General features: G+C 55.8%; 50 protein-coding genes. 20 read left to right on the top strand and 30 right to left on the bottom strand.

The window, feature by feature from the left end; translation table 11 throughout:
• Nucleotides 1–278 precede the first annotated feature (278 nt).
• The 3 genes from WEB54_RS16730 to WEB54_RS16720 all read right to left on the bottom strand — a co-directional run bounded on the left by WEB54_RS16730 (nucleotide 279) and on the right by WEB54_RS16720 (nucleotide 3,289).
• Entirely contained in the window at nucleotides 279–1,355 is a 1,077-nt protein-coding gene (locus tag WEB54_RS16730; RefSeq protein WP_368055928.1) for a nucleotidyl transferase AbiEii/AbiGii toxin family protein, read from the bottom strand.
• Nucleotides 1,355–1,972 (bottom strand): DUF6088 family protein, encoded by a 618-nt coding sequence (locus WEB54_RS16725; protein WP_368055930.1) that lies wholly within the window; start codon nucleotides 1,970–1,972, stop codon nucleotides 1,355–1,357. Before WEB54_RS16725 ends, WEB54_RS16730 begins: the two co-directional genes overlap by 1 nt.
• A gap of 582 nt (nucleotides 1,973–2,554) precedes the next feature.
• On the bottom strand, nucleotides 2,555–3,289 hold the full coding sequence (locus WEB54_RS16720; protein ID WP_368055932.1) for an NAD(P)H-binding protein: 735 nt from the start codon (nucleotides 3,287–3,289) through the stop codon (nucleotides 2,555–2,557).
• A gap of 340 nt (nucleotides 3,290–3,629) precedes the next feature.
• Between WEB54_RS16720 and WEB54_RS16715 the strand changes: the two genes are divergently transcribed.
• Entirely contained in the window at nucleotides 3,630–3,962 is a 333-nt protein-coding gene (locus tag WEB54_RS16715) for a helix-turn-helix transcriptional regulator (protein WP_368055934.1), read from the top strand.
• Complete coding sequence (locus WEB54_RS16710; RefSeq protein ID WP_368056760.1) at nucleotides 3,949–5,268, top strand: type II toxin-antitoxin system HipA family toxin; 1,320 nt, start codon at nucleotides 3,949–3,951, stop codon at nucleotides 5,266–5,268. Before WEB54_RS16715 ends, WEB54_RS16710 begins: the two co-directional genes overlap by 14 nt.
• A gap of 62 nt (nucleotides 5,269–5,330) precedes the next feature.
• On the opposite strand, the gene guaA is transcribed toward WEB54_RS16710, so the two are convergent.
• Both guaA and guaB read right to left on the bottom strand, forming a co-directional pair.
• A complete protein-coding gene (gene guaA / locus WEB54_RS16705) occupies nucleotides 5,331–6,908 on the bottom strand; it encodes a glutamine-hydrolyzing GMP synthase (RefSeq protein WP_368056759.1) in 1,578 nt (525 codons plus the stop codon).
• An 83-nt stretch (nucleotides 6,909–6,991) separates the two neighbouring features.
• Nucleotides 6,992–8,461, bottom strand: a complete 1,470-nt coding sequence (gene guaB / locus WEB54_RS16700; RefSeq protein ID WP_368056758.1) for an IMP dehydrogenase — start codon at nucleotides 8,459–8,461, stop codon at nucleotides 6,992–6,994.
• Between the two features lie 238 nt (nucleotides 8,462–8,699).
• On the opposite strand from guaB, the gene xseA reads away from it, so the two are divergent.
• The gene (xseA, locus tag WEB54_RS16695) at nucleotides 8,700–10,025 is read left to right on the top strand and encodes an exodeoxyribonuclease VII large subunit (RefSeq protein ID WP_368056761.1); all 1,326 of its coding nucleotides are present in this window, start codon (nucleotides 8,700–8,702) and stop codon (nucleotides 10,023–10,025) included.
• Between the two features lie 226 nt (nucleotides 10,026–10,251).
• Here the strand turns inward: xseA and WEB54_RS16690 are convergent, their stop codons facing one another.
• The 22 genes from WEB54_RS16690 to iscR all read right to left on the bottom strand — a co-directional run bounded on the left by WEB54_RS16690 (nucleotide 10,252) and on the right by iscR (nucleotide 32,616).
• Nucleotides 10,252–11,364 (bottom strand): lipocalin-like domain-containing protein, encoded by a 1,113-nt coding sequence (locus WEB54_RS16690; RefSeq protein WP_368056757.1) that lies wholly within the window; start codon nucleotides 11,362–11,364, stop codon nucleotides 10,252–10,254.
• A complete protein-coding gene (locus WEB54_RS16685) occupies nucleotides 11,361–13,859 on the bottom strand; it encodes an ABC transporter permease (protein ID WP_368056756.1) in 2,499 nt (832 codons plus the stop codon). Before WEB54_RS16685 ends, WEB54_RS16690 begins: the two co-directional genes overlap by 4 nt.
• Nucleotides 13,856–14,530, bottom strand: a complete 675-nt coding sequence (locus tag WEB54_RS16680; protein WP_368056755.1) for an ABC transporter ATP-binding protein — start codon at nucleotides 14,528–14,530, stop codon at nucleotides 13,856–13,858. Before WEB54_RS16680 ends, WEB54_RS16685 begins: the two co-directional genes overlap by 4 nt.
• Nucleotides 14,531–14,553: 23 nt before the next feature.
• Nucleotides 14,554–15,120: a gamma-glutamylcyclotransferase gene (locus tag WEB54_RS16675; RefSeq protein WP_368056754.1), complete on the bottom strand. Its 567-nt coding sequence runs from the start codon at nucleotides 15,118–15,120 to the stop codon at nucleotides 14,554–14,556.
• The gene (locus tag WEB54_RS16670; protein WP_368056753.1) at nucleotides 15,110–15,811 is read right to left on the bottom strand and encodes a hypothetical protein; all 702 of its coding nucleotides are present in this window, start codon (nucleotides 15,809–15,811) and stop codon (nucleotides 15,110–15,112) included. The genes WEB54_RS16675 and WEB54_RS16670 overlap by 11 nt, the downstream gene beginning before the upstream one ends.
• Nucleotides 15,768–17,174, bottom strand: a complete 1,407-nt coding sequence (gene der / locus WEB54_RS16665; RefSeq protein WP_368056752.1) for a ribosome biogenesis GTPase Der — start codon at nucleotides 17,172–17,174, stop codon at nucleotides 15,768–15,770. Before der ends, WEB54_RS16670 begins: the two co-directional genes overlap by 44 nt.
• A 298-nt stretch (nucleotides 17,175–17,472) precedes the next feature.
• Nucleotides 17,473–18,627 (bottom strand): PQQ-binding-like beta-propeller repeat protein, encoded by a 1,155-nt coding sequence (locus tag WEB54_RS16660; RefSeq protein ID WP_368055442.1) that lies wholly within the window; start codon nucleotides 18,625–18,627, stop codon nucleotides 17,473–17,475.
• Nucleotides 18,627–19,268 carry a YfgM family protein gene (locus WEB54_RS16655; protein WP_368055440.1) on the bottom strand — a complete coding sequence of 214 codons (642 nt, stop codon included), beginning with the start codon at nucleotides 19,266–19,268 and terminating at the stop codon, nucleotides 18,627–18,629. Before WEB54_RS16655 ends, WEB54_RS16660 begins: the two co-directional genes overlap by 1 nt.
• 63 nt (nucleotides 19,269–19,331) lie before the next feature.
• Nucleotides 19,332–20,645, bottom strand: a complete 1,314-nt coding sequence (gene hisS, locus WEB54_RS16650; RefSeq protein ID WP_368055438.1) for a histidine--tRNA ligase — start codon at nucleotides 20,643–20,645, stop codon at nucleotides 19,332–19,334.
• A gap of 83 nt (nucleotides 20,646–20,728) precedes the next feature.
• On the bottom strand, nucleotides 20,729–21,850 hold the full coding sequence (gene ispG, locus WEB54_RS16645) for a flavodoxin-dependent (E)-4-hydroxy-3-methylbut-2-enyl-diphosphate synthase (protein WP_368055436.1): 1,122 nt from the start codon (nucleotides 21,848–21,850) through the stop codon (nucleotides 20,729–20,731).
• Nucleotides 21,847–22,635 (bottom strand): tetratricopeptide repeat protein, encoded by a 789-nt coding sequence (locus WEB54_RS16640; RefSeq protein ID WP_368055434.1) that lies wholly within the window; start codon nucleotides 22,633–22,635, stop codon nucleotides 21,847–21,849. Before WEB54_RS16640 ends, ispG begins: the two co-directional genes overlap by 4 nt.
• Nucleotides 22,632–23,795 carry a 23S rRNA (adenine(2503)-C(2))-methyltransferase RlmN gene (rlmN, locus tag WEB54_RS16635; protein ID WP_368055432.1) on the bottom strand — a complete coding sequence of 388 codons (1,164 nt, stop codon included), beginning with the start codon at nucleotides 23,793–23,795 and terminating at the stop codon, nucleotides 22,632–22,634. Before rlmN ends, WEB54_RS16640 begins: the two co-directional genes overlap by 4 nt.
• A 112-nt stretch (nucleotides 23,796–23,907) precedes the next feature.
• Nucleotides 23,908–24,336 (bottom strand): nucleoside-diphosphate kinase, encoded by a 429-nt coding sequence (gene ndk, locus WEB54_RS16630; RefSeq protein WP_368056751.1) that lies wholly within the window; start codon nucleotides 24,334–24,336, stop codon nucleotides 23,908–23,910.
• 177 nt (nucleotides 24,337–24,513) lie between these two features.
• Entirely contained in the window at nucleotides 24,514–24,933 is a 420-nt protein-coding gene (locus tag WEB54_RS16625) for a SufE family protein (protein WP_368056750.1), read from the bottom strand.
• Nucleotides 24,934–25,147: 214 nt separating this feature from the next.
• Complete coding sequence (gene sufT / locus WEB54_RS16620) at nucleotides 25,148–25,675, bottom strand: putative Fe-S cluster assembly protein SufT (protein WP_368056749.1); 528 nt, start codon at nucleotides 25,673–25,675, stop codon at nucleotides 25,148–25,150.
• A complete protein-coding gene (locus tag WEB54_RS16615; RefSeq protein WP_368056748.1) occupies nucleotides 25,675–26,073 on the bottom strand; it encodes a HesB/IscA family protein in 399 nt (132 codons plus the stop codon). The genes sufT and WEB54_RS16615 overlap by 1 nt, the downstream gene beginning before the upstream one ends.
• A 90-nt stretch (nucleotides 26,074–26,163) precedes the next feature.
• Nucleotides 26,164–27,384, bottom strand: coding sequence for an aminotransferase class V-fold PLP-dependent enzyme (locus WEB54_RS16610; RefSeq protein ID WP_368056747.1), 1,221 nt, complete (start codon nucleotides 27,382–27,384; stop codon nucleotides 26,164–26,166).
• Entirely contained in the window at nucleotides 27,381–28,673 is a 1,293-nt protein-coding gene (sufD, locus tag WEB54_RS16605) for a Fe-S cluster assembly protein SufD (protein ID WP_368055421.1), read from the bottom strand. Before sufD ends, WEB54_RS16610 begins: the two co-directional genes overlap by 4 nt.
• A complete protein-coding gene (gene sufC, locus WEB54_RS16600; RefSeq protein WP_368056746.1) occupies nucleotides 28,674–29,423 on the bottom strand; it encodes a Fe-S cluster assembly ATPase SufC in 750 nt (249 codons plus the stop codon). It abuts the gene before it with no gap.
• Between the two features lie 74 nt (nucleotides 29,424–29,497).
• Nucleotides 29,498–30,934 carry a Fe-S cluster assembly protein SufB gene (sufB, locus tag WEB54_RS16595; RefSeq protein ID WP_368056745.1) on the bottom strand — a complete coding sequence of 479 codons (1,437 nt, stop codon included), beginning with the start codon at nucleotides 30,932–30,934 and terminating at the stop codon, nucleotides 29,498–29,500.
• Between the two features lie 18 nt (nucleotides 30,935–30,952).
• Nucleotides 30,953–32,125 carry an IscS subfamily cysteine desulfurase gene (locus WEB54_RS16590; RefSeq protein WP_368055415.1) on the bottom strand — a complete coding sequence of 391 codons (1,173 nt, stop codon included), beginning with the start codon at nucleotides 32,123–32,125 and terminating at the stop codon, nucleotides 30,953–30,955.
• Nucleotides 32,122–32,616: a Fe-S cluster assembly transcriptional regulator IscR gene (iscR, locus tag WEB54_RS16585; protein WP_368055414.1), complete on the bottom strand. Its 495-nt coding sequence runs from the start codon at nucleotides 32,614–32,616 to the stop codon at nucleotides 32,122–32,124. Before iscR ends, WEB54_RS16590 begins: the two co-directional genes overlap by 4 nt.
• Before the next feature lie 360 nt (nucleotides 32,617–32,976).
• On the opposite strand from iscR, the gene WEB54_RS16580 reads away from it, so the two are divergent.
• The 12 genes from WEB54_RS16580 to WEB54_RS16525 all read left to right on the top strand — a co-directional run bounded on the left by WEB54_RS16580 (nucleotide 32,977) and on the right by WEB54_RS16525 (nucleotide 43,664).
• Complete coding sequence (locus WEB54_RS16580; protein ID WP_368055413.1) at nucleotides 32,977–33,777, top strand: ABC transporter ATP-binding protein; 801 nt, start codon at nucleotides 32,977–32,979, stop codon at nucleotides 33,775–33,777.
• Entirely contained in the window at nucleotides 33,777–34,781 is a 1,005-nt protein-coding gene (locus WEB54_RS16575) for a branched-chain amino acid ABC transporter permease (RefSeq protein ID WP_368055411.1), read from the top strand. Before WEB54_RS16580 ends, WEB54_RS16575 begins: the two co-directional genes overlap by 1 nt.
• Before the next feature lie 55 nt (nucleotides 34,782–34,836).
• Nucleotides 34,837–35,889: a branched-chain amino acid ABC transporter permease gene (locus WEB54_RS16570; RefSeq protein WP_368056591.1), complete on the top strand. Its 1,053-nt coding sequence runs from the start codon at nucleotides 34,837–34,839 to the stop codon at nucleotides 35,887–35,889.
• Between the two features lie 70 nt (nucleotides 35,890–35,959).
• Nucleotides 35,960–37,156 carry an ABC transporter substrate-binding protein gene (locus WEB54_RS16565; RefSeq protein ID WP_368056593.1) on the top strand — a complete coding sequence of 399 codons (1,197 nt, stop codon included), beginning with the start codon at nucleotides 35,960–35,962 and terminating at the stop codon, nucleotides 37,154–37,156.
• A 77-nt stretch (nucleotides 37,157–37,233) separates the two neighbouring features.
• A complete protein-coding gene (locus tag WEB54_RS16560; protein WP_368056595.1) occupies nucleotides 37,234–38,025 on the top strand; it encodes an ABC transporter ATP-binding protein in 792 nt (263 codons plus the stop codon).
• 14 nt (nucleotides 38,026–38,039) lie between these two features.
• Complete coding sequence (locus tag WEB54_RS16555) at nucleotides 38,040–39,872, top strand: long-chain fatty acid--CoA ligase (RefSeq protein ID WP_368056597.1); 1,833 nt, start codon at nucleotides 38,040–38,042, stop codon at nucleotides 39,870–39,872.
• 74 nt (nucleotides 39,873–39,946) lie between these two features.
• Nucleotides 39,947–40,594, top strand: a complete 648-nt coding sequence (locus WEB54_RS16550) for a 2OG-Fe(II) oxygenase (protein ID WP_368056599.1) — start codon at nucleotides 39,947–39,949, stop codon at nucleotides 40,592–40,594.
• A gap of 79 nt (nucleotides 40,595–40,673) precedes the next feature.
• Nucleotides 40,674–41,150, top strand: coding sequence for a bacterioferritin (gene bfr, locus WEB54_RS16545; protein ID WP_368056601.1), 477 nt, complete (start codon nucleotides 40,674–40,676; stop codon nucleotides 41,148–41,150).
• A 2-nt stretch (nucleotides 41,151–41,152) separates the two neighbouring features.
• Nucleotides 41,153–41,620 (top strand): bacterioferritin, encoded by a 468-nt coding sequence (bfr, locus tag WEB54_RS16540; RefSeq protein WP_368056603.1) that lies wholly within the window; start codon nucleotides 41,153–41,155, stop codon nucleotides 41,618–41,620.
• A 336-nt stretch (nucleotides 41,621–41,956) separates the two neighbouring features.
• The gene (locus tag WEB54_RS16535) at nucleotides 41,957–42,376 is read left to right on the top strand and encodes an SRPBCC family protein (protein ID WP_368056605.1); all 420 of its coding nucleotides are present in this window, start codon (nucleotides 41,957–41,959) and stop codon (nucleotides 42,374–42,376) included.
• Between the two features lie 132 nt (nucleotides 42,377–42,508).
• Nucleotides 42,509–42,904: a VOC family protein gene (locus tag WEB54_RS16530; protein ID WP_368056607.1), complete on the top strand. Its 396-nt coding sequence runs from the start codon at nucleotides 42,509–42,511 to the stop codon at nucleotides 42,902–42,904.
• Nucleotides 42,905–43,103: 199 nt separating this feature from the next.
• On the top strand, nucleotides 43,104–43,664 hold the full coding sequence (locus WEB54_RS16525; RefSeq protein ID WP_368056744.1) for a dihydrofolate reductase family protein: 561 nt from the start codon (nucleotides 43,104–43,106) through the stop codon (nucleotides 43,662–43,664).
• 9 nt (nucleotides 43,665–43,673) lie between these two features.
• Here the strand turns inward: WEB54_RS16525 and WEB54_RS16520 are convergent, their stop codons facing one another.
• Both WEB54_RS16520 and WEB54_RS16515 read right to left on the bottom strand, forming a co-directional pair.
• Nucleotides 43,674–45,377 (bottom strand): L-lactate permease, encoded by a 1,704-nt coding sequence (locus tag WEB54_RS16520; RefSeq protein ID WP_368056743.1) that lies wholly within the window; start codon nucleotides 45,375–45,377, stop codon nucleotides 43,674–43,676.
• Between the two features lie 288 nt (nucleotides 45,378–45,665).
• Entirely contained in the window at nucleotides 45,666–47,336 is a 1,671-nt protein-coding gene (locus WEB54_RS16515; protein ID WP_368056742.1) for a glutamine--tRNA ligase/YqeY domain fusion protein, read from the bottom strand.
• 367 nt (nucleotides 47,337–47,703) lie between these two features.
• On the opposite strand from WEB54_RS16515, the gene WEB54_RS16510 reads away from it, so the two are divergent.
• From WEB54_RS16510 to WEB54_RS16490, 5 genes are all read left to right on the top strand, one after another.
• Nucleotides 47,704–49,671 (top strand): DNA topoisomerase III, encoded by a 1,968-nt coding sequence (locus WEB54_RS16510; RefSeq protein ID WP_368056741.1) that lies wholly within the window; start codon nucleotides 47,704–47,706, stop codon nucleotides 49,669–49,671.
• A gap of 840 nt (nucleotides 49,672–50,511) precedes the next feature.
• A complete protein-coding gene (locus WEB54_RS16505; RefSeq protein ID WP_368056740.1) occupies nucleotides 50,512–51,717 on the top strand; it encodes a hypothetical protein in 1,206 nt (401 codons plus the stop codon).
• Complete coding sequence (locus WEB54_RS16500; protein ID WP_368056739.1) at nucleotides 51,704–53,479, top strand: ATP-binding protein; 1,776 nt, start codon at nucleotides 51,704–51,706, stop codon at nucleotides 53,477–53,479. Before WEB54_RS16505 ends, WEB54_RS16500 begins: the two co-directional genes overlap by 14 nt.
• A 102-nt stretch (nucleotides 53,480–53,581) precedes the next feature.
• Complete coding sequence (locus WEB54_RS16495; protein WP_368056738.1) at nucleotides 53,582–54,376, top strand: hypothetical protein; 795 nt, start codon at nucleotides 53,582–53,584, stop codon at nucleotides 54,374–54,376.
• 88 nt (nucleotides 54,377–54,464) lie between these two features.
• A complete protein-coding gene (locus tag WEB54_RS16490) occupies nucleotides 54,465–55,364 on the top strand; it encodes a PD-(D/E)XK nuclease family protein (protein WP_368056737.1) in 900 nt (299 codons plus the stop codon).
• Between the two features lie 324 nt (nucleotides 55,365–55,688).
• On the opposite strand, the gene WEB54_RS16485 is transcribed toward WEB54_RS16490, so the two are convergent.
• Nucleotides 55,689–56,339: a transposase gene (locus WEB54_RS16485; protein WP_368056736.1), complete on the bottom strand. Its 651-nt coding sequence runs from the start codon at nucleotides 56,337–56,339 to the stop codon at nucleotides 55,689–55,691.
• Nucleotides 56,340–56,443 lie beyond the last annotated feature (104 nt).

Here is a 56,443-nt window from a genome sequence, read left to right as displayed (position 1 = left end):
CCGCTGTTGGAGAAAGCGGTTCAATTTCAGGTTTAGAGTTTTCCGACGGACCAAGTCTGCAGTCTGTGCCCCAGTTGACTGGCAGGAACTCCGCCAGATGCCTGGTAGATGCATTACCTTCATGAACCGGTATGTGGTGGTCAACTAATACTGGACACGGTTTAAGAACTTTTAATGCAAAGCTCTGCTTGAATGCTGTTAGCGTCAAGTATCCATTGGTACTGTGTGGCCGTTTATTGTTGTAGTAACCAATGTAACGCGGAGTATCATATGCGCTCTCAGCTGGAACTATGACTCAAACCCGCTATTGTGCCCTCATTAATAGCATCTTGTGCAAGGGATATCCGTTCAACAATCTTGTTGAAGTCGTCTGGCTGCCGACGAACAAAGAACATGCGTCCCTGGATGGCTGCTTTGTGATCCGCAGCGATACCCGCCAAACGTTCAGCATCAGGAACAAGCTTTAGCTCACCTTGCAATGCCAACTCATAGTCGACCCCTTTCTCTGCCCAACGCTGTTTTTTCATCTCAACCACGTCATTGCGCGCTTGGTTTGCATTGGCAAGATCAACTACACCTTTCCGCAGCATGCAATCAACATCGTACCAGTGCCGAGCCAGACGGTGGGTATCCGGTTCTCTCTTCATTGTTGAAAATTGGTGAAGTGCCGTCAGCTTCTCCCACATGATGTAAGACGGGTCGTAGGCCTGAACCATTGCCTTCGGAAGTGTTAGCTCCTGTAGTTCCGGAATATCCACCAGATAGCTTTCAATTGCATGAGTTTCAGTGGGCTGCCCACGGTTCCGACCGCCAAATTCCAACAATACATGGTCGAGATGGTAATTGTTGTCGCCTTTGATCACACGCGGAAAATGGACATTGATCTTCTCGCCCTGCGACTCTGCTTCCAGTTCGGCACCCAGGCCTTCAATACCATATTCAACCAAGCGCTGATTGAGCCTTTCGACGAATTGCTCAGACCACGCTATCAGCCGATCGCTTTGGCGTTTGCGAAACTTCTTGATTTGACTGCCACTGCTTATGGACTGCTCCCAGGCAGCAGCTTCGTCTTCAGCTTCGGCCAAGTCGGCCCAATGAATGGAGAGATCGATATCCTCGGAAAACCGATCAATGACTTTCCAGCACTTGCTGAGCGCGGTACCCCCTTTAAAAGCGACAGCGCAATCCCCCAGAAGCCGCTCTTCATACAGCAAGCGCAGGAGCTCCGTCACCCAGAGGTCTTTTTCCAGAAAGAAGTCAGGTAACCCATCCTCATGCTTCTGGGCACCCAGTATCAATATCTGACTTAGCTCCTCACGACGCTTGGCATCAAGGTAATAATCCAATATATGCATCAGAATGCCAGTTCCAATTGCTGAAGCTTCCCTTGCCAGGCATTCAACAAGGGAAGAGAGCGCAGTTTGTGCAGCACTGATTGAGCCTCCACTGGCGAGAGTGACAATCGCTGAATGGCCTTCTTCAATCCCGATATTTCCACAGACGCTGGTGGCGTCACTAACAGCCCCCGCAGCAGCGTTCCTTCGGGCGTTTTTCCCCAGCGCAGTTTCTGGCCACTGATATGGCGTACCTCAACAACCTGATTGCCAACTTTGAACTCTCTGGTAGGCCCGTTGCTCCAGTAGACCGTCTTCATTGGTGCCTGGGTCTGAAAGCCCAGGCGATAAGCCGCTTCCTGACCTTGGCTCACCAGTTTATAGCCATGCTCTTTCGCCCACGCCTTGGCGACTTGCTCCGCACTGGCGGTTGTCTTGATGAAGGGCATACTCGGCAAGGGCTTGGGACGAACATAAAACCCCTTGGACACTCGCTCTACCACACCCTCTTGCGCCAGACGGCTCATCGCCTTTTGCACAGATGTGCGATTCCCCAGCGAGTAGAACCCCGTAATGGAGAAAGGGACACCACGCCTCATGTGGTTAACCCGGGACGATACCTTCATAGCAACGGACATGACTACCTCTATCCTGACAACTAATATCTAATGTACTTTTATTGTAACTCACGATATATAAGCTTTTCCAGTGACATTATGTCAGGATTATAGCATCCAGATAATGAAAATCGGCAAAGTTACGGACTACCATTTGGCGGGCCTGCCTTCAGGGACGCCGGGCCGGCAAAGGCCAGTTTGACGGTTCGGTTTTGGGCAGCGGCCCCAGTTGCAGCTTGTTAGTGGTCATGGGTCATTCCCAGCTGATAGATCTGTAGTTGGTAGGGCCGCAACACCATGTCACGGTTGACGATGAGTCGTACCGGTAGGCCTGGACGGCTGGTCAGAGCGGACTTGATATTGAGGTGGCGGCAGGTGACCTCCTGCGATTAGTCTCCAAGGCTGATTAATTTCTAGCCGCAGTCTGACATTACCTGATGGCATTTTTACGAATGGTATCGAGTACCTTCCCGATCCCATCCGGGTTGATACCCAGCTCCGCAAAGCCCGGCCGTGAGGGGTCCGCTACGTTGTCCATCGACATCAGTTGAACCTGGCTGATGGTCAGTGGTGGCCGCGGCAGGACTGCCAGCAGTCCCGCGATTATCCGCCACAACGCGAACGGTACAGGCACCAACAGGCGCCTCCGCCCGCTGCCGCGTAGCACTTGGGCAAGGAGCTCCCGGTAGGCAAGCAGATCCGCCCCGCCCAGTTCGTATATCTGCCCCGCCGATTCGGGCCGTCGCAATAGTGCGCCGATCGCCGTCGCCACATCGTCAACGAACACCGGTTGCAGGCGGGTGTTGCCGCGACCAACATGGGCACCAGCGGCAACCGGCTCACAGTCTGCAGACTGTCCAAAATGCCGCCCCCGGGGCCAAACAATACCGATGGCCGAACGATCGTGGCCTGCTCAAAAACTTCCTGTACGCTGACTTCACCCTGCCCTCTGGCCCGCACATAAGCCGAGGAGGATTGCGAGCTCGCGCCAATGCCGGATACATGCACCAACCGGTCCACCCCGGCCTCGCGGGCACAGCGAGCCACCCGGGCTGCACCATCGACATGGATATCCCGAAACCGCAGGCCGGGTTGCTGCTTATACAGGGAGACCGCGTTGACCGCCGCCGAGGCACCTTCAAGCGCAGCGGCCACCGAGCGTTCGTCCCGGATGTCGGTCGGAAGCCGGACGCTCCGGTCCATGGCGAGACCCGGTATCAGTACGTCCGGATTGCGCGCGGCGATACGTACCTTCCAGCCGTCGTCAGCCAGCTCGCGCGCAACCACCCGCCCCAGAAACCCGGTGGCGCCAAACACGGTAACGACAGGACTGTTCATGCAGTGTCTCCCTGACAATTTTCAGCGAATGTCAGGGAGAAGGTAGTTGTTAAGTGCCAACCTGTGAAAGCCTTCTTCTCTCAAGAGGAGGAGTGCGGTGAACACACCTTGCCCGGTGAAATGCCAGCAAGCCATGGCAAACGCATCAGGCAAAAATGCCTGTACGATACTCCCTCCTAGCTCAACTTAAACCATGAGCATTTTAAGTGCCATATGATGACCTTATGGATCATAAGATAGCCATTTGTTTGGCATCTTGCCCAAGTAGGCGCATAATGGGCATTTAAAAACCCACAGACCTTTTTGTGGGTCTTAAACTACTCAAATAAACGGGATGGCGATGAAACGGGCACGCAGCTACTCTCGCGTCACAAAGCAGGCGCTCTCGATCCTCGGCAAGCTGATCAAGGCTGGTCGTTTGGAGCGGAAACTTACGGCTACTGAACTGTCTGAACGCGCAGGCATCACCCGTAAGACCCTGCGCAATATCGAAAACGGTGAAGCCGGTTCTGAGATCGGTATCGTTTTCGAGGTTGCCGCACTCGTCGGCGTACGTCTGTTTGATGTCGACGACAGTACACTTGCGATGCACAACGCCCACCTCGAAGAAAAACTGAGGCTGCTACCCAAGAGCGTTCGCCATAGTAAGCAGGAGGTCGATGATGACTTCTAGGCTTAGGCAACACAAAGAGGCTTATGTCTGGATTTGGCTGCCGGGAGAAACGCAACCCGTCGTTGCAGGGCGCATCACACAGAACGGAGATACCTACGGCTTCAACTATGGCGCCAGCTATCTGCGCCGCAATGGCGCGATCCCGATCTACAACCCCGAACTTCCGCTCCGCCGCGGCCTGATCGAACCGGTCGCCGGCCTGTCAATGGCAAGTTGCATTCGTGATGGCTCGCCCGACGCCTGGGGCCGAAGGGTAATCATCAACCGTCTGGTGGGTGCCAGGGCCGCCGGGACCGAAGCCAGCGACATCACCGAACTCACCTACTTGCTCGAGTCGGGATCGGACCGGATCGGTGCACTCGATTTTCAGCAGTCCGCCACGGAATACGTTCCCCGCATCAAGGCAGAAGCATCCTATGAGCAATTGCTGGAAGCGGCCGAACGGATCGAGCAAGGCGTCCCGCTGACGCCAGCGCTCGACAAGGCTTTGAACCACGGCACGTCGATCGGCGGCGCCCGTCCGAAAGCCCTGATCGACAGCGGCGATCATAAAATGATCGCCAAGTTCTCGTCGAGCACGGACATTTACAGCGTCGTAAAGGCCGAATTCATCGCCATGAAGCTCGCGGCGGCGTGCAACCTCAATGTTGCTCCTGTCTCGATGATCGCAGCGGCCGGCAAGGACGTGCTGCTCATCGAACGCTTTGATCGCATCAATTCAAAGGCTGGCTGGCAGCGCAGAGCCATGGTTTCGGCTCTGACAATGCTTGGCCTTGACGAAATGATGGCGCGCTATGCGTCTTATCAAGACTTAGCCGAGATCATCCGCCACCGCTTCACCGAGCCAAAGGATACGCTGCGGGAGCTCTACGGACGGATCGTTTTCAATATCCTGTGCGGCAACACGGACGACCACGCCCGCAACCATGCCGCGTTCTGGGACGGCGAGATGTTCACCCTGACTCCTGCCTATGACATCTGCCCGCAGGGAAGAACCGGTAACGAGACAACACAGGCCATGCTGATCAAGGGTGAAAACCGTATGAGCACGCTGCATAACTGCCTCGCGGCCGCTCCTGATTTCTTGCTCAATGACAAGGAAGCCAAGGCCATCATTGAGGACCAATTCGCAACGATTGCCAGTGAATGGAACCGGCTCTGCGAGAAAGCCAAGCTGACCGAGACCGACCGGAAGCTCTTTGCCGGCCGGCAGTTCTTGAACAGCTATTGCGTCGAAGGCCTTGGGGCCGACCATAGCGCGCTACGTGAAGGCTTTGAGACCGCGCGTGCGCAGTTGCTCGGCTAAACAGGCAACACAGCTAATTGTGGAGAAACTTTTTATGACAATGATGCCAGCCTAACGCGTGCTCACTCCCACTCAATCGTCGCCGGCGGCTTGCCGGAAATGTCATACACCACCCGGGAAACACCGGATATCTCATTGATAATCCGGTTACTCACCCGCTCCATCATTTCATACGGCAAGTGCGCCCAGCGGGCCGTCATGAAGTCGATGGTTTCTACCGCACGTACAGCGATGACCCATTCGTAACGGCGGCCGTCACCAACTACGCCGACGGATTTAACCGGCAGGAAGACGGCAAAGGCCTGGGAAGTTTTGTGGTACCAGTCGGCGCGGTGCAATTCTTCGATGAAGATGGCGTCGGCTTCGCGCAGCAGGTCGGCGTATTCTTTTTTTACTTCGCCGAGTATGCGCACGCCCAGGCCCGGGCCCGGGAAGGGGTGGCGGTAGACCATGTCGTAATGCAGGCCGAGTTCCAGGCCGATCTTGCGCACTTCGTCTTTAAACAGTTCGCGCAGCGGTTCAACCAGTTTCAGCGCCATGTCGTCTGGCAAGCCACCCACGTTGTGGTGTGATTTGATGACGTGCGCCTTGCCGGTTTTGGAAGCGGCCGATTCGATCACATCCGGGTAAATAGTGCCCTGGGCCAGGAAGGCGACGTCGTGAATTTTCGAGGCTTCTTCGTCGAACACTTCAATGAACTGGTGGCCGATGATCTTGCGTTTCTTTTCCGGGTCGGCTTCGCCGGCCAGGGCATTCAGAAACCGCTCTTCGGCGTTGACGCGAATGACTTTTACGCCCATTTCGCGAGCGAAGGTGGCCATTACCTGGTCACCTTCGTTCTTGCGCAACAGGCCGTTGTCGACAAAAACACAGGTCAGTTGATCGCCAATGGCTTTGTGCAACAACGCGGCCACTACTGAAGAATCCACACCGCCGGATAAGCCGAGCAATACGTGTTGGCTGCCAACCTGATCCCTCACTTTATCGACCAGGTCGTCGATGATGTTGGCCGGTGTCCAGAGCGCATCGAGGCCGCAGAGAGTGCGTACAAAACGTTCCAGAACTTCCAGGCCTTTCAGGGTATGGGTCACTTCCGGGTGGAACTGTACGCCGTAGAAACGACGCTCATCATCGGCCATGCCGGCAATGGAGCAGCTTGGGGTCGAGGCCATCAGTGAGAAGCCTTTGGGCATGGCGCTGACTTTGTCGCCATGGCTCATCCACACATCCAGAAAGTTCAGGCCGTTTGAGTCGCGGTCGCTCAGGCCATCGAGCAGGCGTGAGGCGGTATCGATCTGCACTTCGGCATAGCCGAATTCCTGCTCTTTGGAACCGATCACCGAGCCGCCCAGCTGTTCAGCCATGGTCTGCATGCCATAGCAAATGCCCAGCACGGGTACACCCAGCTCAAACACGGCCTGGGGTGCTCGTGGCGAATCCTCGGCGTGAACCGATTCGGGGCCGCCGGACAGGATGATGCCGTTCGGGTTGAACGCACGGATTTCATCATCGGTCATGTCGTAGGGGCGGATTTCGCAGTAAACGCCAATCTCGCGCACGCGGCGGCCGATCAACTGGGTGTACTGAGATCCGAAATCGAGGATGAGGATGTTCTGGGCATGAATGTTGAGGTGGCTCATGGCGGGTTCCGGCTGGTTGTTCTGAATGGGGTCTGGTCTGTTATAAACAGTAGAGCGGCCCGCGGGCCGCTCCTGGATCTGATTTAGCTAACCCGGTAGTTCGGCGCTTCTTTGGTGATCTGCACGTCGTGAACGTGAGATTCCTTGATGCCCGCCCCGGTAATCTGCACGAACTCCGGCTGGGTGCGCATTTCTTCCATGGTGCGGCAGCCGGTGTACCCCATGGCTGCCCGCAGGCCACCCATCAACTGGTGTACCACGGCGTGCAGCGGGCCTTTTACAGCGATGCGCCCTTCGATGCCTTCCGGTACCAGTTTTTCCACGCCGCTTTCTACGGTTTGGAAATAACGGTCGCTGGAGCCCTGGTTCTGGCCCATGGCACCAATGGAGCCCATGCCACGGTAGCTCTTGTAGGCACGGCCCTGGAACAGTTCAACTTCGCCCGGGGATTCATCGGTACCGGCGAACATGCTGCCGGCCATAATCACCGAAGCACCGGCGACAATGGCCTTGGCCAGGTCGCCAGAGAAGCGAATGCCACCGTCGGCAATCACCGGAATACCTTTGTCACGTAATACAGTAGCAACATTGGCGACTGCCGAAATTTGCGGCACACCAACACCGGCAACAATGCGGGTGGTGCAAATCGAGCCCGGGCCAATACCCACTTTTACGCCGTCAGCGCCGGCTTCAGCCAGTGCCAGTGCGGCTTCAGAGGTGGCAATGTTGCCGCCAATGACGTCGACCTGAGGGTAGTTTTCCTTGACCCAGCGCACCCGATCAATCACCCCTTTGGAATGACCGTGGGCGGTATCGACCACTATGACGTCTACACCAGCGCGCACCAGCGCATCGACCCGGTCGGGTGTTTCCGGCCCGGTGCCGACGGCGGCGCCCACGCGCAAGCGGCCATCGGTGTCTTTGCAGGCGTTCGGGTAGGCTTCGGCTTTGTTGATGTCTTTTACCGTCATCAGACCGCGCAGTCGGAAGTTGTCGTCAACGACCAGCACTTTCTCGATGCGGTATTCGTGCAACAGGTCGCGCACTTCCTGGGGGCTGACGCCTTCTTTGACCGTGACCAGCTGCTCGCGGCCAGTCATTACGGTTTCTATGCGGGCATCGAGGTTCTTTTCGAAACGGACATCCCGGCTGGTTACAATACCTACCAGGTCCACCCCTTCCATCACTGGTACGCCGGAGATGTTGTTCTCCCGCGTCAGCGCCAGCAATTCGCGCACGCTGGCAGACTTCTCGATGGTGATGGGATCGCGTACCACGCCAGCTTCGAATTTTTTGGTCAGGCGAACTTGCTGGGCCTGCTTCTCGATCGACATATTCTTATGGATAATACCGATGCCACCTTCCTGAGCCATGGCAATGGCCAGACGGGCCTCGGTCACGGTATCCATGGCGCTCGACACCAGGGGAATATTCAGGCTGATGTTGCGGGTTAACTGGGTTTTGAGCGTCACATCTTTGGGCAAGACCTCGGAATAACCGGGTACAAGCAAAACGTCGTCAAAGGTTAGGGCGGTTTCGGCAATACGCAACATGGTGGACTTCCCTCCGGGGTGTGTGGGAAACGACTCGCTAGAGCGAGTCCGAGTTGCGGCGGCATTATAACCAGTTTTGCCTGCAAACAAAGTTTTGTGGTTAAATACGCGGCTTATATACCGTACCTTAATGCGGTCGCGGTAAATGCATCGGGTTCTTTCCGGCCTGCCCTGTCTGTTTATGCCCGGCCATCGGGTGTTTACCCCCGGTCAGACCCGCTTTCGGATTCGACTGTTCATGAGCCTCGCCGATCCAAACGCCCCACTCTCTGTCAGCCAGCTTAACCGCCAGGTTAAATTCCTGTTGGAAACCCAATATCCGGCGGTGCCGGTGACCGGTGAGCTATCTAACGTATCACGCCCGGCCTCCGGCCATATGTATTTCACGCTGAAAGACCAGAACGCCCAAATTCGCTGCGCCCTGTTCAAGTCGGTACTGGCGCGTTCGGCCTACAAGCCCAAAGAAGGTGATCAGGTACTGCTACGTGGCAAGCTGAGCCTCTATGAGGGCCGGGGCGACTACCAGATTATTGTGTCCAGCATTCAACCGGAGGGTGAAGGCGCCCTGCAGGCGGCCTTTTTCAAGCTGAAAGAGAAGCTGGAACGTGAGGGCCTGTTTGCGCCCGAGCACAAACAACCGCTGCCAGCCGCCATTCGCCGTGTCGGCATTGTCACCTCCCGCACCGGGGCTGCCTTGCACGATATTCTAACCGTGCTGAAACGCCGCTTTCCGGCCATCGGCGTGATTCTGTATCCGGTACAGGTGCAGGGTGCCGACGCACCCGGACAAATCATCACCGCGATCGAGACTGCCAACCGTCTGAATCAGGTCGATGTATTGATCGTCGGGCGTGGTGGTGGCTCGCTGGAAGACCTGTGGAGCTTTAACGATGAAAGGGTCGCGCGGGCCGTGTTTGCGTCCCAACTGCCCATTGTCTCCGCCGTTGGCCATGAAGTGGATGTATCGATCAGTGATTTTGTGGCCGATGTGCGGGCGGCTACGCCCTCGCAAGCGGCCGAGCTGGTCAGCCCGGACCAGGCGGACCTCTATTCGCTGATTAATCACCGTCGCGATCAATTAACCCGGCGCTGGCTATCCATCAGCCAGACTGCACAACAACGGTTATCGCACCTGCGTCAGCGCCTGCGCGACCCGGGCACGCTGCTGCGCGAATGGCAGCAACGGCTAGACGACCGCGAACGACGCCTGGTACATGCTCTGAAAAATCAACAACGCCTGCGTCTGCAACGTTTCGAGTCGCTGGAAAAACGCCTGCATCGGGCCAGCCCGCTGGCTCGACTGAAAACCGATCAGCAGCGACTGGGCCAGTGGCGACAGCGGCTTCAGCGCCTTGGGCTGGAACAGCTAAAACCACGTCGCCAACAGCTGGCGTCACTGGCTGGCCAGTTGAACACCCTGTCACCGCTGAATACGCTGGAGCGGGGTTACAGCATCACCCGGGCGGAGAATGGCCAGGTTATTCAGCAGGCCAGTCAAACCAAGGCTGGGGATCAGATCACGACCTTGTTGCGTGATGGAACTTTAACTAGCAGGGTGGAATAGGCGCACCCGGGTCATGAGTCAAAAATTCGCAGAAAAATAAAACTGGGCGGCTATTGCCTCTACGATGCCAAGCGGACTGTCGGGCACGTCTACTGGAGGCACGCTGTAAATACATCCCTGTAAGCTCGGAGACAACATCCCTGTTGTCTAACGGCCACCAGTAGACGCACCCAACAGTCCTTAGATAGCTAGAGGTAAAATTATCACGAATTTTTGACTCACGACCCTAATACCCAGTCATCTCCAAATACCCAACACCGCCTGAGCTGCCTTCAGCCGTAACCGGACCCTCCCAATAAGGCACCAGCGTCGCCAGCCAACTGTTGGCTTCGCGCGCCCAGACTGTCCAGCGGGCATTCTGGCCAGGCAGTTCAATTCGCCAGACCAGTGGCAAGGATTTACGGGCATCTTTGCCGGAATCCACATCCACCTCGCCCCACTCAAGAGGCTCAATCAGCAAATCACCTTCACCCAGTGACCGCGACTGTCCGTCCGCATCAATCCAGGTGCCACGCACATAGGGCTCGGCATTTTCCTGGCGCAGATGAAACGCCATCAGCGAAGCACCATCGTCAAACTGAAGCGAAAACCAGTCCCAGCCTTGCTGATCCTGGGCCAGCGGCTGAGAACTCCACTCGCGATCGAGCCAGCCTTCGCCGGACACCGGGATTGAGGTGCCGTCAACAATGACCTGGCCGGTGATCTGCAATCGCGGCTGACTGTAGTAGTAACTGCCCTGCCCCTGGCCCGATTTCTGGCTGAAGCCATGATCGCCATGCAGCACCCAGGGGGTGTCTGCCTGCCAGTCCAATTGGAGAGTGATGTCGTTAACCGTGGTGGTCAGACTGCCCGGTACCGGTGACTCCGCTGTGCCGAGCAGTCGCCAGTCATCCAGCCAGGCATCGAACTGGCCGGTATCAGTCAATTCAACGCCTGCCTGCCCAATCCCGCCCCGGGCGAACCGCTCTTCGTATTGGTGACCCTGAGGCGTGTGGATGGCTGAATGGGCCATCCACATCTGATGGCTGGTCCAGCCTTCGGCATCGCTGCCTGGCCGCAGCGCGGTGCGAAACAAAGTCCAGTGCACGCCGAAGGCCTGGCCCTTGGCATCGGTCAGGTTGGCGGTCAGGTACCACCATTCGATGCGGTAATCCGGGTGGGCCAGATGGTCTTCAGGAAAGTGAATCGGCTGACCGGGTTTCGTAATTGGGTAGCCTTCACCACTGGCCCGCATGATATCGAGTGCGGCACCGGGGTCTGGTTCCCGGATTTCGGCCTGGGCCAGGCTCGTCGAAATCACCAGAATCACCAAAGCAGCAATCCGTGCATACACCCTCATGCAGCATCCTCCCCCAGGTGTTTCAGCGCCTGTGGCAACCGCAGGCGAACCTGCAATGCGCTGATGGCAAAGGTAACGCCTGCCACCACCAGCGTTAACCAGAACAAGGTAATTGCCGGTTCAAAGCGCCAGATCAGCGGCATGGTCCAGCCGAAACTCAACACATTCAGATCATAGATCAGCAAGCCAGCCAGCAAGGTGCCCAGTGGAATCGACAGCAACCAGGTCAGCAGTAACCCGATGCCAAGTGGCAGGCCCGCAATCAGCAGCCACTCTGGGTTGCTAACGCCCATGCTGCGCCAATGGGCATAGCTCGGCAGGCGTTGCTGGTGAATCGCCAGCAGCGAGGCCAGCAAGGCGATCCCCGCGACGGTAAAGGTGAGCGCATTGATCGCGGCCGTCATCGCAAAGGTGCGGTCAAACACGCGCAACGATATCGCCAGAATGTCGTCGCGCCGGGTCCAGTCGCCCGGGCGGGCGCCGGCTTCCAGCAGTGCGGCTTCGGCCTGTGCCAAGGCATCGTTTCCACCACTGAGCCAGAGCCCGAGGCCTTGCTCGCCTGCGGTTGGCCAGAGCCCGGCCACGCGTTCGTGAGGCAGGTAGAACTGGTAGGTCGGGTTGCCATAATCGTGGTAGAACCCGACCACTTCGAACGCAACCGTCTGCGCCTGAACCGGCAAATGAACCGTATCACCCAGGTTGATGCCGGCCAGGTAGCGCACCTGCTCGTTGGCAAAAATAACGCCGGGGTCACCTTCAAACCAGGCGCTGGCACGGTCGGTCTCAGCCGCCAGTGGCAACGCCCGGGTATCAGACGTTTGTGTATTCAGCCCCCGAATCTGCGTGGGACGATTTTGCCAGCGAACCGTTAACCCATTACGCCGGTGCGATTCAATTAACCAGTCGCCCGGGTTGGCCAGCAGGTCGTCGATATCGAGTGTATCGCTTTGCACAAACAGATCGGCGGCCAGGCGCTGCTCCAACCAGTCGCTGAGCGAGGTGCGGAAGGAGTCGACCAGTGAATCGACACCAAAATTGGCGGTCAGCGCCAGCAGCAACGCCATCAGCGCGGTACGCAAGGTCCCCAGTTGCGCCAGCCCTTCGCCGCAGGCCCAGTTAAGACGCCAGGCAGACTCGGGCAATGCCCTCTGCAGCCCTCGTAATACCAGCGCAACAACCCAGGGCAAAACCCCGGCACCGGCAAATAAAATAAGCGCCAGCACCGTGAAACCCATGGCAATCGAGGTCAGTTGGAAATACAGCACCGCTGCCAGCAATGCCAGAACCAGACTGCCCAATAACAGGCGGTTACGGGCGTGCGCATCCTGCTGCCACTGGGCCGGCTCAAAGCGCTGGTCCTGAATGGAGCGCTGCGCCTGCCGCCACAACGGCCAGGCCAGAGCGAGCACCAGCCCAGCGGAGGTTAATAGCCAGGCTTGCACCACCGTTGTCGGTTGCACCAGCAGCCGATAGTCGAGCACCGCGCCGTAGAGGTTTTGCAGCGTCGCGGCGACAGACGGCAACAACAGTTGGCTGAGCCCATACCCCAACCCCAGCCCCCCGACCGTGCCGATCAGGCTCATCACCAGCGTTTCGAGCGTTATGGCGGCCAACAGCAGGCGCTGGCTGACGCCCAGTTCGCGCAAGGTGGTCAGCGTATGGCGGCGGGCACCGAGTGAAAAACGTACGGCATTGAAGACGATGAACAACCCCACCGCAAACGAGAGCAAACTCATAGCCGCCAATTGGGTATGCAGGCTTTGGGTCAGTTCGGTCAGGTCCAGACGTTGCTGGTTGGCGACCAGCCTCAGTTGCGGATTTAAAGACGCCAGGTCAGCACTCAACCGGTCTTCGGCATCACCGGAAAGCTCAGATACGACCAGATAACTAAGCCGGGACCTGTCGAGCAACGTCAGCGCCGCACCAATATCCATAAAAGCACGCAGGCCCTGCTGTTCGCGGCTAAAGAGTCGGGCAGGCGGTAGTTCTGTGCCAGAGTTCAACCTCAGGCGGTCGCCGTTCTGCAGGTTCAGCTGTTGTGCCAGCGTTTCCGGAAACCAGGCCTCGTAGGGAGGCGTCACCAGCCGCATCCAGCCACCTTCGGGTAGCCCAGACGATGCCGCTGTGTCATCACCGGGCAGCACCAGCAAGTCAGTGGCGATGAGGTTAACCACACCCCGATCGGCCGTGGTTAAGCGTTGTTCCAGTATCGGATAGATCGAACGCCAACCCAGGCGGCGTAATTGCACATAGTCTTCGACCGACACGCCCTGCCCGCTGGCGGACCGCACCCAATGGCTGGCCTGAGCACCCAGCACCTGGTCTGCCTCGGCATAACTGGTGCGGGCGTGTGCGTTGATGACCTGAACCGCAGACCAGAGCGCGACACCGGTGACCAGACCGGTCAGCAAAAAGGCGGTCTGTAGCGGATGCCGGCGGTGATGACTCAACAGCGTCATCAGAACGCGCAGCAGCCGGACCAGAGTTCCGGTCACAGGGCGGGCACCTCGAGCTGGTTTAACCGGCCATGTTGCAGGCGCCATTGCTCATCCAGAAACCCCGCCATATGGGCGCTGTGGGTCACCATCAGCAAGCTGCTGCCGGTTTCACGCACCAGATCGACCAGTACGTTCATGACCCGTTCGCTGGTGTCTTCATCCAGGTTGCCGGTGGGCTCGTCGGCCAGCACCAGCGCTGGGCGGTGCAATAAGGCGCGGGCAATGGCCACCCGTTGCTGCTGGCCTCCGGAGAGTTGATGCGGCAGTCTTTTGGTCAGTCCGCCGAGCCCCAACCGATCAACCAGATGATCCCGAAAAGCGGCGTCCAAGCGCTGGCTCAGCCGCGCCTGCAATTGCAGGTTATCGAGTACTGTCAGCGTTGGGACCAGGTGGTATTGCTGAAAAATCAGGCTCAGGCGGTCACGCCGCAGCCGGTTCCAGTCGTTATTGGTCATGGTCAGGCTGCTGCGCCCGTCAATAGTCAGCTCACCGGCATCAGGGCTGTCGAGGCCAGCTACCAGGTGCAACAGGGTGCTCTTGCCACTGCCGCTTTCCCCCAGCAACGCTGCTGAACGGCCTGCGGGCAAATGAAAGGTGGCACCGTTGAGTACCGTGACATCACCGTCCGGCTGGGCGAATTGCTTGACGACCTGGTTGAGTCTGAGCATGGCGTCTCACTGGGTAAAGAAGGTTATTCAAGCAGTTGCCGTACCTGGATGGCCAGTTCGGCCACATGCGCATCGGGCGCGCCCAATTCAGCAAGGGCGTCATCGAGCTGCAGCAAATAATCGGCATTGGCACCGGACGGTCCGTGGCTGAACGCAATGTGTCGCGCCATCTCGGTCAGTGAGGCCGGGCCGAGAAAGGCGGCGTTGGCCTCACTGGCCACATAGACCAGCCCCTCGACCTGCTGGCCATCGTTAAACGTCATCGGCGTGAAGAAGCGCAGGTAACCGTTTTTCTCGCGCACATCCAAGTGGGCAAAGGTATCCGGAGTCACCCGATAGGCGAGCCCATGGCAGACCGCATTGGGTTCCTCGATCAGCGTCACCACCCGGCCCGGTGCTTCCGGCGTGCCGCGATGATCGTGCGAGCCCTGCCAGAACCGCCGTGCCCAGCCGCGAATACTCGCTGGTTGGCATTCAAGATAGGGAAAGTCGACTTTGTAGAGCAGTGAGCCATAGCCAAACAGCCAGACATCATCGAGGTGATCGAGCGGGGTGTTTTGCTGATTCAGGGCAACGGTGTCATTCGGCATGGGTAGCCGCCAATTGGTCGGTAAGCAAGCGCTCACACTGGTCGAGCTGATGCTCCCGTTCGGCGAGCGCGGTGGCCACCTCATCCGGCAGTTCAGTCAGGTTAGCTCGCCACTGGGAGGTGAACACCCTGCGCGACAGGCTGATCAGCCGCTGGGTGGTCTGTGCCAGCATTTCCCGCAACCGTCCGCCCCGCGCCAGGGCTTCCAGTGCGCGGGTGCATTCATACTCAAGGCTGTTGATGCGCGCCAGTTGCGGTTGCAGTTGTTGCCACTGGGCGGGCATCAGGGCATCGAACCACTGGCTTTCACACTGCAGTGACGGAATGCCCATCATATAGGTTTGCAGGCTGGCGTAGTCACGCGGGACGCGTTCTGAACGGCTGCATAACTGATTCAGCAAGCCCGGGTTGAGCTGCCGGTTTTCCACAACCAGGATTGAAAGCTGGGTTTCACAGCGAGATAGCTTTTCAGCAATGTCAGAGCCGACCTGAGCCTGGTGTCGCTGCAGCAAATACCTGGGATACCGGTCCAACGTTCGCAACGGTTCCTTGCTGAGCACGGTGAGTTCCTCATAGCAACGCTCAAGCTGAGTGGATCCTGCCGCCAGTATCGCTGATGACAGGCTCCACACCACCAGAAGCAGGGCGCTAGCGACGAGCGCGTTGTGTTTTCTTGGTCGTTTGCTTGCCACCGCGTCCACCCTTGGGACCAAAGCCCGACGGCTTGTTGGCGTAGGGGTTCTCGCCCACTTTGAATTCAAACCGGATCGGCGTACCGCGCACCTTCAAGGCCTTGCGAAACGCGTTTTCCAGATACCGTTTGTAGCTGCCCGGTAAGTCGCCCAGCTGGTTGCCGTGAATCACAATGATCGGCGGGTTCGAGCCACCCTGGTGTGCATAACGGGGTTTGATGCGTCGGCCACGCACCATCGGCGGCTGATGCAGCTCAATCACGCCCTGCATAATGGTGGTCAGCTGGTTAGTGCTCCACTTGCGCCGTGCCGAGTGGTAGGCCAGGTCGACCGACTTATACAGGTGGCCGACATTGGTGCCGTGCAGTGCCGAAATAAAATGCATGTCGGCCCAGTCGAGGAACGGCATGCGACGGTCGATGCTTTCCTTGATCTTCTTTTTTTCGTCTTCGCTCAGGCCGTCCCATTTGTTGATGGCAACGACCAGACCCCGGCCCGATTCCAGCACAAAGCCGAGCATGTGCATGTCTTGCTCGACCAGGCCATCACGTGCATCAAGCACTAGCACAACGACGTTGGCGTCCTGAATGGCCTGCAGGGTTTTGACGATGGAGAATTTCTCAACGGCTTCAGAGACGCTGCGCCGACGGCGAATACCGGCGGTGTCGATCAGGGTATAGGCCTGGCCGTCGCGCTCGTAGGGAATGTAGATGCTGTCCATCGTGGTGCCAGCCTGGTCGTAAACCACCACCCGGTCTTCACCCATAATGCGGTTGATCAGTGTCGACTTACCCACGTTCGGGCGACCAACGATGGCCAGGCGAATGTTGTCGGGCTCGTCGTCCCCAGCGCCTTCTATGGGCTCCGGCTCGGGAAAGTCTTCGAGAGCCAGTTCCAGCAAGGAGCGAACACCCCGGTTATGGGCCGCGGCAATAGGTAGGGGATCGGTCGACAGCCCGAGTTCGTGAAAATCGCCCAGCACGACATCGGTATCCAGACCATCGGTCTTATTCACCACCAGCACGGTTTTCTTGCCGGTTTTGCGCAAATGCTGGGCGATGTGATTGTCGGCAGCGGTCACACCCGCCTGGGCATCGGTAATGAACAGAACGACATCAGCCTCTTCGATCGCAGCAAGGCTCTGCTCAGCCATCTTGGCGTCCAGTCCCTGCTCAAACCCACTGATACCGCCGGTATCGATGACGATAAAGGGGCGCTCGCCCAACTTGCCGTCACCGTATTTACGGTCGCGGGTCAGACCCGCCCAGTCGGCCACGAGGGCATCCCGGGTGCGGGTAAAGCGGTTAAACAGGGTCGATTTACCCACATTGGGTCGCCCGACCAGGGCAATTACAGGGATCATGTCGTCTTCCAGTGCCTCTACAGGCTTTAAAATGCAAGAAACCGCGAGACCGATACTGGGCTCGCGGTTTGTATTTTAGTCACGTTTCGGAGTTCGGGTTGCTCAGGTGGCCATCGTCCGCGTCGGATACCGGTGATGCCTCTGCGGGGTCGGCGTGAACCCATCCATGGGGCCTAGACCGCAGCATCCTTGCTGCGGACTCCCCCGCAGAGGCATCACCGGCACCCGTCGCTCGTATTGCGCGACCACCGAAACGTGAAATATTAAAATTTGGCTTTCCAGCCTCAGCCAAAAGCAGTTACTGATCGCGCCGACGCAAACTGAGCATCTTGATGCGCGAGCTATTGCCCTGTTGCAACAGGCGGTCGCCATAGGGAACCGGTGCGTTGTAAATGCCAGTCCAATCAATCTGATGCGACACCAGCCATTCACCGGAGTCGACATCCAGTACGTGCACGAAGCCTGCATGATCGGCCACCGCCAGTGCATTCTGACCGGGCCATTCGACGACGTTGGTCAGACGACGATAAGTAAACTGGTCCTGCGTCCAGACTGGTTCGAGCGTTTCCGGTTCGAGCGCGATTACGTGGCTCTGATCGTTTACGCCAAACCAGTAATCATCACCGGCGACAATGGAACGATAGGTCGAGAACGGCTTGGAAGCCACTACCCGGCCTGAATTCGCGTCAATCACCAGCATATCACCCTGATAACCCGCCGCCAGAATATAGCCATCGACCACGGTTATTGAGCCATCGACATCAACCAGTCGGCTGACATCGGTTTTGCCGGAGGCCCGGGCCAGGCGATATTCCCACTCGGGGGAACCATCGCTCAGGTTCAGCGCAACCAGCTTGCCGTTGGCCAGCCCGGTTACGACCCAGTCGTTCACCACGACCGGAGCCGCCGTGCCGGTAACCGTCAGGCTCGGTTCGACGTCCTGATACGACCAGAGGGCTCTACCCGTGGTGCGCTCCAGTGCGGTAACGCGTCCATCGGTGGTCTGCACAATAATGCGATCTACCAGCAATACAGGGGCTTCGGTTGCCAGTGCGCTGAGCGCGTTCCGCCATACCGGCTCACCTTCCCAGTCAAGCATCAGCAAATCGCCGTTACCGGTGACGACTACCATATTGCGCTCATCGGCCGCGACCGGTGCCACAATCTGGTCAGCGACCTGGCGGCGCCAGATAAAACGGCCCTGCTCGTTCAGCAACACTATTTCACCCAGCGGTGATGCCGTCAGAATGCCCTGTTCCGTGATTGTCGGTGTAATCCGGTTCAGCGGCACTTCGGTGTGGAAATCGACCAATATGTGCCACCAGTCGATCGTCAGCCGGGCCTTTTCAGGCCGTTCTTCGGGCAGAGGCGTCGGGGCCTCTCGCAAAGGGCCTGACGCGCAGGCGGCCAGCATCAGGCTGGCGACCAGTGTTAGTAACGCAGTCAGGCGCATTAAGCGTCGTCCGTCGTTGCAGCCAGATCATCCAGCTTCATTTTAAGGTAAGGGCTTTCCACGCCTTGTTGCTGAGCCTGCTCGTAAGCCAGACGGTAGGCTTCACGTGCGGCGTCGGCATTGCCTTCGGCGCTGTGGATGTCACCGCGCAGTTCGTTGATCACCAGGTCGTAGCCTTCGGCTTCGATGCTGTCGAGCGTCGCCAGCGCGGCGGTGCCGTTGTCGCGGGCGAACTGAACCCGGGCCAAACGAACTTGCACCACAGGTTGCAATAGCTCATCGCTGTTGCTTGCAGCCCAGTTTAATTGATCTTCAGCGGCGGCCAGATCATTCTGCTCTACGTAGTCTTTGGCAGCCTGAAGCGCGGCGTAAACCGCATAGGTGGTATCTGCGTAATCGGATTTCAGGGTGTCTACAATCGCCAGACGCTCCCCGGCATCGCTGTCAGCATCAGCCACCAAGTCCATAAGGGTAATATACATGCCCGAGGCGGCTTCCTGTTTGGCGTCAACTGAGTTGTTGTAGTACAACCAGCCAAAATAGGCGATCAGCGCCACCAAAATACCACCAATAACGCCATTGCCGTAGGTTGCCCACCAGCGTTTAATCGCTTCAATCTGTTCCTGTTCGGTATCGTACACCCTGTCTTTCTCCTCTGGCGGATGCCGGGCATCCGGTTCTCCGGTTCGACCGGAGCGTCTGTTTTATGGTTGTTGGTGCGTGACCACGTGTTGCGACTGGCTACCATACTGATTCGCCAACCAGTCCGCCAGTGCTGCCTGCGCCAGGGTTTGCTGTGGCGCATCGTCGCGTAACGACTTAATGGTAACCTGGCTGCTGGCCACTTCGTCTTCGCCCAGAATCAGCGCCCAGCGAGCGCCGGACTTGTCGGCCTTTTTCATCTGGCTTTTAAAACTGCCACCGCCACAATGTGAAACCAGTCGCAACCCACTGACCTCAGTTCGCAGCGTTTCAGCCAGAGCCAGGCCCTGGGTTTCTGCCAGGTCACCGGCCATGATCAGATAGGCATCGACGGTATCAAACACACTGGCGGGTATCTTATTAAGCGTCTCCAGCATCAGCAACAATCGCTCGACACCCAGGGCAAAGCCAGCCGCAGGTGTTGGTTTGCCACCCAGTATCGGCACCAGGCCATCGTATCGGCCACCGCCACAAACGGTACCCTGTGCACCCAGGCTGTCGGTAATCCACTCAAAGACGGTCTGGGAATAGTAATCGAGCCCCCGCACCAGCCGCGGGTTTACCACGTAGCTGACACCGGCGCTGTCGAGCCGGGCACACAGGCTCTGAAAGTGCAGGCGCGACTCATCGTCCAGATAGGCTTCAAACTGGGGGGCCTCGTCCAGCAGTGTCTGGGTGCTTTCGGACTTGCTGTCCAGAATGCGCAGCGGGTTGCTGTACAAGCGGTTTTGGCTGTCTTCATCGAGCTGGTCTTTCACCGTTTCCAGATAATCGACCAGCGCTTTGCGATAGCGCCCGCGTGCTTCGGCGCTGCCCAGCGTATTCAGATTCAGGGTCACATAGTCGCTGAGACCCAGATTTTTAAGCAGCCGCGCGCTCACCAGAATCAGTTCGGCATCGATGTCCGGCGTGGCGATGCCAAACACTTCCGCGCCAATTTGGTGAAACTGGCGATAACGGCCTTTCTGCGGGCGCTCGTAGCGAAACATGGCCCCGCTGTACCACAGGCGCTGTATCTGATTGTGCAACAAGCCATGCTGCAACGCGGCGCGTACACAACCGGCGGTGCCTTCCGGGCGCAGCGTCAGGCTATCGCCGCCGCGGTCTTCAAAGGTGTACATTTCCTTTTCGACAATGTCGGTATGCTCGCCCACGCCGCGCTTGAACAGCGCAGTCGGCTCAACCACAGGCATGCGAATTTCACGATACCCATACTGGCCCAACACGGATTTGATCTGACCTTCGAGGTACTGCCATACCGGACTTGCGTCTGGCAGGATATCGTTCATGCCACGGATGGCTTGTAATGTGGACAACCGTTCTCTCCCTTGTTTAATTCTGTTGGCCAAAGGCCCGTCATCGCAAGTGGGGCTTCTATTAAATGGCCTGCCGACTCATGTTACTGGCTTCTGGCGATAACCAGTGCTTCTTCGGCTTCTTTTTCGGCAATTTTACGACGGATCAACTGTTCGTAGTGGTCCACCAGAGTGTCGTTCTGCACTTTGTGGTCGGGCTTGCCATCCACATAAATCAGGTTGGACGGGCTGCCACCAGTCAGACCGAGGTCGGCTTCTTTAGCTTCGCCCGGGCCATTGACCACACAGCCAATCACCGCAACGTCGAGTGGCGTCAGCACATCTTCAAGACGCGATTCGAGCGCGTTCATGGTGCCGATCACATCAAAATTCTGTCTTGAACAGCTGGGGCAGGCAATAAAATTGATGCCCTTGTTGCGCAACCGCAGACTCTTCAGAATATCGAACCCGACTTTGATTTCTTCAACCGGATCGGCCGCCAGTGACACTCGCAGGGTATCGCCAATGCCGTCCATCAGCAGCATGCCCAGACCCACCGATGATTTAACCGTACCGGAACGCAGACCACCGGCTTCAGTAATCCCCAGGTGCAGCGGCTGCTCGATCTGGCTGGCAATCTGCCGGTAAGCGGCCACGGTCATAAACACATCGGAGGCCTTCAGGCTGAGCTTGAAGTTCTGAAAATCAAGCCGGTCCAGAATATCAATGTGGCGCATGGCCGATTCGACCAGCGCTTCCGGTGTTGGTTCGCCGTATTTTTTTTGCAGGTCTTTTTCCAGAGACCCGGCGTTCACGCCAATGCGAATCGGAATGTTACGATCCCGGGCGGCCTCAACCACGGCGCGAACACGATCTTCACGGCCAATGTTGCCAGGGTTGATGCGCAGGCAATCCACACCTAGCTCGGCGACCCGCAGGGCTATTTTGTAGTCGAAATGAATATCGGCGATCAGCGGAATAGTGACGCGTTTGCGAATCGCACCAAAGGCTTCTGCGGCATCCATGCTGGGCACAGACACCCGAACCAGGTCGGCACCAGCATTTTGCAGACTTTCGATCTGGCCAACGGTAGCATCCACATCGCAGGTTTCAGTATTGGTCATACTCTGCACAGCGATGGGCGCATCCCCACCGATCGGAACATCACCGACCCATATCTTGCGCGAAACCCGACGCTTGATCGGGCTGATGTGTTGCTTGTTCATGAAATACCCTGTTCTATCTTCCAGTTCTGAAATTCACGAAATTCAGGACTGCTGGCAAAGCGGTTGCGCAGCTGGAGTGTAAGCGAAGAATACAGGTCGTCATGGTTCATCGCATGCGCAATCCGGATGCCCAGCCACAGTGTAAAGGGGCTTTGGTCCGCGCGATTGGCCCGTACCAGCGAGACATACCCCTGGTAGGCACGCAATGCCTCCTGCATGCGCTCCTGCTGGGATTGCAGGTCGGCAAGACCGACATAACTTTTCTCCAGCAACCGATCAAGCACGATGGCACGTTCGTAGGCGGCAATGGCTTCGTCGATCCGGCCGGCACGGCGTGAGCTGAGTGCCAGATATTCGAAACTCAGGGCACGACGCTGGTAGAAAGTATCCTCGGTGACTTCTTCAAACTCATCTCGCGAATCGTCATACCGGCCCTGGTTGTAAAGGAATACCGCGTATTGAAACCGTGCTTCGGTGCCGCCGTCGTAACGGATGGCACGCCGGAAATGGTGATCGGCGAGTTCTATTTCGCGCTCGACTTCATACACCCGGGCCAGCCCCATATGGGCACCGGGTGCCTGATCGTCAATATCCAGTGCCTGATCCAGCGACCGCTTGGCCTCGAACAGATTGTTGTTCTCGAAATGCGCATAGCCGATCTGAATGTAGGTTTCGACGGCCTTGTCGAGATCCCGTTTACCCGGGAACGGGCTTTCGGTGGTGGTTACGCAGGCGGTTAGCAGCAGCGAGCAGGCGACTACAGCTATGGCACGGGTAACATTCATAGTGCGTTCCTCTGAAACCGGGCACCAGCCAGATCTGCGGCTGTTTGCCCCAACTGAACCGCTTCAATAAACCGGTCTGAACGCCGGGTCTTGTCGGTTACTTCGCCGACCAATTGACCGCAGGCGGCGTCGATGTCGTCGCCACGGGTCTTGCGAATGGTTACGTTGTAGCCCGCAGCCGACAGAATATCCCGGAATTTGTGCATTCGGTTGTTGCTGGGTCGCTCATAGCCCGAATTTGGAAAGGGGTTGAACGGAATCAGGTTGATCTTGCACGGCGTATTGCGCAGTACCTCAACCAGTTCATGAGCGTGTTCAGGCTTGTCGTTGACTTCGTTCATCAAGGTATATTCGATGGTGGTCACGCGTTTTTCCGAGAACCGGCTCATGTAGTGATTACAGGCGTCCAGTACCGACTGAATGTTGTACTTGCGGTTCACCGGCACCAACGTATTGCGTAGGGCGTCGTTCGGTGCGTGCAACGACAAAGCCAGGGCCACGTCAGTCACCTTGGCCAATTCATAAATGGCTGGCACCACGCCAGAGGTGCTCAGTGTTACCCGGCGTTTTGACAAACCATAGGCGTTGTCTTCCATCATCAGCCCCATTGCCTCGACCACGCTGTCGAAGTTCAACAATGGCTCGCCCATGCCCATCATCACCACATTGGTGACCCGGCGCTGGCGTTTTTCACCCGGCTGGTCGAAAGAGCGCACGGCAACCCAGACCTGGCCAATGATCTCGGCGGTACTCAAGTCCCGGTTAAACCCCTGCTTGCCAGTTGAGCAGAACGAGCAGTCCAGCGCGCAGCCAATTTGCGACGAGACACAGAGGGTGCCGCGGTCGTCTTCGGGGATAAACACAGTTTCAATAGCGCTGCCACCGGGCATCTTCATCACCCATTTGCGGGTACCGTCTTTGGAATCTTTCTGAAAGGTCACTTGCGGAGCGACAATTTCAGCGCATTCCTGTAGTTTGGCCCGGGTAACTTTGCTGATGTCGGTCATGTCGTCGAAATTGTCGACGCCATGCTGGTGAATCCATTTCATAACCTGAATCGCGCGAAATTTCTTTTCGCCGAGACGGTCGACAAAAAACGCCTCCAGGGCGGGCATGCCCATCCCCAGCAGGTTCACTTTTTGTACCGTTTGTTCAGTCATGAATTCACCTGTGTATTCGATAGGTCGTTCTAAAACAGCAGACCCGGCAAACCCACATGGTCTGCCTGTAGCGGTCTGCCAGGGCAGCCCCAGGCTGCCCTATTTCGATGGATCAGCCGCGCGGGCAGATTTCATCGTTTGAGAAGAAATAGGCAATTTCACGCTCAGCCGAGGCTGGAGCGTCGGAGCCGTGTACCGCATTCGCGTCGATGCTGTCGGCGTAATCGTGACGCAGGGTACCCGCCGCGGCGTCTGCCGGGTTGGTAGCGCCCATAATTTCACGGTTTTTGGCAATGGCATTCTCGCCTTCCAGAACCTGAACCATAACCGGGCCAGAGGTCATAAACTGGACCAAAGCACCGAAAAACGGACGCTCTTTGTGCTCGGCGTAAAAGCCTTCAGCCTGTTCCTGGCTCAGGTGAACCATTTTTGAAGCAACAATGCGCAAGTTAGCGGCTTCAAAACGGCTGTAAATAGCGCCAATCAGGTTTTTGGCAACGGCGTCAGGCTTGACGATGGAAAAAGTGCGTTCAATAGCCATGTTCAGTAAAGCTCCACTGTGTACGAATTGAGTCGGGCGCGGATTATACGTGGCTAGGGCCGCCGTTACCATGGCTCCACGGCGGCTTTTGACAGCCTTGACACCCCAAGATAGGCCAGAGAGATCAGGCCCGGCTAGAGCCGCCCCCAGACCGGGGCGTCCAGCGCAACGCCGGTATCAGTGAGCAGCGATGTCCTTGATCCGGGCAACCATGGCCCTCAATCCATTACCACGCGTCGGGCTGAGATGTTTGACCAGATCCAGCTGTGAAAAATAGGCTTCCGTATCGAAACCCAGAATCTGTTGGCGTGTCTTACCATTGTAGGCAGCTAAAACAATGGCAAGCAAGCCACGAACGATGTGGGCATCGGACTCAGCCTGGAACCGGATCCGCTCGCCGTCGATGTCGTCGACCAGCCAGACCTGGCTCTGACAACCGCGCACAATGTGCTCATCGGTTTTCAGAGCATCGTCCATGGCGGGCAAGTCCTTGCCCAGGTCAATGATATAGCGGTAGCGGTCTTCCCAGGAGTCGAAGAAAGACAGAGTTTCAATGATGTCGTCGCTGGTGACTTCAGTGCCGAATTCGGTGCTCATAACTGACCTGTTTATCTGCTTAAAAAAAGAAAAACTGCATGGCTAGGATGACCTTTGCCTAAGCCCAGGCCACGCCGGTTAGCCTTCGGAGTTCGGGGTCGGCTAAGTGGCACTGGTCCGCGACGGCCACCTGGGGTGCTCCTGTGGGGTCGGTATACCCGGTGCCTGACACGGACTCATGGCACCAATGTATAACCGAACTCCGAAACTTGATTCAGAAGAACATGCCCGTCTCCAACTGGGCTTCTTCTGACATCTTGTCCCGGCTCCAGGGCGGGTCGAACACCAGCTCGACCGACACCGATTCAACACCGGGCACTTTGGCGACCCGGTATTTTACATCGTCGACCAGCACCGGGCCCATGCCGCAGCCGGGGGCCGTCAGCGTCATTTCAATGCTGACGGCGTGTCCGGTAATCGCAACGCTGTAGATCAGCCCGAGCGCGACCACATTCACCGGGATTTCCGGGTCGAAAATGGTTTCCATGGCCGCCCAGACCTGTGCTTCGTCGATTTCACCATCGGCCCGTGGTTCGAATTCCAATTTTTGTGGCTCAAACCCCAGCGCGTCGGCGTCGGTTCCGTCGATGCGGGCCATATTGCCGTTGTGCACCACGGTGTAATTACCACCCAGCGATTGGGTCAGGGTAACAAAGCTGTCCTGCGGGATGGTAATGGGCGTACCGACCGGCACCAGCCGGGCTTCGACATCACGCTGGGTGACCACCATGCGTTTTTCCATCAGTGCGCGGTCTCCGCCAGGTCACCATCAGCCGTTTTACTGTCGACCACAAAGCTTTCACCGCAGCCGCATTCAGCGGTTACGTTCGGGTTACGGAACTTGATCACCCGATTAATTCCGTCTTTGGCGAAATCGATCTCGGTGCCCTGAACGATCGACAGTGCGTCTTTCTGCACGAACAGCGTTACGTCGTCCGCCATGCTCAGCCGAACGTCGGTTTCATCGGGCTGCGTCACCAGATCAACGATGTACATGTAACCGGAACAGCCACTTTCCTTGACCGACAAGCGAATGCCCTGGGCACCGGCGTCGCGGATCTGGCGGCGGCTGTGCTCTACGGCGGCGGCGGTCATGGTCAGCTGGGCTGACTGACGCGGATCAAAGGATTCAACACTCATGGTCGTACTCCTGTCTCACAATTAGGCTGTTGTTCCAGTCGGTCTATTACCGATATGGGGTCAAAAAGCGCGATATGGGGTCAACAGCGCTTACATCAAAAAAGTTTTGGCCTTATCGAGCCCGGCAAACAAGGCATCGACATCGGCGCGCGTGTTATACAGTGCAAAACTGGCACGAACGCTACCGGTTAACCCGAACCGGGTCATGATCGGCATGGCGCAATGGTTACCGGTGCGAACCGCAACACCCTGCTGGTCGAGCAGCGTGCCCAGGTCAGCCGGATGCGCTCCGTCCAAAACAAACCCAAGCACACCGGCGCGATGATCGGCATCGCCGACCAGCGTTAACCCCGGGTAAGCTTTGGCCCGACTGACAGCGTAATTAAGCACGTCGGTTTCATGCGTTGCGACTGCGTCGCGATCCAGACTATTAATAAAGTCGATGGCCGCTCCGGTACCAATGGCACCGGCGACGTTCGGAGTGCCTGGTTCAAACTTGAACGGTAGCGTATTGAACGTTGTGCCTTCAAAGGACACCGTTTCAATCATTTCCCCACCGCCCATAAACGGCGGCATGACATCGAGCAATTCGCGCTTGCCGTACAACACGCCAACACCCATGGGGCCATACATTTTGTGTGCCGAAAAGGCATAAAAATCGCAATCCAGCGCCTGCACGTCGAGCGGCCAGTGGGCGACGGCCTGCGCGCCATCGATCAGCACTTTGGCGCCAATGGCGTGGGCTTTCTCTATAATGTCTTCAACCGGGTTCACCGTGCCCAGCGCATTCGATACGTGCACGATGGACACCAGTTTTACCCGTTCGTCCAGCAAATCGGTGAACGCCGCCATATCCAACTGCCCCCGGTCGTCCACTGGGATCGGCACCAGCTCGGCACCGGTTTGGGCACCCAGAATCTGCCAGGGAACGATGTTGGCGTGATGCTCCATGTTGGAGACCAATACGCGATCGCCCTGCTTCAGGTTGTCGCGCCCCCAACTGAACGCCACCAGATTAATCGACTCGGTAGTGCCCTTGGTCCAGATCACTTCATCGGTACTGCGCGCATTGATAAAGCCGCGCACCGTTTCCCGGGCTTGCTCGAACCTGGCCGTGGCGCGGTCGCTCAATGCGTGGGCGCCGCGATGGACGTTGCTGTTATCGTGCCGGTAATAATCGGCAATGGCCTCAATAACTTCATTCGGCTTTTGCGTGGTGGCGCCGTTATCGAGGTACACCAGTGGCTTGCCGTTAACCTGCTGATCGAGTATCGGAAAACGTGCACGCACTGCTTCTGCATTAAAGCTCATAGCAAATGCCTCGCAAGGTCATCTTCCTTGGCGAACAACGCGGCCAGCATTGGCCGCAACAAACGTTTTACCGGATCATCATCGAGCGTTTCGAGCAGTTCGTTAATAAAGCCAAAGCTCATCATCACCTCTGCTTCCTGCCGGCTAATACCGCGCGACAAGAAGTAGAACATTGAGCTTTTATCGAGCTGGGCAACGGTCGCACCGTGCGCGCACTTTACATCGTCTGCGTAGATTTCCAGTTCGGGCTTGGTATTGATCTCGGCCCGGTGGCTGGTCAGCAAATTTTTATTGCTCAGTTCAGCCAGCGTTTTCTGGGCGTCTTTATGGATGTGAATGCGGCCGTTAAACACCGCCTTCGCATCGTCGCCGATAATGCCGCGAAACACTTCATTGGACGTGCCGTGTGGCACCTCGTGCTCAAGCGTTGTGTGGTAATCAATGTGCTCTTTGCCTTTTGGCAGGTAAACGCCGTTTAATTGCAGATGGGCACCGCTGCCACAATGCCGAACAACGATGTCTTTGCGCTTCAGCACGCCACCCAGCGCCATATGAAAACTGTTCATCTGGCTGTGGGCCCGCAATATAGCCTGCACCGAGCCGAGGTGGCGAACATCGCCGGTTTCCAGCAACAGGTGGTAGTGCGTCAGTTTTGCACTGTCGCCAACCTCTATTTCCGTCACCGGGTTAATAAACACCGGCCCGTCGGACTCGCTGGCAAAAGTCTCCACCAGCGTCATTTGGCTGCGTGCGCCCAGATCCAGCATCAGACGCACCGGTACGACGCGGCCATTGGCATCCGTCGATAGCACCTGATTAATGTGCAGCGGTTTCTCGACGACGGTTTCCGGGGCAACATCAATCCACACCGCTTCCGACAGCAGCGCCTGGTTAAAGGTGGTGAACAACTGGTCACCGGCCAGGGTTTTTGCCAGGCGTTCCTCGAACTGCACCCGTTGATCGGGCGTTGCCTGGGAAAGCAGTCGAACGGTGACTCCTGCTGGCAACGCATCTTGCTCGGTTACTTTACCGTCGACCAGGGTAATAACGGTACGGCCCCAGTCGGCAAAATCCGTTCCGGCTGCGGTACCCGGCTGGTCCAACAGCGACCACTCAGTATCCAGCATGGATTTAAGCGGCGTGTACTTCCAGGCTTCGGTCTTGCGGGTCGGCCAGGGGGTGGCGGCAAATTGCGACCAGGCACTCGCGCGCCAGTCGTTCAGCCAGCCCCAATCGGACTGCGCCTGCAGCCCCTGATGTGCTTGCTCTGCCTGCATCGGGTCGGACACTTAGGCCACCTCCTCGTCGATCCAGGTGTAACCATGCTTCTCCAGTTCCAACGCCAGTTCGCGACCGCCAGACTTCACAATGCGCCCCTTGGCCAGAACGTGCACATAATCCGGCACGATATAATCCAACAGACGCTGATAGTGGGTCACGACGATGATGCCACGATCCGGGCTGCGCATCGCATTCACGCCCCGGGCAACCACTTGCAAGGCATCGATATCGAGACCGGAATCGGTTTCATCCAGAATGCACAGTTTGGGTTCGAGCAGCATCATCTGCAGCAATTCATTGCGCTTTTTCTCGCCACCGGAGAAGCCTTCATTAACGCCGCGCTTCAGAAAATCCTGCGGCAGGTCGACTGCCTTGCACTTTTCCCGCGCCAGCTTAATGAAATCCATGGAACTCAGGGCCTCGTCACCGCGTTCGGCACGAATGGCATCGACGCTGGCTTTAAGAAACTCCATATTGGACACACCGGGGATTTCAACCGGGTACTGAAACGCCAGAAACACACCGGCCCGGGCGCGCTTTTCCGCCTCCAGCTCCAGTAAATTTTTTCCGTCATAGGTTACGGTGCCCGAGGTGACTTCGTAGCCGGGCCGTCCGGCCAACACATTACCCAGGGTGCTTTTGCCAGCCCCGTTCGGGCCCATGATGGCATGCACTTCACCTGGCTTAACCTCCAGGTTCAGACCGTGCAAAATGGCCGTATCCTCTACCCGGGCGTGCAAATCGTTAATGTTCAGCATGATCACATCTCTTTCATTCAAATTCGGTTTTTCAAGGGTGCGTATCAGGCAGGTGTCTACCCTGCCCCGGCAGATTAACCCACCGCACCTTCCAGACTGACTTCGAGCAACTTCCCAGCTTCAACAGCGAATTCCATGGGCAATTCCCGGAACACGTCTTTGCAGAAGCCATTGACGATCATTGAGACCGCTTTTTCGGCATCGATGCCGCGTTGCTGGCACAGGAACAGCTGGTCGTCACTGACTTTCGACGTAGTCGCCTCGTGCTCGATCACCGCCGTCGGGTTTTTCGACTCGATGTAGGGGAAGGTGTGCGCCCCGCACTGATCGCCGATCAACAATGAATCGCACTGGGTGTAGTTGCGCGCACCCTCGGCACCCGGGTTCATCTTCACCAGACCCCGATAGGCGTTGGAGCTGTATTTGGCGCTGATGCCCTTGGCAATAATGGTCGATCGGGTGTTCTTGCCCAGGTGAATCATCTTGGTGCCGGTGTCAGCCTGCTGATAATTGCTGGTCAGCGCGACGGAATAAAACTCACCGATGCTGTCATCCCCTTTCAGGATGCAGGACGGGTACTTCCAGGTGACCGCCGAGCCGGTTTCAACCTGAGTCCAGGAAATCTTCGACCGGGTGTGGGCAATGCCGCGCTTGGTCACGAAATTATAAATACCGCCTTTGCCCTGCGCATCGCCGGGGTACCAGTTTTGCACGGTCGAGTATTTGATGTCGGCGTCGTCCAGTGCAACCAGTTCAACCACAGCCGCGTGCATTTGGTTTTCATCGCGCATCGGTGCGGTGCAGCCTTCCAGGTAACTGACCTGGCTGCCTTCATCGGCGATGATCAGGGTGCGCTCGAACTGGCCGGTTTTTGCTTCGTTGATGCGGAAGTAAGTTGACAACTCCATCGGGCAACGCACGCCTTTGGGAATGTAGACAAAGGAGCCATCGGAGAAAACCGCCGAATTCAGTGCAGCGTAGAAATTATCTTTCTGCGGCACAACCGAACCCAGGTATTTCTTAACCAGTTCAGGATATTCATGCACAGCTTCAGAGATCGGGCAGAAGATTACCCCGGCATCCTTCAGTTTCTGACGGAAGGTTGTGCCCACTGACACACTATCGAACACCATGTCGACAGCGACACCGGCCAGCACTTCCTGTTCGTGTACGGGAATGCCCAGTTTTTCATAGGTACGCAACAACTCAGGATCAACTTCATCCAGCGATTTGGGCCCGTCTTCCATGCTTTTTGGTGTCGAGAAATAAGACAGCGCCTGGAAATCCGGTTTCGGATACACCACGTGAGCCCACTCCGGTTCTTTCATCTCCAGCCAGGCATGGTAAGCCTTCAGACGCCACTCGAGCATCCATTCAGGCTCCTGTTTTTTGGCTGAAATCAGACGAATTACGTCTTCGCTCAGACCCGGCGGAATCGTCAGCGACTCGACATCGGTTATCCAACCGGCCGAGTATTCCGATTTCAGGTACTGGTCTATGTTTTCACTCATGTCATTCCCCTGCGAAGGTCAGGTGGCCACCGCGCTGGCTTGCGTGCGCAAGGCCGTCACGGTGGCCCTAATACGGTGTATGGCTTGGTCCACCTCTTCACGGGTGGTGAAACGGCCCAGGCTAAAGCGCAAGGAACCGTGAGCAGCCTGATCACTCAGGCCCATGGCTTTTAATACGTACGACGGCTCAACACTGGCAGACGTACAGGCGGAACCGGTTGATACCGCCAGATCGCGCAGTGCCATCATCAGCGACTCGCCATCAACACCACCGAAGTGAACGTTCAGATGGCCCGGGGTTCGCGGTGCCTGTCCCCCATTGATGTGAATATCACCGAGGTCAGCGATGCCCTGCCAGAGCTGGTCGCGCAGCGTGGCAATGCGCTGGCTCTCATCGGCCAGATGCTCGGCCACAAGAGAGGCCGCAGTCCCCATACCAACCAATTGGTGGGTCGCCAGAGTGCCAGAGCGCATGCCCCGTTCGTGGCCGCCGCCGTGAATCTGGGGCATCAGTTTCAAGCTGGAACGGCGCCGTACATACAAGGCGCCAACGCCCTTGGGACCATAAAATTTATGCGCCGAGACCGACACCATGGTGGCTTGCCAGTCATCGACATTAACCGGAATTTTACCAACGGCCTGGGCTGCATCGACATGAAACCAGACATCGTTGTCGGCACACAGCTGGCCAATACCGGCGACCGGGTTCAAGACACCGGTCTCGTTGTTGGCGGCCATTATGCTAACCAATCGGGTGTTGGGCTGCAGCGCTTTAGCGACCGTTTCAGCAGAGATAACGCCATCGGCATCGGGCATAACCACAGTCAGGCCATAGCCTTTTTTCTCGAGATAACGTGCCGGATCGAGCACGGCTTTATGCTCTGTCGCGGCAACTATTAAATGACAGTCTTCCGGCTCGAACTGCTCGGCAACGCCTTTAATAGCCAGGTTATTGCTTTCGGTCGCACCGCTAGTCCAGACAATTTCGCGGCTATCAGATCCCAATAAATCGGCAACATCACTGCGGGCGTCTTCCACCGCTTCCTCGGCTTGCCAGCCAAGCAGGTGCGAGCGCGAGGCCGGGTTGCCATAGATGCCATCACGGGTCAGGTGCGCCATCATCCGCTCGGCGACGCGTTCATCGACCGGCGTGGTGGCGGCGTAATCAAAGTACATCGGTTGCAGGCTCATAACTGACTGGCCAATATTGTGGCTTGGTTCGGGGCATCTGAACGCCCGGTTTTCAGGAACTGATTCTGGCGCTGGCTAACGGCTTGAATGTCGCGCCGCCCAACCAGGTCGGCCAGGGAGATGCTGTGCAGAAAATCATGAATCTGCTGGCTCAGGTCTTGCCAGAGGTGATGCGTCAAACAGACCTCGCCCTGCTGGCACCCGGTTTTACCCTGGCACTTGGTTGCATCGAGCGATTCACTGACGGCATCCACCACATCGGCCACGCTGATCAGCTCGCTGGCCCGACCAAGCTGATAACCACCGCCCGGCCCACGCACCGAGGTCACCAGTGTATGGCGGCGCAGCTTGGCAAACAGCTGTTCCAGGTAAGACAACGAAATGCCCTGCCGGTCGGAAATATCCGACAAACTGATCGGGCCTGTCTCCTGGTTCAACGCCAGATCCAGCATCGCCGTTACCGCGTAGCGGCCTTTGGTCGTCAGTCTCATGCGGGTGATCCCCCGAGTGGCCGGATGTGTATAAATGAATGAAGTCGAGACCCTGCCCAGGAGGCAGAGAAGGCTCTATGGGCGCGAATTATAAATACCTGAGTAAAACAGTCAACTATTGCCCACTAATAAAGCCCGTAAGCCCCGGCCACGCACCTTGACACCGAATCACGGATCCAACCTCAGCCGCCTCATTGATGCAAAAAAATAACAAATCGCCACCTTTCGTTTACAAAACACTCAGGGTGGACTAGTTATAAAGCAAGACGAACAACAATAAACGAGTGGTCAGGGCTAACCTGAACCTTCTGGAGTCGCTGCCATGCTATGTCTTACATCCCCCTGCCTGGCCGAGAGGGTATGACTGTGCTTAGTGTTACCCAGGCCAGCCTGGCCTTTGGTGGAATCAAGGCGCTGGACGATGTGTCCTTTACGGCCGAGTCCGGTCAGATCACCGCCATCATTGGTCCCAATGGCGCCGGTAAAACCAGTCTGTTCAACATCATTTCCGGGTTTTATAAGCCACAACAGGGTCGCATCCTGTTCGATGAGCAGGACATTACTCACCTGCGTGCCGACAAGCGTGCTGAACTCGGCATCGCCCGAACCTTTCAGAACATCGCCCTGTTTCGGGGTATGTCGGTGCTGGAAAACATCAAGCTCGGTGGTCATACCCGGCTAAATACCGGCTTCTGGTCGGCGGGCTTCTTCTATGGCGAAGCCCGGCGCGAGGAAGCACGGCTTCGAGCCGAAATTGAACGGGAAGTAATCGACTTTCTGGAGCTGGATCATATTCGCAAAGCACCCGTTGCTGCCCTGCCCTATGGCCTGCAAAAACGGGTCGAACTGGGCCGGGCGCTGGCCATGAAGCCGACAGTGTTGTTGCTCGATGAACCCGTCGCGGGCATGAACCGGGAAGAGACCGAAGACATGGCCCGCTTCATTCTGGATATCCAGGCCCGCTGGGGCACCACCATCCTGCTGGTCGAACACGATATGGGGATGGTAATGGACATCTCCAACCAGGTGGTGGTGCTCAACTTTGGCCGCCAGATTGCGCTGGGCACACCCGATCAAGTTCAGGCCAACCCGGCGGTTATTGAAGCCTACCTGGGCACCAGTGACCGCAGTGAAACCAAAGCTGAAGAGGCGCTCGCCTGATGGGTCAATTCATTCAGTACATGATCAACGGGGTGATCTCCGGCAGCCTTCTGGCGTTGGTTGCATTAGGCATTGTTGCCGTGTTCAAGGCAACCAAGGTAGTTAACTTTGCCCACGGCCATTTAATTTTGTTCGGGGCCTACTTCTATTTCACCTTTTCAGTGGTGCTGCCCGATGCTTCTTTTATGCCCGACTGGGTGAGCAGCTGGGAACCCGCCTGGCTACAAGCTTATGCAGGCAATGCACCGATGTTTTCACCCAGGGCCGCTATTGCCAGCTGGGTCAGTGACCTGCCTCGCATCTTGCTGGGGCTGATTGGCGCCCTGGCAGCCAATGCGGTGCTTGCGCTGATGATCGAGCGATTCGTCATGCGGCCGCTGCTGGGTCAGTCCGCCTTTGCGATGATTTTGTCCACCGTTGGGTTGATCTGGGTGCTGGAAGGCAGTGCCGGGTTAATCTGGACGGCGGAGGCCGAGCAGGTTCCGGCACTAGGGCCCAACTTCCCGATCCGGTTCCAGTTGTTCGATCAGAATTTGTTTATGTTCAGCGGTTCACTGGTCAATTTATTGGTTGCCCTGTTCTTATTCGCCAGCCTAATGCTGGTGCTGCGTTATACCCGCTCTGGCGTCGCTATTCGTGCCACCGCTGAAGACCAGAGCACCGCCTACGCCATGGGTATTAATGTACCCAGAGTGTTTTCTACGGCCTGGCTGGTCGCGTCGACAACCGGTGCGGTGGCGGGGGCCATTCTGGCCAGTCGCAACGGCTTATCACCAGCCATTGGCCTCTTTGGTCTTTCTGTGTTGGCCGTGGTGCTGATGGGTGGGCTGGATTCATTTGCCGGGGTACTGATCGCTTCGATGCTGGTCGGCATTCTCAGCTCGATGGCGCAATGGAAGCTCGGCGGTGGTGTGGCTGAAATCGTGCCTTATGTAGCCGTGCTAGTGGTGATTCTAATCCGGCCCCATGGCTTTATGGGCCAGGAGGAGATAGAGCGAATATGACCGGGATCTCCGATAACAAATACATAAACCAGACTGACCACAGGATGCTGTTGCCATGATCACCGGACACTTCAAGACCGACTACAGTGCCGATGAGGGCATCTGGTCTATCTGGCCAAAACGGTGGGGGCTGGTAGCCGCGTTGATTGCCCTCGCTATTTTTCCGTTTATTGCCAGTAACTATGCCCTGCTGCTGGCTGGCCAGATTGGTATTTTTATTGTTGCCGTCGCAGGCCTGAATGTACTGATTGGCTATACCGGACTGATGTCGCTGGGCCACGGCGCGTTCTTTGCGGTGGGGGCTTACACCACGGTGGCCATTCATCACGAATGGCCATTGACGTTTCCACTGATCACCCTGGTGATTTCAACCGTGGTCACGGCCGCCTTTGGTGTGCTGTTCGGCCTGCCCTCCTTGCGGGTTAAAGGGCTCTATCTGGCGGTGGCTACCCTGTCGGCCAACTTCATCATTCTGTTTCTGATTGAACAGGAATGGCTGGCGGAATGGACCGGCGGCGTGAGCGGCATCGAGACCCCCAACGCCGTTTTCTTTGGTTATGAACTGGTGTCCCAGCAAGCTAAATACTTTTTCATTATGCCGGTGATGGTGCTGATGCTCCTGTTCGCCCAAAACCTGTTTCGCACCCGTTTTGGCCGCGCACTGATTGCGATTCGGGATAAAGACTACTCGGCCGAAATTCTCGGCATTGCCCTGTTCAGTCACAAGCTGAAAAGCTTTGCCATCTCAGCCGCTTATTGCGGCGCGGCGGGCAGCCTGTGGGCTTACTTTTTCCCGGCTATACTGCCGGAAGACTTTGGGCTGAACATGTCGATCACGCTGGTCGTTTGCTTAGTCGCCGGGGGCATGGGCCGTACGCTTGGGCCTATTTTTGGGACTATTCTGATTTTGCTGGTACCGGAAATGCTAAAGATCGTCGCCGCGGCCATTACCGGTGGCGATGCAACCGCCCAGACCTGGGTTAGTCCCACACGCGATATATTGTTCGGTCTGATGATCATCGGCTTTCTGATCTTCGAACCGATGGGCCTGGTCAACATCTGGGACCGTTTCTGGCGCTTTATGTCACGCTGGCCATTTGCAAAATAAATAGATAACGACCTAAAAAAGAGACGAACAAGTACGACGATCAATAAAAACAAAACCAAAGGAGGCTATCATGGCCCTGAATCGAAGAACTCTGTTAAAAACCGGCGCCGCTCTTACCGCGGCCAGCATGGCCCCTGGTATTGTACGGGCTGAAGGTGCGCACTGGCGCGTGGCGGCTTCACTGCCAATGACTGGCCCGTTCGCGACGGCGGGCCAGCTTGTGGCCCCTGCCTTTAGCGAGTTCGAGCAGCAGGTTAACGACAGTGGCGGCATCGGTGGCAAGCCGATTCGGGTTGAAGTGGCTGATTCCGGCTACATTCCGCGCAACGCTCTGGCCAATTTCCAGCGCGCTCAGGCCGCCGGTGATCTGCACTTTTACTACGGCGACTCCACTGGCTTTATGGAACTGGTCGGCCCTACCCTGACCGGTGACAACGCCGTAATGATGGGCTCAACTTCCTTTGCCTCGGCGCTCTCGAACCCAGCCAACCGGCCCTACCAGTTCATGGCCGGCCCAACCTATGAAGATCAGTTTGAAATCCTATTGCGTGACATCGCCGACAAGGGCGGCAAAACCGTCGCCTTTGTTTATTCCGATACCGAATTCGGGCGCGACCCCATCGAGCATGGCCGCCGCGTAGCGAAAGAACTCGGCATTGAGGTGGTGCTGGAAGAAGTTACCCGTGCCGAAGGTGCCGATATTGAAAACCACGTCACCAAGCTGGCTCAGGCTAACCCCGAATACACCCTATTGCAGGGCTATGTGACCGGAGTCTGGCCGCAGTTGATCGGTGGCGCTCGTGCCTTTGGCTTGACCACCCAGTTTATGGGCACCTTCTGGGGCATGGAAAAAATCATTGCCGACCGGGTAACCGAGCAGGCAGGCCCCTTCCTCGATGGCTACCAGGGCGTTATGCCCTACCGCTATTTCTACGACCAGGAAGACGCCCCCTTCTACCGGGAACTCGGTGATTTCAAACGGTCGATCAATCCGGGGTTCTCCGGCTACGTGACCGCCTGGGAACTGGAAGGCCGCTTGTGTCTGGAATTGTGGAAGCTATGCATGGAACGTGTGATCGAAGCCGACAAAGAAGTCACGCCCGATAACCTGATGGCCGAGCTCGGTGCCATTCGCAACTGGGACAGCAGTGGTTTCTTCGGTGAGCCGGTCAACGTTGTGAACAACAAAATAGGCCAGGGCCGGGTGTACCGGTACGACGCCGAAAGCCGCCTGTACAACCCGGTCTCGGACTGGATTCAGGTCTGAATTATAGACCTGGCAACGCCCCAAGCCGCGGCCCGGGCCAACCCGGGCCGCTCCAGACTCCGTCACCGGGTTAAGACATGCTGAGCATTGAAAACATTGAAGTGGCCTATCACCACGCGATTCAGGTACTGAAGGGCCTGACCTTGTCGGTCGAACCGGGCGAGGTGGTCGCCCTGCTGGGTGCCAACGGCGCTGGGAAAACCACGGTACTCAAGGCAGCCTCCGGCCTGCTACCGCTGGAAAACGGTTCGGTCGACGCCGGTCAAATTTTGTTCGATGGCAATCGCATCAACCGGGTTGCGCCTCACGAACTGGCTCGCGCTGGTCTGATTCACGTTCGTGAAGGCCGACGCATCTTTGCCGAGATGACGGTTGAAGATAACCTCATAGCAGCCTCCTACGCCCTGACCGGGCGCAAAGAGAAACCCGATTACGATGCTGTGTACGCGTTTTTCCCAAAACTCAAGGAACGGGCTCACCAGACAGCGGGCCTGTTGTCCGGTGGCGAACAGCAAATGTTAGCAATTGGCCGCGCGCTGATCGGACAACCACGGCTCATTTTATTGGATGAACCCTCACTCGGTTTAGCACCGCGCATGGTCGATGAAATTTTCGACAACATCGCCCGTGTCAATCAGGAACAAGGCGCCAGTATCTTGCTGGTTGAACAGAATGCGAGCGCCGCGTTTCGCATCGCTCATCGTGGTTTCATTCTGGAAAACGGCAAGGTCGTGCTCGAAGGGTCCGTTGAGCAGTTGCGCGAAAACCCCGACATTCAAACCTTCTACCTGGGTGTTGGCGAGCAGGACGATAAAAAATCGTTTCGAAACATCAAGCACTACAAGCGCCGTAAGCGCTGGCTCAACTGAGGAGCGCCGCCGAGATGTCTGAACTCTCGTTTCACGACCAGGGCTACATCAGCCTTACCCAACTACTGGAGCGCCACGCCCAGACCGTGCCCGACGAAGTCGCCATGCGTCAGAAAGACATGGGCATCTGGCAGGAAACCACCTGGCGCCAATACCGCGACCAGACCCACGCCATCGCCGCCGGGCTGATCGACCTCGACATTCAACACAGCGACCACGTGGGCATTATTTCCGAGAACCGCCAGGAATGGATCGTGGCGCAACTGGGCATCAACAGTGCCGCCGCCGTTTGTTGCGGCATTTACCCGACCAGCCCGGTCAACGAAGTGGTGCACCTGCTCAGCAGTGCCGACTGCAAGGTAGTGTTTTGCGAAGACCAGGAACAGGTCGACAAGGTGCTGGAGATACGCGACAAACTGCCGCTGCTTGAACACATCGTCGTCTTCGATGCCAAAGGCCTTTATGGCTACGACGCCAGCCTGTGGATGACGCTCGATGCGCTGATCGAACGCGGCAAGACACAACTGAAGCACTCACCCAATGCCGTAACAGACCGGTTGGCCCAGCAAGAGCCGGACGATACAGCGCTGATCGTCTTCACCTCCGGCTCCACCGGCCTGCCCAAGGCCGCGATGATTTCGTTCCGCAATATCTGGTCGCAAATGGCCTTGCTGTGGGATGCGGTGCCCTCCCAGACGCATCAGAACATTTTGTCTTACCTGCCGCTGTGCCATGTGGCCGAGCAGGCGTTTTCGACCATGAACGCCATGGCCCGCCGCATGGTGGTCAACTTTGGCGAAAGCCTGCGCACCATTCGCACCGACCTGCAGGAAATATCACCTCAGATGTTTTTTGGCGTACCGCGCATCTGGGAGAAAATGCAATCTGAAATCACCGTGTTGGGCGACCGCACCGGCCCGATGCGCCGCTGGCTACTGCACAAAGCCCTGAAATCCGCCCAGCAACGCGGTGCAAAACCCAAATCACACTGGAGTGGTAGTGAGAAACTGAGCTACGCCCTGTACCGGCCTTTTGTGTACACCCCCTTGCTCGGTTATCTGGGCCTGGCCCGCTGCACCATCGCCATGACCGCCGCCGCACCGATTTCACCCGACCTGCTGGCCATGTTCCGCGGTATGGGCCTGCCGCTGATCGAGATTTACGGCATGACCGAAACCACCGGTGCCGCCACCCTGCAACCGATGGACCTGAACTGCCAGGGCCGCATTGGCCGCGCCATCACCGGCGTCGAATCCCGCGTGGGTGACGACGGCGAATTGCTGTTGCGCGGCCCAATCATCTTCAAGGGCTATTACAAAAACGACAAGGCCACCGCTGAAACATTGCAAGACGGCTGGCTGCACACCGGCGACGTGGTTGAAGAACACGAAGACGGCACCCTGACCATTGTCGATCGCAAGAAAGACATCATCATCAACGCCGCTGGCAAGAACCTATCGCCCAGCGTGATTGAGAACACCATGAAGGCCAGCCCCTTCATCAAGGAGTGCATTGTCATCGGCGACCAGCGCAAATTCCTGGTGGCGCTGATCCAGGTCGACTACGACACCGTCACCACCTGGGCCGAACGCCAGAACCTGGCTTACACCACCTTCAAATCCCTGGCCGAAAACCCCAGGGTAAGAGAGTTGGTCCAGACCGAAATCGACAAGGGCAACGCCCAACTTGCTCCAGTCGAGCAAATCAAACGCTTCACCCTGCTGACCAAGGAACTCGACCACGACGACGGCGAAGTAACCGCCACCATGAAGGTGCGGCGCAGTACCATTGCCAAACAATACGAACAGCAGATCGAGGCGCTGTTTACAGAGGGTACGGCGGCTTAGTTAACAAAGTGAAAAAGCGCTTTACCCGACGGTCAGTTTTTGTACTATAGCGCACCCTTTTCGGATGCCCGGCCTTGAACACGACCGCCCTGTTGACCCCTCTGTGGGATTACGGCCTCATCGCCAATGGCTTGCGCCAGCATGGTTGGGTGCACCTGCCCCATGGCATCACCGATGGCCTGGCACTGGCGTTGTTGCAGGATATTCACCAGCACCAGCCGGACCAATGGGATCAGGCCGGCATTGGCCGTAAGCAGGATAACCACACCAACGATCTGATTCGCCGCGACAGTACGCACTGGCTAACCGGGGAAACTGCGGCGCAGCGGGAGTATCTGGCGGCGGCTGATGAACTGCGGCTGGAACTCAACAAGCGTCTGCTGCTCGGCTTGTGGGACTATGAATGCCACTACGCCCGTTACGATGCCGGCGCCTTCTACCGCAAACACCTCGACGCCTTCCACGGGCGCAGCAACCGGGTACTGACGACGGTGACCTACCTGAACCCCGACTGGCAAGACAACCAGGGTGGTGAATTGCTGATGTACGATGAGCAAAACCAGCCGGTCAGCCGCTTACTGCCAACCCTGGGCAGCATGGTCATTTTCCTGAGCGAAGAGTTTCCGCACGAAGTACTGGCGGCCGAACGCACCCGGTTCAGCATTGCTGGCTGGTTCCGCAACAACAATTCCATTCAGAACCGGATCGACCCGAGCCAGTAATCCGTTTTTTCCCACATCGCCCGTCAGTCAGCTATACTCCACCGACGGTATTTTGATACAGCGTTTCAGGAGTTTACCAATGCAGGGTGACCGTCAGGTGATCGACGCACTGAACAAGGTGCTGACCACCGAACTGACTTCCATTAACCGTTACTTTCTTCACGCGCGAATGTACCGCAACTGGGGTCTGGAGCGGCTGAACGAACACAGCTACAAGAAATCCATCAAGGATATGAAACAGGCCGATGAGCTGATCGAGCGCATTCTGTTTCTGGAAGGCCTGCCCAACTTGCAGAAGCTGAACCGGCTGATGGTCGGTGAGCATACCGAAGAAATGTTGAAGCTCGATGCTGACTTTCAGTTAGAGCAAATAACTCAGCTCAAAGACGTCATCGCCCTGTGTGAAACGCAGCAGGATTACGTCAGCCGCGATCTGCTGGTCGAACTGCTGGAATACGAGGAAGACTACCTCGACTGGCTGGAAACCCAGCACTACCAGATCGCGAACATCACGCTGCCGAACTATCTCCAAGCCAACCTTTCGGATGAGGACTGACCATGAAAGGCAATCCGACCATCATCAAGGCCCTGAACGCCCTGCTCGCCAATGAACTCTCGGCGATGGACCAGTACTTCCTGCATTCGGAAATGTATCGCGACTGGGGCCTGACCAAACTCTACGAGCGTATCAGTCACGAATTCGATGACGAGAAAGGCCACGCCACCAAACTGATTGAACGCATTCTGTTTTTGGAAGGCACGCCCAACATGAAAGACCGCGAACCGATCAACATCGGTTCCGATGTTCCCTCTATGTTGCAAAGCGATCTCGACGTTGAATACGCGGTGCGGAAACTGCTCACCGACACCATTGCCCTGTGCGAAAAAGAGCAGGACTACGGCACCCGCGACATGCTGGAGCCACTGCTCGACGATACAGAAATGGACCACACCTACTACCTGGAACAGCAACTGCGCCTGATCAAGATGATCGGCTTGCCGAACTACTTGCAGTCACAGATGTAGTTTTAAAACTCAAGCTCCGGCAATCGCGGTGAACTTCAGACACCGCGATTGTCGCGATTACCCACTCAATTGCAGCCCAGTTACCCACTTCACAGCGGCCAGATCGATGGCCTCGTTCCACGCCCGTCTCTTCTTCCAGGTCCCGTTCTGCTGGCTAACTTTGGCCTGCCAATCATCCCAGAACCAGGCACCCACCACCGGGACAGTGAGAGGCACCGTAGTCGGCCGGTGTTTGACGCGTTCGTCATATCAAATATTTGCACAACGGTGTCGAATAGGTAGCTTCCTGTTCGACTATAGTGCAACCACTGGCGGATATTACTTAAGGATTATCATATGAAGATCACCATTGAGACTGTCGTAAAAGCAAACCTGAGCAGCGTCTGGGATATGTGGAACAACCCGGAAGACATCAAGCAATGGAATTCCGCACAAGAGGACTGGCACACCACTCGTAGCACCGTTGATCTGCGCGAAGGCGGAACATTCTCGTCACGGATGGAAGCCAAAGATGGCAGCATGGGCTTTGACTTCGAGGGCACATACACCCGTGTTGTGCCACAAAGCATCATTGAATACCGCATGAGCGACGGCCGAGAGGTAAAGGTAGAGTTCGTGAAGCAAGGTGACAACGTTCATGTTAAAACACTGTTCGATCCAGAGACCGAGAATTCACCGGAAATGCAACAAGCAGGCTGGCAGGCCATCTCTGACAACTTCGGCCGGTATGTAGAGGCGAATGCAGCAGGCAAGTAGAGAAACATAGTGCTCAGCAAGGCACAGCAGCCAACCCGGACGGCTTCACTGCGGTGAGGGAGTGGCTGAGTCTAGGAGTCTGTCGGACTTAGGCGTTAAACACCACATCGACCCACCCCGAGGATAGTGTCAATGAAAAGCAACCCGGTTGTTCACTTTGAAATATACGTGCAAGACATGGCGCGAGCTCGAGCATTCTATGAGGCGGTGCTTGAAACCAAGCTTGAACAAATGTCCAATCCGACGCCTGAGATAGAGATGGATATGTGGTTCTTCCCGATGGACAAAGACGCTGGAATGAGTAGTTACGGCGCAGGCGGTATGCTAGCCAAAATGGAAGGTTTTGCTCCTGGAGGTGGGGGAACCCTGGTTTATTTCGGATGTGACGACTGTGCTGTGCAGGCCACAAGAGCAGCAGAAAATGGTGGCAGCCTATTCCAGGAAAAGACGTCTATAGGTGAACACGGTTTCTGCGCACTGGCTAAAGACACTGAAGGCAATCTGATTGGCTTCCATTCAATAAAATAGTGTTTTTAGGGTCATACACACCCAGTCACAGCGATAGCTTTTTCGTCGCGGCTCCGCTACCACTGCAAAGCCGCACGAGTTGTCGACGTTAGGCGAAGAGTAATAGCGCTCATTTGAACCATAATACAGAGAATGAAGATAACCGAATAAACACTAACTTAGATGGTAAAAACGGGCACCCAACTCGGAGCAAAATCACATGGGACTTCTAACCTTCAGCCTCAACCTAACCCTGGACGGCTGCGTCGACCATCAGGAGGGAATCGCCGACGATGAGACCCACACTTTCTTCACCCGCCTCATGAACGAAAGCGGGGCAATGTTGTGGGGCCGCGTCACCTACGAGATGATGGAGGGCTACTGGCCGGCGGTCGCTCGCGGCGAAGAGAAAGCTCCGCCTGCGATTCTCGAATGGGCGGTTAAGCTGGAAGCCAAGCCAAAGTACGTCGTGTCGTCGACGCGAACGGACTTTCCGTGGAGCAACAGCCACCACATCGATGGTGATTTGTACACCCAGGTACAGAACCTCAAGGACTCAACTCCTGCCGGCGTGCTGCTCGGCAGCGGTAAGCTCGCGACCGAGCTTGACCGGCTGGATCTGATTGACGAGTATAAGTTTCTCGTCCACCCCAGAATCGCGGGTCACGGACCGACCCTTTACCAGAGCGGGCTACCCAGCACGCGAAGGCTTGAGCTGATCTCGTCGATGCCGCTCCGCAACGGCGCCGTCGCTATGCACTACCGGCGTGTACGCGGCTAACAGCAGGGCTTACTGCATCGCCGCCATCACCGGGTCACTCACACCAATTACATATACCGCTATTACCGTTATCAAACCTGCCATCCCCAAATAATACAACGTCGGAATAATGGTCATGCGCAGTATCGTGCCCTCGCGCCCCATCAAGCCAACCGTGGCCGATGCCGCAACGATGTTATGTATCGCGATCATATTCCCGGCTGCTGCACCCACCGCCTGGGCAGAGACCATCATGGCGGTTGATACGCCAAGCAACTGGGCCGTATTGAATTGAAAGTCAGACAGCATCAAGTTCGACAGTGTATTTGAGCCTGCAATGAAAGCACCCAGTCCACCCACGGTTGCCGCAAACATGGGGTAAACCACACCGACGCTGCTCGACACCAGTTGCGCCATGGCGCGGGGCATGGATGGTAGGTCAGCGGCGTTGACGCCGGAGTTGATTAGAATACGCACCATGGGGATGGTGAACACCAGCACGAAGCCGGCGCTGATCAGGGTTTTGGTGCTCTCACTGGCTGCCTGACCCAGCGAACGCACTCCAACGCGCTGCAGCAACATCGTGAGTGCAACCACAACCACCATGATCCCGCCCGGCAAATACAAAGGCTGAAGACTGCCGCTGATGCCACCTTCATCAAGAATATCGGTCCAGCCGAAGGCCAGAAAGGTTTCAACAAAGCTTTTCAGAACCGGGATAGCACGGGTCAGCACCAGCAGTATTGCCAGCATGGCATAGGGTGCCCAGGCGCGCAGCAAAGGCATCCGTTCGGATGGCGGAGTGTCATCCTGGGGGATCTCGATGCTGCCGTTCCAGTCATTCGGCCATTGCTGTCTGGCGGCAAAATCCCAGCGTTCTGTAGGCAGCAACCAGCCCCGCTTGGCAACAGGTACGACGATGATCAAACCAATCAAGGCACCCAGCATCGACGGGAATTCCGGCCCGAGCAGAATGCCGGCCGCTGTGTAGGGAATGGTAAACGCCAGGCCAGCAAAAAGCGCAAAGGGAAACATCGCAAAACCTTGGCTCCACTGCTTTTTCTCACCAAAAAACCGCGTCAGCATCAGGCACATTAAGAGCGGCATCAGCGTACCGATGATGCCGTGGGTGATGGCAATTTCAGACGTCATTAACCGGTAAAATTCGCTCCAACTGCTGCCGTTGCCGACCAGCAGTTCGGTGATCGCAATCCGGTCCAACCCGCCTGTCACGCCCACCACAATGGGCGTACCCACGGCACCGAACGATACCGGGGTCGATTGCACCATCATCCCCATCACCACCGCCGCCATGGCCGGGAAACCGAGCGCGACCATCAGCGGGGCCGCGATGGCGGCGGTGGTGCCAAACCCGGACGCCCCTTCCAGAAAGCAGCCAAACAGCCAGGCCACCAGAATAGCCTGCACGCGCCGGTCCGGGCTGATGTCGGAAAACCCGGCGCGAATGGCCGAGAGCGCGCCGCTGGCCTGCAGTGTGTTGAGCAGCAACAGGGCGCCGAAGATGATCCATAGAATACCGGCGGTCAGAATCAGCCCCTGCAGGATGGACGCGGTCATCCGCATCAGGCTCATCTGCCAGACCCAGCCACCCAGCACCAGCGTGACCAGCAGCACCACCGGCATGGCTTTTTTGGCGGGCCAATGGAACCCGACCAGCAGAATACCGGCCAGTACAATCGGCAAAAAAGCCAGGGAGTAGACTAACGACAACATGCAGGGGCTCCAGACAGAGGGTTTTAACCTCGCAGTCTAGATCACTGATCGAGAGATGACTTGTTCAAGGTCAATGAAACACAAGATGCTGGTGAAAACCTGGCCAATTATCCGGGCAGGTTTTCACCGGAATTAAATCCTGGGATTCCCAGAGTGCGAGCGCCGGGTGCCGGGGTTGCTCTTGTGGGGTAGTCCGCAACAGGGATGTTGCGGCCTAGGCTCCATGGACGGATTCACGCCGACCCCACAGGAGCAACCCCGGCATCCGACGCGTACCCAGGCTAAAAGTTAAACCTTCCGCTCCCAAACCTCTTTCAAGCCGATGGTGCGGTTAAACACCAGCGCATCCGGTTTGGAATCGAACCGGTCGATCACGAAATACCCTTCCCGCTCGAACTGAAACGATTGCTCTCCCGCCGCCTTGGCCAAGCTGGGCTCGACCACGCAGCCGGTCAGCACCTTCAGCGACTCGGGGTTCAGGTATTGCATGAAATCGTCGCCGCCGCGATCCGGGGTTTCGGTATCGAACAGGCGGTCGTACAACCGCACCGTTGCCGGTACGCCTTCACTGGCCGATACCCAGTGAATGACACCGCGCGGGCGAATGCCTTCGGGCGCATCGGCCCCGACGGTGCCTTCAATGACGCTGGCACGGATTTCTGTAATCTCGCCTGCGTCGTTCTTAATCACTTCATCGGCCTGAATGATGTAGGCGTTGCGCAACCGCACCCACTCACCGGTTACCAGCCGCTTGAACTTCTTGCGCGACAGGCTGCTGTCTTCATTGAAGTCGGACCGGTCGATGTAAATTTCGCGGGTGAACGGCAGTTCGCGCTCGCCCAGGTCTTCCCGGTTCGGGTGACCCGGTGCGGTGAACACTTCCCGATGCCCTTCCGGCAAGTTCGTGAACACCACTTTCAGCGGGTCCAACACGGCCATGGCGCGCGGCGCGTTGTCGTTCAGGTCTTCCCGGATGGCGAAGTCGAGCATGCCCAGGTCCACCACGCCACCGGCGCGGCTGGTACCGACCATATCGGAGAAATGCCGCAGCGACGTGGGCGTGACACCCCGCCGACGCATGCCACTGATGGTCGGCATGCGCGGGTCGTCCCACCCCGCGACTACGTTTTCGTCCACCAGGCGCTTGAGTTTGCGCTTAGAGGTAATGGTGTAGTTCACGTTCAAGCGGGCAAATTCATACTGGCGCGGCACGGCGGGCACTGGCAATTTGCTGATGAACCAGTCGTATAGCGGCCGGTGGTCTTCAAATTCCAGGGTACAGATGGAGTGCGTAACGCCCTCGATCGCGTCGGACTGGCCGTGGGCGAAGTCGTAACTTGGGTAGATGCACCAGGTGTTGCCGGTCTGGTGATGCGCTTTCTTGCGAATGCGGTAAAGAATCGGGTCGCGCAGGTTCATGTTCGGCGCGGCCATATCGATTTTCGCGCGCAGGGCACAGGCGCCTTCGTCGAACTCGCCGTTGCGCATTTTCTCGAACAGGGCCAGGTTTTCGTCGACGCTTCTGTCCCGGTACGGGCTGTTCTTGCCGGGTTCGGTGAGCGTGCCCCGGTATTCCCGCGCCTGGTCACCGGAGAGATCACACACGTAGGCATCGCCGTTTTTAATCAGGTGCACGGCGTACTCATAAAGGGTTCCGAAGTAGTTCGAGGTGTATTTTTCGGTCTCGTTCCACTGAAACCCGAGCCAGTTGATGTCGGCCTTGATCGAATCAATATATTCCTGCTCTTCTTTCTCCGGGTTGGTGTCATCAAACCGCAGGTTGCAGACACCGCCGAATTGCTCGGCCAGGCCAAAGTTCACGCAGATGGATTTCGCATGGCCGATGTGCAGATAGCCATTGGGCTCTGGCGGGAAGCGAGTCACGATTTTATCGTGCTTACCCTGGGCCAGATCATCCTCAATGATGGTGGCGAGAAAGTTGGACGGCTTGTCACTCATGAAAAAGGGAGCTCCCGGGTCGGCAAAAAAAATCAGGCCGGGTTGCACGCAGCAACCCAAAGGCGGGCATTATAGCGGGTTCATCGCTGGCGGGTAAGGCGTGGGTGGGGTTTGGTGCCGAGAATCCGTGCTGGCCACCGGGTAGGCCTGGTCAGGGTCGGCGTAGATCCATCCATGGAGCCTAGATCGCAGCATCCATGCTGCGAACTTCCCCGACCAGGCCTACCCGGCAGCCAGCACTCGTTTGGTCGGAAACAGTGCAGACTAGAAACTAATAGCTCTTAGCTCGAAGCTCACAGCTCAAAACCTTGATCCTCAGCGCTCAGCAGATTACTGTATATCCATCCATACTTATCGATTTAATACCATGCGCCTCTTCATTGCCGAAAAACCCAGCCTCGCCCGCGCCATTGCCGATGCCCTGCCCGGCAGCGGCAAGAAAGAAACCGGCTGCATCCGCTTTGCCAGTGGCGATGTAGTGAGCTGGTGCATCGGCCACCTGTTGGAGCAGGCCGACCCGGATGCCTACGACCCGGCCTTTAAACGCTGGAGCCACGACCACCTGCCGATTATTCCCCGGCAATGGCAATGGGTACCGCGCAAGCAGGTTGCCGGCCAGCTAAGCGTGCTGCGCAAGCTGGTTAAAGAAGCCGACCAACTGGTACACGCCGGCGACCCGGACCGTGAAGGCCAGTTACTGGTCGATGAAGTGATTGCTTACTTGAAAGTACCCAAAGCCAAAAAAGCCGCCACCCAGCGCCTGCTGATTGCCGATTTGAACCAGGCGGCGGTCGAACGATCGTTACGCCAGCTAAAGCCCAATGCCGACTTCCAACCGCTTTCAACCTCTGCCCTCGCCCGCTCCCGCGCTGACTGGCTGTATGGCATTAACCTGACCCGGGCGATGACGTTGCAAGGCAAGGTGGCTGGCTACCAGGGTGTGTTATCGATTGGTCGGGTGCAGACACCGGTGCTGGGGCTGGTGGTCGGTCGGGACGACAGCATCGAGGCCTTTGTTAGCAAGCCCTATTACGAGGTCATCGCCTTGCTGGAAACCGACCAGGGTGAGCGCTTCAACGCCAAATGGATTCCCAGCGAAGCCTGCGAGCCCTGGCTGGATGACCAGGGCCGCAACCTTTCGTTGCCATTAGCGCAAAACGTAGTGCAGCGCGTCAGCTTCAAACCAGCCAGCGTCACCCGGCTGGAACAGAAAGCCATTAACCAGCCCGCACCATTGCCACACAGCCTCTCCAGCCTGCAAATGGACGCCAACCGCGCCTTCGGCATGAGCGCCCAACAGGTACTCGACACTGCCCAGTCACTCTATGAGACCCACAAGGCCATTACCTACCCACGCTCCGACAGCCGCCACCTGCCCGCAGAGCACTTTGCCGAAGCAACCGCGGTGACCAAAGCGATTGAACCCAGCCTGAGCAATCTGAACCACACCGGCTTCAGCGACACCGGCGGCCGCCTGAACCTGAAACAGAAAAGCAAAGCCTGGAACGACGCCAAAGTAGGTGCCCACCACGCCATCATCCCCACACAACGCAACCTGACCCGCCTGAATGCCGATGAACTCAAGGTCTACAGCCTGGTCTGCCGCAACTACCTCGCCCAGTTCATGCCCGTGTGGAAAAAGCTAGACACCAAAGTAGAAGTCACCATAGAAAACGGCCTGTTCCGCGCCAGCCAGACCGACACCCACGACCTGGGCTGGAAAGCCCTGTTCCCCAGCGCCCGCAACAAAGACGACGCAACGACTGATTCAACAACAGCCCCGCCCCTGCCACCCCTGAAAGAAGGCCAGCCACTGCAATCCCTACAGGCCAACTGCCAGGAAAAACACACCACACCCCCAAAACCCTTCACCGAAGCCACCCTACTCGCCGCCATGACCGGCATCAGCCGCTTCGTCAGCGATGCCTCGCTGAAAAGCATCCTAAAAGAAACCGACGGCCTGGGCACTGAAGCCACCCGGGCAGGCATTATCGAGCTACTGTTCAAACGCGGCTTCCTGCAACGCCAGGGCAAGAACATTCATGCAACCCAGGCGGGCAAAACCCTGATACACGCCCTACCCGAGCGAATTACCCAGCCAGACCTAACGGCCCGGTGGGAGTCGGTATTAGGTGATATCGCAGGCAAAAAAGCCCGCTATGAGGATTTGATGGGGCCTCTTGAAGTGGGGCTGGGTGAGTTATGCGGGCAATTGCGGACGGTTGTGCCTACAGGGTTGGCCGGGCTGGGTAAAAAGCCGGGCAAGGGTTTTGGTAGAAAGCGAAAACCAAGGAAGACAGCCAAAAAGGCCACTACATGCCGCCCCAATTCGTAGGAAGCCAGCCCCCTGGGTGACAGGAAGCAAAACAAATCACTGCCCAACCCCAAAAAGCGGACAGATGTGACACCCCTAGAAGTCTGTCGGACTTAGGGGGATGAAGCGAGGGAGTGAGACGGCGAGGCCAAATGTTCGCAAATTTCGTGTGCATAGTGGGTCTATGTGCTCGAAATTTGCGGATATTTGGACCGTCGTCCCGCTTCCGCAGCCAATTCATCCTAAGTCCGGCAGACTCCCAGTCAATAAATACTTGCCAACTTCATCACAGAGTGAGAAGGTGACGAAACAACGTTTTTCGCCTTGGTGTGCCCTGTAACCGGCCGGGCGGTAGCTAGTCTACAGCGTATTCATCTGGCTTACGGTTTCTAGTTCGTGCAAGTTCAAACATGGGTGGAGATTCGTTTGTTCTCCAAATATACAGGCCCTAGAACCACTTGAATACTGCGTGAATGAGCACATCGGCGAAGTAACACCGAAGCTAACAATTGCCAAGAGATTTGACTGTTTCATTGAATGATTAATTGTGCCGAGTCTCAGTACAGCCTTAAGCACTATCTTTGTGAACATGATCACATTGAATACAGTGAGTGCGACGCTGATACTGGGAATATCCAGGGATATGTATCTTCGGAGACACTGATATTTGGAATAGTCGTCTGAAGCGACAGTTTTTCCGGTTTTGATATGCGTCGTTTAATGATGTCAGTAGTAACCCCAGGCCCTGTATCGCTGAGTTTTAGTGGAATGTTGTGGTGAGTTTAGGGTCAATGTTGTCGGTATCACATGCGGAGACGAGGAAGAAGAAACTGTTGGGCGATAGGATGAAGGGAAAGCGATATGCCGCGTACTGCTGATTATACGATTCAGGGGTTTTTGTATCAATTTAACAAGACTGCGTTGGAGATACTGAGCGCGCAGGATGAGGACAAAGTAACAGTTGAGGGAATCATCGAAGACATCGAGGTCGCCACCCCTACAACCTTAACCGCGGTTCAGTGCAAATACCATGAGGCAAGCACATCTTTCACTGCGAGCGCTGTTTTCAAGGCATTGCTCCAGATGCTCAAACACTTTTCAGATAATCAGTCCGCGAGCATTCGCTATATCCTGTTTGTCCATTTTTCTGGAGTGGGTACGCCCGCCCCCGTAATTGACAAAGCAGTACTTGAAGCTGCTTTGAAGTCTAAGGACAAGGCCCTTGCAAAACACGTTGAGGCAGTGCCGACCGGCGTCGACCTTGATGGATTTTTAGGCAGGTTCACCATGGAGTTTGGTCCTTGCTATGACGAAATCGTGAAGCGCGTCGGCGAGGAACTGGAAGCGAACGGAATGCCGAGCGGTGAGATCGAAACCTTGGCATATCCAAATGCGATCCATAAGATCGCCTCGCTAAGCGTTAGGCATAATGTCACCGAAAGGCAGATCACGAAGAAAGATTTTCTTTCTAATCTGATGGCTATACGTAAGACGGCCATTTCCCGATGGACTCTGGCGCTCAAGACCCGAGAGAAACTTCTCCAGGCGCGCCGAAAGCAGCTTAAAATTCACTTGGATAAGAACTCCCGACTTCGCTACTTCGTGATTGACCCCAGCAACATCGAGGACTTTGACAGTGAAATCGTGCTTTTAATTTCTGACTACATTGGCAAGTATCACTTTAAGTCCGCACACATTGACACACCTATCTTATGTCTTCATGCAAATCGGAACGAAATTCAGGAGATCCAGCATCGTCTGTATCTAAAGGGTATTGTGGCCACCGACGGCTATATGGGCAGACAGTTTGAAGAGTCATTTTTCTTTCGCGAGCCGCTTGCTTCTAAGTTCACTGGAAATGAAGTGAAACGCGAATTCAGTTTGCGCATTCTAAGCTTCTCCGAACATGGCAAAGTCCTAAACAATCGGAAGTGTGACGATCTATTCATAATTGGCGACCCGGGCTGCGATGATCTCGATACCGTAGACATCAACGTCGAGCGTCTGGCTGGCGCAACAATTAAAGAAATTAAGTATGCTATGGGGGTAAGCAATGTCTACGAATAGTATCGGCCAGGTTCTCTCCTGTTCACCGGAGGCCGTTATAGTACTTATAGATGATCTGAAAGTGTTCGAAGAGCACAAGGCGGCCCTTCAAGTTGGCCGGTATCTTCGGATTGCTCAGGGAAATAGTGATTTCACCATAGCATCTATTCGAAATATCCGTGGAGTACACGGCCAGGATTCCGAGGGTAAGCCGAAGTGGCAATTTCATATTGAATGTCAGGCCGTCGGTACGCTTATAGACGGTAAGACCTTTGAGCGTGCAAGTGTTCTGCTGCCAGTTCCCACTGAGCCTGCATTCACTGCAGACGAAGAAACCCTAAGCAAGCTATTCGCGGAAGACGCCGAGTATCAGTTTCCCCTAGGCCGACTATCACTGAATAAGGCGACGCCCATGAAAATCCATGGAGACCGTTTTTTCAGCAAGCATATAGCGATTGTTGGTTCCACGGGTTCCGGGAAGTCATGCACAGTATCTCGGATTCTCCAAGACGTGGTAGGAATCGCAGACGATAAGAACTCAAACTTCGGCAAACAGAACAACTCTCACGTCGTCGTATTTGATATTCACGATGAGTATACAGCCGCGTTTACTTTAAAGGCGGAGCAGAACTTCACTTTGAACCGCTTGGATGTAGACAGCCTTCAGCTTCCTTACTGGCTCATGAACTCTGAGGAACTAGAAAGTATGTTCATTGAGAGCAATGAACAAAACTCGCACAACCAAGTGAGCCAGTTCAAGCAGGCCGTCATTTTGAACAAGGAACGACACAATCCGGGATTCCAGGACATGACGTACGATACCCCGGTGTATTTCTCGATCAAGCAAGTGTATCGCTTCATTGAGAACATGAATCGTGAGGTAATTGGGCGATTAACAGGAGAGGATAAACCGAAATTAGCGGATGGGACGCTGATCGACGCGCGAGAGGACTATTATTTCGATAAGAAGTGTATATTCGTTGCCCCGTCCACCGCGGCAGCAGCCAAAGCGACAAACGGTCCATTCAACGGTGAGTTCAATCGGTTCGTGTCGAGACTAGAAACGAAACTTGCTGACAAGCGTCTTCGGTTCTTGCTTGATCCTGTCAAATCCGACGGGAAAACGTTCGAGACGGTGGATTTCGAGCAAATTATGAAGCAATTCCTTGGCTACCTTAATAGAGCTAATGTCACAATCATAGACCTCAGCGGCATTCCCTTTGAAGTCTTGAGTATTTCAGTAAGTCTTGTGTCACGATTAATTTTCGATTTCTGCTTTCATTACTCGAAGTTAAGACACAAAGTGGATTCACTGAACAACGTGCCAGTCATGATGGTCTGTGAGGAGGCGCACAATTACATACCGCAGAGAGATGAAGCGGCATATCGGGCGTCCCGAAAGTCGCTTGAGCGTGTAGCGAAGGAAGGTAGAAAATATGGCCTTAGCATGATGGTTGTGAGCCAACGCCCTTCAGAGGTTTCCGAAACCATTTTCGCACAGTGTAACAACTTCGTTGCGCTTCGGCTCACTAACCATGCAGACCAAAACTACGTTAAGCGGCTTTTCCCTGACAATTCGAGCGGGATCACAGATATTCTTCCTAACCTTGCCCCCGGCGAAGCTATTGTTGTAGGTGATGCCGTTCTGCTTCCAGCCGTTGTTCAGATGCCACTACCGAAACCTGAGCCGCACTCTCAGAGTGTTTGCTTCCACAAAGAATGGAAGGAACCCTGGCAGGATGTCAGTTTTGGAGATGTGATAAGTCGTTGGCGAAAGGAGTAGTAACTCCCAACCAGTCGGTCAACCGGACGCCAAAAGCGTGGCGCTTTTTTGGTTCCCTACGCTGGCGCTCCGGCGCCGGTTACCTAAATAATTGGGTTTACTATGATCATTTTTTCCGAAACAACAAAATTTCTAGAAACGTGTTTTGTCGAATTAGAAAGATTGGCACCTAGACCTACTTTCGTCTATAGGGCTGGGGGGAAGTCCCTTCGATACTTAGGAAAAGAAATAGAAGCTGCGCTAATTCAGAAATTCGCCAGAATGATATCGTCATTAAATGGCGCTCTTCTCTTAATTGAGAATGGGTATACCCAGGAAACTAACGTTTTGTTTAGAACTCTTGATGAAATTTTTGAAGATATTTTATTTTTGGCGCAACCGTGTGTGGGTGGTGAGCTCTCTAAATTGCATCAAGGTTATTTAGACATTCATTTTGCGGAGGAGTTTGAAAATGAAGACAGTGCATTTTTATCTTCACAAAACAGGCCAACAATTCCAAGACGGAAAATCCACGCTGCTTTGGCAAATGCAAATAAAAATAGCTTAAATCCTTCGGATGCAAAGCAGAATAATCGAACCATTAGCCAGGCATATAGCGGTTATGTGCATGGTTCATCTGTACATTTAATTGAAATGATCTATGGCCTACCTCCTAGGTATTATTTGCATGGGCAAATCGGTACTAAGTGGCATGAAGTTACTACTAAGGACTTCATCAACTACGGGTATAGAGGGATTTTGGCTTGCCTTATTTCTGCAAAGGCCTTAGGAAGCCAGCAAGTAGTAGACCGAACAATTGAGTTCAGAAGCTACTATGAAAATCAAACAGGTGATACCGGTCAGGGAGATCCTAATGAGCTACTTCGCAAAATGAAGAGCCCTAACAAGACGCTGTAGCAATACAGCCTAAACACACCGCTTCGCGGCAGTCTGTGGACTCGCAACCGCTCGCCGCTAACTCTGCGTTAGATTTCATGGTGCACAAATGAATATTTTTCAAGTTCTGAGCCAAGGAAAATCTCGGCTGCATGAGCCGAGCATGTCCGCAATGCTCGGATATTTACTCGACAGTAATAGAGATCACGGACTTGGAGATTCCTTCGTAAGACAGTTTTTAGCAGCTATAGATGGCGAACGATTTTACGATATTCTGGCAGATGGGTTTGTAGATTCCCAAGTTTCACTTGAGGAACCGTATGGCCTGAAAGGTTCCAGGAAAGATATTGACGTCCAGCTGATTATCCTTGATGCTCATAAAAACGAACGTCACAGAATTATCATCGAAAATAAGATCAAGTTCGGTGCCGCGAATGCTGACCAGCTAGCTGAATATTACGCTGCCGTCACATCCGATGTCACACTTGCGGATCCGTTAACTTTCGTCTTTTTGACACCGCATTCCATGAATACACAATTAGCTTTGGAATTTGAGAACCTTAAAATTGCGAGTGAAAATCACAGAAAGTACTGGCTCTATTGGAGTGCAAGTGAAAAATGTGTGGTGGACATCATTCAGAAAATTCTTTCACTGGAAGCATCTGCCCAAATTAACCCCATCAATGATTACATTCGTCATACTCTGAAGGCATTCGCCATGCATTGTGCATTGACCACTGACATCTCAATGAAAAAGTCGATGAGAACCGGCGAGGATATCGGTGATATAGTTGATGAGACAGAAATTATAACGACTACTGGTCACTATAGAGTGGTTATGAGGGACAGCTCCCAAATTCAAGTGTTTAATCTTGAAACTGGTGACAAAGAGGTGGCTCGTCACGTTCTTGCAGATTACATTGACCAAAATGGCATTGATATTGATCATCAGCGATACAACACAAGAACAATCGGAAAGAAGTTCTTCGAGTGGGCGAATAAAAGCTAACAAATCATCCCAGGTGACGTCTGACCCGAAAAAAGTCGTCATCGTCTCAAACTTAACTGAATTTAGACGTTATATTTTCAAGGAAAACCATCTAGCTGGACACCCACCACATGCTTTTTTTTGCCCCACATGAACAGGACTAAGCCGGACACCCAACGTAGTGGGTAATAACGAAAATCTAGCCGAACGATTTTAAAGTCTCACAATAGAACGCAAAAAATGGGTAGTAAGCTGGTGAAATGACAGAATGGCGCAGAAACCCCAAATTTCAAGCACAACAAAGCCGCAGGTAACCCCGTGACGATTATTTTAAAGGGTGACTATCTAAGTCAGCAGTTCAGCTAACCCAAGCCCTGGGGTTCGCTGATAGCCAAATTTTTGAAACTTGGCCCTGATGGAGATTGCAGTACCCACCAGGCTTTTAAACTGACTTTCAAAGTGCTGAGTGTTGTAGACCCAGTGCTCTGCATCGATGTTCAAGCGTTCAAGAATGGGCGGAATGCTATTGTTGATGTTCCCGCGTTTGTCATCCCGGATCTGGCGCCCGGTCCAGTCGACCAGTTCCAGGTAGTCTTGCAGTCGAAACGGAAGGCCTGCCGGCATGTCCTGTCGCGGGTAGCCCACAAACGGAAACAATGATTTTGGTTGATGTGGCTCCTGCGAATCCAGAGCCTTTTGCGCGGTAACTATCCGTTCTTTAGCTGAGGTGAATTCGGATAATTCTGGCGTGTCTGCCATCTGGGCTCGGATAGGGTTTAAATCAACGTAGGCCAGGCAAGTTGCCAAGGCTTTTTCATCCAGCAAGGCCTGGGATTTGAATCTGCCTTCCCAAAATCGACCAGTACAACCGTCTTCTGCATTGGCCTGGCGCGCAATGTCTTCATTCAGCGCGCTCATGAACCAGCTGATCGACATTAAACGTTCACGCCATTCGGCGGCCAGTTCTGCTATGACCTTGAGCTGCTCTTCGTACAAATCTTTTCCGTCCAGGTACTGCTGGGTCAGGAAGTTACCGGAGTACAGTTGTCAATGGCCATTTCTTTTAACCCACTTTTGGCCAATAAAATTGACCCACCCAA

This window comes from Saccharospirillum sp. (assembly GCF_040881935.1).
Classification (GTDB): domain Bacteria; phylum Pseudomonadota; class Gammaproteobacteria; order Pseudomonadales; family Natronospirillaceae; genus Saccharospirillum.
The sequence above is the reverse complement of the archived record's forward strand: the minus strand, read 5'-3'. Positions and strand labels throughout refer to the sequence as shown.

Coding starts and splice junctions, on each gene's coding strand:
- bfr (WP_368056603.1), top strand. CDS start 41,153: ATGAAAGGCAATCCGACCATCATCAAGGCCCTGAACGCCCTGCTCGCC.
- bfr (WP_368056601.1), top strand. CDS start 40,674: ATGCAGGGTGACCGTCAGGTGATCGACGCACTGAACAAGGTGCTGACC.
- ndk (WP_368056751.1), bottom strand. CDS start 24,336: ATGGCTATTGAACGCACTTTTTCCATCGTCAAGCCTGACGCCGTTGCC.
- WEB54_RS16495 (WP_368056738.1), top strand. CDS start 53,582: ATGATCATTTTTTCCGAAACAACAAAATTTCTAGAAACGTGTTTTGTC.
- sufB (WP_368056745.1), bottom strand. CDS start 30,934: ATGAGTGAAAACATAGACCAGTACCTGAAATCGGAATACTCGGCCGGT.
- ispG (WP_368055436.1), bottom strand. CDS start 21,850: ATGAACAAGCAACACATCAGCCCGATCAAGCGTCGGGTTTCGCGCAAG.
- WEB54_RS16500 (WP_368056739.1), top strand. CDS start 51,704: ATGTCTACGAATAGTATCGGCCAGGTTCTCTCCTGTTCACCGGAGGCC.
- WEB54_RS16660 (WP_368055442.1), bottom strand. CDS start 18,627: ATGCGCCTGACTGCGTTACTAACACTGGTCGCCAGCCTGATGCTGGCC.
- WEB54_RS16710 (WP_368056760.1), top strand. CDS start 3,949: ATGATGACTTCTAGGCTTAGGCAACACAAAGAGGCTTATGTCTGGATT.
- WEB54_RS16680 (WP_368056755.1), bottom strand. CDS start 14,530: ATGCTCAGACTCAACCAGGTCGTCAAGCAATTCGCCCAGCCGGACGGT.
- WEB54_RS16565 (WP_368056593.1), top strand. CDS start 35,960: ATGGCCCTGAATCGAAGAACTCTGTTAAAAACCGGCGCCGCTCTTACC.
- WEB54_RS16525 (WP_368056744.1), top strand. CDS start 43,104: ATGGGACTTCTAACCTTCAGCCTCAACCTAACCCTGGACGGCTGCGTC.
- WEB54_RS16730 (WP_368055928.1), bottom strand. CDS start 1,355: ATGCATATATTGGATTATTACCTTGATGCCAAGCGTCGTGAGGAGCTA.
- guaA (WP_368056759.1), bottom strand. CDS start 6,908: ATGAGCCACCTCAACATTCATGCCCAGAACATCCTCATCCTCGATTTC.
- WEB54_RS16510 (WP_368056741.1), top strand. CDS start 47,704: ATGCGCCTCTTCATTGCCGAAAAACCCAGCCTCGCCCGCGCCATTGCC.
- WEB54_RS16555 (WP_368056597.1), top strand. CDS start 38,040: ATGTCTGAACTCTCGTTTCACGACCAGGGCTACATCAGCCTTACCCAA.
- WEB54_RS16515 (WP_368056742.1), bottom strand. CDS start 47,336: ATGAGTGACAAGCCGTCCAACTTTCTCGCCACCATCATTGAGGATGAT.
- WEB54_RS16490 (WP_368056737.1), top strand. CDS start 54,465: ATGAATATTTTTCAAGTTCTGAGCCAAGGAAAATCTCGGCTGCATGAG.
- WEB54_RS16625 (WP_368056750.1), bottom strand. CDS start 24,933: ATGAGCACCGAATTCGGCACTGAAGTCACCAGCGACGACATCATTGAA.
- der (WP_368056752.1), bottom strand. CDS start 17,174: ATGATCCCTGTAATTGCCCTGGTCGGGCGACCCAATGTGGGTAAATCG.
- WEB54_RS16715 (WP_368055934.1), top strand. CDS start 3,630: ATGAAACGGGCACGCAGCTACTCTCGCGTCACAAAGCAGGCGCTCTCG.
- sufC (WP_368056746.1), bottom strand. CDS start 29,423: ATGCTGAACATTAACGATTTGCACGCCCGGGTAGAGGATACGGCCATT.
- WEB54_RS16675 (WP_368056754.1), bottom strand. CDS start 15,120: ATGCCGAATGACACCGTTGCCCTGAATCAGCAAAACACCCCGCTCGAT.
- WEB54_RS16535 (WP_368056605.1), top strand. CDS start 41,957: ATGAAGATCACCATTGAGACTGTCGTAAAAGCAAACCTGAGCAGCGTC.
- WEB54_RS16520 (WP_368056743.1), bottom strand. CDS start 45,377: ATGTTGTCGTTAGTCTACTCCCTGGCTTTTTTGCCGATTGTACTGGCC.
- WEB54_RS16720 (WP_368055932.1), bottom strand. CDS start 3,289: ATGAACAGTCCTGTCGTTACCGTGTTTGGCGCCACCGGGTTTCTGGGG.
- WEB54_RS16610 (WP_368056747.1), bottom strand. CDS start 27,384: ATGAGCTTTAATGCAGAAGCAGTGCGTGCACGTTTTCCGATACTCGAT.
- WEB54_RS16570 (WP_368056591.1), top strand. CDS start 34,837: ATGATCACCGGACACTTCAAGACCGACTACAGTGCCGATGAGGGCATC.
- WEB54_RS16615 (WP_368056748.1), bottom strand. CDS start 26,073: ATGAGTGTTGAATCCTTTGATCCGCGTCAGTCAGCCCAGCTGACCATG.
- sufT (WP_368056749.1), bottom strand. CDS start 25,675: ATGGAAAAACGCATGGTGGTCACCCAGCGTGATGTCGAAGCCCGGCTG.
- WEB54_RS16640 (WP_368055434.1), bottom strand. CDS start 22,635: ATGAATGTTACCCGTGCCATAGCTGTAGTCGCCTGCTCGCTGCTGCTA.
- WEB54_RS16530 (WP_368056607.1), top strand. CDS start 42,509: ATGAAAAGCAACCCGGTTGTTCACTTTGAAATATACGTGCAAGACATG.
- WEB54_RS16505 (WP_368056740.1), top strand. CDS start 50,512: ATGCCGCGTACTGCTGATTATACGATTCAGGGGTTTTTGTATCAATTT.
- WEB54_RS16690 (WP_368056757.1), bottom strand. CDS start 11,364: ATGAGGGTGTATGCACGGATTGCTGCTTTGGTGATTCTGGTGATTTCG.
- WEB54_RS16560 (WP_368056595.1), top strand. CDS start 37,234: ATGCTGAGCATTGAAAACATTGAAGTGGCCTATCACCACGCGATTCAG.
- WEB54_RS16590 (WP_368055415.1), bottom strand. CDS start 32,125: ATGAGCCTGCAACCGATGTACTTTGATTACGCCGCCACCACGCCGGTC.
- iscR (WP_368055414.1), bottom strand. CDS start 32,616: ATGAGACTGACGACCAAAGGCCGCTACGCGGTAACGGCGATGCTGGAT.
- xseA (WP_368056761.1), top strand. CDS start 8,700: ATGAGCCTCGCCGATCCAAACGCCCCACTCTCTGTCAGCCAGCTTAAC.
- rlmN (WP_368055432.1), bottom strand. CDS start 23,795: ATGACTGAACAAACGGTACAAAAAGTGAACCTGCTGGGGATGGGCATG.
- WEB54_RS16580 (WP_368055413.1), top strand. CDS start 32,977: ATGACTGTGCTTAGTGTTACCCAGGCCAGCCTGGCCTTTGGTGGAATC.
- guaB (WP_368056758.1), bottom strand. CDS start 8,461: ATGTTGCGTATTGCCGAAACCGCCCTAACCTTTGACGACGTTTTGCTT.
- WEB54_RS16725 (WP_368055930.1), bottom strand. CDS start 1,972: ATGTCCGTTGCTATGAAGGTATCGTCCCGGGTTAACCACATGAGGCGT.
- WEB54_RS16575 (WP_368055411.1), top strand. CDS start 33,777: ATGGGTCAATTCATTCAGTACATGATCAACGGGGTGATCTCCGGCAGC.